This window comes from Thermincola ferriacetica (assembly GCF_001263415.1).
GTDB classification, from domain to species: Bacteria; Bacillota; Thermincolia; order Thermincolales; family Thermincolaceae; genus Thermincola; species Thermincola ferriacetica.
The window spans coordinates 57,672-106,581 of the sequence record NZ_LGTE01000008.1 but is presented as its reverse complement, the minus strand read 5'-3'; the positions used below and the strand labels follow the sequence as shown (position 1 = coordinate 106,581).

Annotated in this window: 48 protein-coding genes and 2 riboswitches (1 of these 50 running past the window's edge); all 48 genes read right to left on the bottom strand. The window is 46.8% G+C overall.

Annotated features, from left to right (window positions below):
* Positions 1-345: 345 nt before the first annotated feature.
* Entirely contained in the window at positions 346-3,030 is a 2,685-nt protein-coding gene (gene fdhF / locus Tfer_RS15985; protein ID WP_152909001.1) for a formate dehydrogenase subunit alpha, read from the bottom strand.
* 52 nt (positions 3,031-3,082) lie between these two features.
* The gene (locus Tfer_RS07270; protein ID WP_152909000.1) at positions 3,083-4,015 is read right to left on the bottom strand and encodes an NADH-quinone oxidoreductase subunit G; all 933 of its coding nucleotides are present in this window, start codon (positions 4,013-4,015) and stop codon (positions 3,083-3,085) included.
* Positions 4,016-4,060: 45 nt separating this feature from the next.
* On the bottom strand, positions 4,061-5,920 hold the full coding sequence (gene nuoF, locus Tfer_RS07265) for an NADH-quinone oxidoreductase subunit NuoF (protein ID WP_052217649.1): 1,860 nt from the start codon (positions 5,918-5,920) through the stop codon (positions 4,061-4,063).
* Between the two features lie 14 nt (positions 5,921-5,934).
* Positions 5,935-6,411: an NADH-quinone oxidoreductase subunit NuoE gene (gene nuoE / locus Tfer_RS07260; RefSeq protein WP_052217647.1), complete on the bottom strand. Its 477-nt coding sequence runs from the start codon at positions 6,409-6,411 to the stop codon at positions 5,935-5,937.
* A gap of 26 nt (positions 6,412-6,437) precedes the next feature.
* Positions 6,438-7,010, bottom strand: a complete 573-nt coding sequence (locus Tfer_RS07255) for a 5-formyltetrahydrofolate cyclo-ligase (RefSeq protein WP_083436838.1) — start codon at positions 7,008-7,010, stop codon at positions 6,438-6,440.
* A 328-nt stretch (positions 7,011-7,338) separates the two neighbouring features.
* Positions 7,339-7,632 carry a hypothetical protein gene (locus tag Tfer_RS07250; RefSeq protein WP_013119626.1) on the bottom strand — a complete coding sequence of 98 codons (294 nt, stop codon included), beginning with the start codon at positions 7,630-7,632 and terminating at the stop codon, positions 7,339-7,341.
* 69 nt (positions 7,633-7,701) lie between these two features.
* Positions 7,702-7,800: riboswitch (cyclic di-GMP riboswitch) on the bottom strand.
* A gap of 192 nt (positions 7,801-7,992) precedes the next feature.
* Entirely contained in the window at positions 7,993-8,457 is a 465-nt protein-coding gene (locus tag Tfer_RS07245; protein ID WP_052217645.1) for a hypothetical protein, read from the bottom strand.
* A 132-nt stretch (positions 8,458-8,589) separates the two neighbouring features.
* On the bottom strand, positions 8,590-9,021 hold the full coding sequence (locus tag Tfer_RS07240) for an ACT domain-containing protein (protein ID WP_013119624.1): 432 nt from the start codon (positions 9,019-9,021) through the stop codon (positions 8,590-8,592).
* Between the two features lie 78 nt (positions 9,022-9,099).
* Positions 9,100-10,371 carry a phenylacetate--CoA ligase family protein gene (locus tag Tfer_RS07235; RefSeq protein ID WP_052217666.1) on the bottom strand — a complete coding sequence of 424 codons (1,272 nt, stop codon included), beginning with the start codon at positions 10,369-10,371 and terminating at the stop codon, positions 9,100-9,102.
* 170 nt (positions 10,372-10,541) lie between these two features.
* Positions 10,542-11,885, bottom strand: a complete 1,344-nt coding sequence (locus Tfer_RS07230) for a DUF512 domain-containing protein (RefSeq protein ID WP_052217643.1) — start codon at positions 11,883-11,885, stop codon at positions 10,542-10,544.
* Positions 11,869-12,624, bottom strand: coding sequence for a prolipoprotein diacylglyceryl transferase (gene lgt / locus Tfer_RS07225; protein ID WP_013119621.1), 756 nt, complete (start codon positions 12,622-12,624; stop codon positions 11,869-11,871). The genes Tfer_RS07230 and lgt overlap by 17 nt, the downstream gene beginning before the upstream one ends.
* A gap of 402 nt (positions 12,625-13,026) precedes the next feature.
* Positions 13,027-14,043: a tRNA (adenosine(37)-N6)-threonylcarbamoyltransferase complex transferase subunit TsaD gene (tsaD, locus tag Tfer_RS07215; RefSeq protein ID WP_052217640.1), complete on the bottom strand. Its 1,017-nt coding sequence runs from the start codon at positions 14,041-14,043 to the stop codon at positions 13,027-13,029.
* Positions 14,044-14,096: 53 nt separating this feature from the next.
* The gene (gene rimI / locus Tfer_RS07210) at positions 14,097-14,549 is read right to left on the bottom strand and encodes a ribosomal protein S18-alanine N-acetyltransferase (protein ID WP_052217638.1); all 453 of its coding nucleotides are present in this window, start codon (positions 14,547-14,549) and stop codon (positions 14,097-14,099) included.
* Entirely contained in the window at positions 14,509-15,258 is a 750-nt protein-coding gene (gene tsaB, locus Tfer_RS07205) for a tRNA (adenosine(37)-N6)-threonylcarbamoyltransferase complex dimerization subunit type 1 TsaB (protein WP_083436836.1), read from the bottom strand. The genes rimI and tsaB overlap by 41 nt, the downstream gene beginning before the upstream one ends.
* Positions 15,246-15,716, bottom strand: a complete 471-nt coding sequence (gene tsaE, locus Tfer_RS07200) for a tRNA (adenosine(37)-N6)-threonylcarbamoyltransferase complex ATPase subunit type 1 TsaE (RefSeq protein WP_013119616.1) — start codon at positions 15,714-15,716, stop codon at positions 15,246-15,248. Before tsaE ends, tsaB begins: the two co-directional genes overlap by 13 nt.
* Before the next feature lie 47 nt (positions 15,717-15,763).
* Positions 15,764-16,774 carry a thiamine-phosphate kinase gene (thiL, locus tag Tfer_RS07195; RefSeq protein WP_052217636.1) on the bottom strand — a complete coding sequence of 337 codons (1,011 nt, stop codon included), beginning with the start codon at positions 16,772-16,774 and terminating at the stop codon, positions 15,764-15,766.
* Positions 16,775-16,867: 93 nt separating this feature from the next.
* The gene (gene thiM, locus Tfer_RS07190) at positions 16,868-17,695 is read right to left on the bottom strand and encodes a hydroxyethylthiazole kinase (protein WP_052217633.1); all 828 of its coding nucleotides are present in this window, start codon (positions 17,693-17,695) and stop codon (positions 16,868-16,870) included.
* A gap of 137 nt (positions 17,696-17,832) precedes the next feature.
* Positions 17,833-19,164 (bottom strand): phosphomethylpyrimidine synthase ThiC, encoded by a 1,332-nt coding sequence (gene thiC / locus Tfer_RS07185; protein WP_052217632.1) that lies wholly within the window; start codon positions 19,162-19,164, stop codon positions 17,833-17,835.
* Between the two features lies 1 nt (position 19,165).
* The gene (thiD, locus tag Tfer_RS17235) at positions 19,166-20,644 is read right to left on the bottom strand and encodes a bifunctional hydroxymethylpyrimidine kinase/phosphomethylpyrimidine kinase (RefSeq protein WP_160315538.1); all 1,479 of its coding nucleotides are present in this window, start codon (positions 20,642-20,644) and stop codon (positions 19,166-19,168) included.
* 68 nt (positions 20,645-20,712) lie between these two features.
* A riboswitch (TPP riboswitch) is annotated at positions 20,713-20,810 on the bottom strand.
* Positions 20,811-20,990: 180 nt separating this feature from the next.
* The gene (locus Tfer_RS07175) at positions 20,991-21,386 is read right to left on the bottom strand and encodes a response regulator (RefSeq protein ID WP_052217630.1); all 396 of its coding nucleotides are present in this window, start codon (positions 21,384-21,386) and stop codon (positions 20,991-20,993) included.
* A gap of 212 nt (positions 21,387-21,598) precedes the next feature.
* On the bottom strand, positions 21,599-22,765 hold the full coding sequence (locus Tfer_RS07170) for an amidohydrolase (protein ID WP_052217628.1): 1,167 nt from the start codon (positions 22,763-22,765) through the stop codon (positions 21,599-21,601).
* Between the two features lie 87 nt (positions 22,766-22,852).
* Positions 22,853-23,071, bottom strand: a complete 219-nt coding sequence (locus tag Tfer_RS16295; RefSeq protein ID WP_152908999.1) for a hypothetical protein — start codon at positions 23,069-23,071, stop codon at positions 22,853-22,855.
* A 181-nt stretch (positions 23,072-23,252) separates the two neighbouring features.
* On the bottom strand, positions 23,253-24,077 hold the full coding sequence (locus Tfer_RS07160) for a Nif3-like dinuclear metal center hexameric protein (RefSeq protein ID WP_052217664.1): 825 nt from the start codon (positions 24,075-24,077) through the stop codon (positions 23,253-23,255).
* 123 nt (positions 24,078-24,200) lie between these two features.
* Positions 24,201-26,342 carry a Tex family protein gene (locus Tfer_RS07155; protein ID WP_052217624.1) on the bottom strand — a complete coding sequence of 714 codons (2,142 nt, stop codon included), beginning with the start codon at positions 26,340-26,342 and terminating at the stop codon, positions 24,201-24,203.
* Between the two features lie 67 nt (positions 26,343-26,409).
* On the bottom strand, positions 26,410-27,138 hold the full coding sequence (locus tag Tfer_RS07150) for a gamma-glutamyl-gamma-aminobutyrate hydrolase family protein (protein ID WP_052217622.1): 729 nt from the start codon (positions 27,136-27,138) through the stop codon (positions 26,410-26,412).
* Between the two features lie 167 nt (positions 27,139-27,305).
* Positions 27,306-27,656 (bottom strand): type II toxin-antitoxin system PemK/MazF family toxin, encoded by a 351-nt coding sequence (locus Tfer_RS07145; RefSeq protein WP_013119607.1) that lies wholly within the window; start codon positions 27,654-27,656, stop codon positions 27,306-27,308.
* A 1-nt stretch (position 27,657) separates the two neighbouring features.
* Complete coding sequence (locus tag Tfer_RS07140) at positions 27,658-27,933, bottom strand: CopG family ribbon-helix-helix protein (protein ID WP_013119606.1); 276 nt, start codon at positions 27,931-27,933, stop codon at positions 27,658-27,660.
* A gap of 254 nt (positions 27,934-28,187) precedes the next feature.
* Complete coding sequence (locus tag Tfer_RS07135) at positions 28,188-28,937, bottom strand: GltB/FmdC/FwdC-like GXGXG domain-containing protein (protein WP_152908998.1); 750 nt, start codon at positions 28,935-28,937, stop codon at positions 28,188-28,190.
* Entirely contained in the window at positions 28,930-30,195 is a 1,266-nt protein-coding gene (locus Tfer_RS07130; RefSeq protein ID WP_052217620.1) for an NAD(P)/FAD-dependent oxidoreductase, read from the bottom strand. Before Tfer_RS07130 ends, Tfer_RS07135 begins: the two co-directional genes overlap by 8 nt.
* 23 nt (positions 30,196-30,218) lie before the next feature.
* Positions 30,219-30,662: a 4Fe-4S dicluster domain-containing protein gene (locus Tfer_RS07125; RefSeq protein ID WP_052217618.1), complete on the bottom strand. Its 444-nt coding sequence runs from the start codon at positions 30,660-30,662 to the stop codon at positions 30,219-30,221.
* 12 nt (positions 30,663-30,674) lie between these two features.
* Positions 30,675-32,177, bottom strand: a complete 1,503-nt coding sequence (locus Tfer_RS07120) for a glutamate synthase-related protein (protein WP_052217616.1) — start codon at positions 32,175-32,177, stop codon at positions 30,675-30,677.
* The gene (locus Tfer_RS07115) at positions 32,174-33,274 is read right to left on the bottom strand and encodes a class II glutamine amidotransferase (RefSeq protein ID WP_083436834.1); all 1,101 of its coding nucleotides are present in this window, start codon (positions 33,272-33,274) and stop codon (positions 32,174-32,176) included. The genes Tfer_RS07120 and Tfer_RS07115 overlap by 4 nt, the downstream gene beginning before the upstream one ends.
* Positions 33,275-33,368: 94 nt before the next feature.
* Positions 33,369-34,697 carry a type I glutamate--ammonia ligase gene (glnA, locus tag Tfer_RS07110; protein ID WP_013119600.1) on the bottom strand — a complete coding sequence of 443 codons (1,329 nt, stop codon included), beginning with the start codon at positions 34,695-34,697 and terminating at the stop codon, positions 33,369-33,371.
* A gap of 390 nt (positions 34,698-35,087) precedes the next feature.
* Positions 35,088-36,410 carry a type I glutamate--ammonia ligase gene (glnA, locus tag Tfer_RS07100; protein WP_052217615.1) on the bottom strand — a complete coding sequence of 441 codons (1,323 nt, stop codon included), beginning with the start codon at positions 36,408-36,410 and terminating at the stop codon, positions 35,088-35,090.
* A 128-nt stretch (positions 36,411-36,538) separates the two neighbouring features.
* Positions 36,539-37,117 (bottom strand): ANTAR domain-containing response regulator, encoded by a 579-nt coding sequence (locus Tfer_RS07095; protein ID WP_013119598.1) that lies wholly within the window; start codon positions 37,115-37,117, stop codon positions 36,539-36,541.
* Between the two features lie 255 nt (positions 37,118-37,372).
* On the bottom strand, positions 37,373-37,711 hold the full coding sequence (locus Tfer_RS07090) for a P-II family nitrogen regulator (protein WP_013119597.1): 339 nt from the start codon (positions 37,709-37,711) through the stop codon (positions 37,373-37,375).
* Between the two features lie 150 nt (positions 37,712-37,861).
* Positions 37,862-38,200, bottom strand: coding sequence for a P-II family nitrogen regulator (locus tag Tfer_RS07085; RefSeq protein ID WP_013119596.1), 339 nt, complete (start codon positions 38,198-38,200; stop codon positions 37,862-37,864).
* Between the two features lie 35 nt (positions 38,201-38,235).
* A complete protein-coding gene (locus Tfer_RS07080) occupies positions 38,236-39,636 on the bottom strand; it encodes an ammonium transporter (protein WP_427916557.1) in 1,401 nt (466 codons plus the stop codon).
* Between the two features lie 271 nt (positions 39,637-39,907).
* A complete protein-coding gene (locus Tfer_RS07075; protein WP_013119593.1) occupies positions 39,908-40,246 on the bottom strand; it encodes a P-II family nitrogen regulator in 339 nt (112 codons plus the stop codon).
* A gap of 69 nt (positions 40,247-40,315) precedes the next feature.
* Positions 40,316-41,713 (bottom strand): ammonium transporter, encoded by a 1,398-nt coding sequence (locus Tfer_RS07070; protein WP_052217612.1) that lies wholly within the window; start codon positions 41,711-41,713, stop codon positions 40,316-40,318.
* Positions 41,714-42,010: 297 nt separating this feature from the next.
* A complete protein-coding gene (locus Tfer_RS07065) occupies positions 42,011-42,850 on the bottom strand; it encodes a beta/alpha barrel domain-containing protein (RefSeq protein WP_052217610.1) in 840 nt (279 codons plus the stop codon).
* Between the two features lie 63 nt (positions 42,851-42,913).
* Complete coding sequence (locus Tfer_RS07060; protein ID WP_013119590.1) at positions 42,914-43,603, bottom strand: ATP-binding cassette domain-containing protein; 690 nt, start codon at positions 43,601-43,603, stop codon at positions 42,914-42,916.
* Positions 43,569-44,315 (bottom strand): molybdate ABC transporter permease subunit, encoded by a 747-nt coding sequence (gene modB, locus Tfer_RS07055; protein ID WP_052217607.1) that lies wholly within the window; start codon positions 44,313-44,315, stop codon positions 43,569-43,571. Before modB ends, Tfer_RS07060 begins: the two co-directional genes overlap by 35 nt.
* Before the next feature lie 21 nt (positions 44,316-44,336).
* Positions 44,337-45,176, bottom strand: coding sequence for a molybdate ABC transporter substrate-binding protein (gene modA, locus Tfer_RS07050; RefSeq protein WP_049771585.1), 840 nt, complete (start codon positions 45,174-45,176; stop codon positions 44,337-44,339).
* Positions 45,177-45,211: 35 nt separating this feature from the next.
* A complete protein-coding gene (locus tag Tfer_RS07045; RefSeq protein ID WP_013119587.1) occupies positions 45,212-45,847 on the bottom strand; it encodes a Fe-only nitrogenase accessory AnfO family protein in 636 nt (211 codons plus the stop codon).
* Between the two features lie 77 nt (positions 45,848-45,924).
* Complete coding sequence (locus tag Tfer_RS07040; RefSeq protein ID WP_013119586.1) at positions 45,925-46,233, bottom strand: 2Fe-2S ferredoxin; 309 nt, start codon at positions 46,231-46,233, stop codon at positions 45,925-45,927.
* Position 46,234: 1 nt separating this feature from the next.
* A complete protein-coding gene (gene nifB, locus Tfer_RS07035; RefSeq protein WP_052217605.1) occupies positions 46,235-47,521 on the bottom strand; it encodes a nitrogenase cofactor biosynthesis protein NifB in 1,287 nt (428 codons plus the stop codon).
* A 63-nt stretch (positions 47,522-47,584) separates the two neighbouring features.
* Positions 47,585-48,910 carry the 3' portion of a nitrogenase component 1 gene (locus Tfer_RS07030; protein ID WP_052217604.1) on the bottom strand. 66 nt of this gene lie beyond the right edge of the window, so only the last 1,326 of its 1,392 coding nucleotides appear in the window; its start codon lies beyond the right edge, outside the window — the gene reads right to left on this strand; it ends in the stop codon at positions 47,585-47,587.

The following is a 48,910-nucleotide window of genomic DNA, read 5'->3' as shown; positions in this document are numbered from 1 at the left end:
ATTCCCGCAAAACCGCAGCCGGGCAGGCAGGGAGTTCCCTCATGTTCGAAGATGGCGAAGGCCGCCGGGAAGTCCGGCACTCAACGCATGTTGAGTGACCGGACGGGAGGCGGCCTAACTTATTAGAAATGCAATATGAGCCATCGAGTTCGGGAACGCTGCCTGCCTGGCAGCGGTTTTGCAGCATCAAGCTCCCTGGTAGCGGAGAACCCCTCCCACCCCTCTTTAGCTGGGAAGGTGCTGCCCCGGAGCAACGGCTGTTTCACCGGTGCAGCGGCTACAACCGTACTAATTTGACTTTGTCTACAATCTGAGGGCTGCCTAAAAGGCAGCCCTCCCCTTTTACTAACTTACCTTTTCCACTTTCACAGCAGCCACCTTTAACTCAGGTATCTTACAAACAGGGTCTTTGGCCGTATTGGTCAGGAAATTAACTGCCGCTTCGGAGAAATGAAAACTGGTAAAGACCATGCCGGGCGGCACTCTGTCGGTTACATCAGCCTTCAGCAGGATTTCTCCCCGCCGGGAGCTTACCTTAACCATATCCCCTTCCTGGATACCCAGTTTCCTGGCATCGGCCGGGTTAATTTCCAGGAACTCTTCGCTGTAAATAGTGTTCAGGCCTTTTGCCCGGCGGGTCATGGTACCGGTATGGTAATGGTATAACCGTCGGCCGGTGTTTAATACGAAAGGATATTCAGCATCGGGAAGTTCTGCCGGTGGTTTAAAGTCTACTCCGGTAAACTTGCCTAAGCCACGGGAGAATTTACCCTCATGCAGGTATCTGGTACCGGGATGTTCTTTAGTGGGACATGGCCACTGCAAACTTCCCCGCTCCAGCCGTTCGTAAGAAATACCGGCATACTGCGGCGTAACAGAGGCAATTTCATCAAAAATCTCCGATGCGCTGCTGTAATGGTGCGGGTATCCCATCCGGGTGAGGATTTCAGCAATAACTTCCCAATCCGCTTTGCCAGGGATAGGATCAATAGCTTTACGAACCCGCTGTACACGGCGTTCGGTATTAGTGAAAGTACCGTCCTTCTCCGCAAAGCTGGCGCCGGGCAGAACCACATCAGCAAGCATAGCGGTTTCAGTGAGGAAAAGGTCCTGCACAACTAAAAACTCCAAATGTTCAAGAGCTTCTTTGACGTGGTTGATATCAGGATCGCTGAGCATCGGGTTTTCACCGAGAATGTACAACCCTTTCAGGTCCCCACGGTGAGCTGCATCCAGCATCTCGCCCACTGTCAGCCCTACTTTGTTTGACTGCTGCACTCCCCAGGCTTTGGAGAATTTCTCCACCACAGCCGCGTCCGTAACAGGTTGATATCCGGGGAATACGTTGGGCAGGCCTCCCATATCACAAGCACCCTGCACGTTATTTTGGCCCCTTAACGGGTTAACGCCGCTACTGGGTTTTCCAATCTGGCCCGTTAACATGGCCAGGTTAGCTATGGCCAGTACGTTGTTGGTTCCCGTTATATGTTGGGTAATGCCCATCGTATAGAATATAGCCGCGTTTTTAGCCCTGGCAAAACCGCGGGCAATTTCCCGGATAGTTTCCGCCGGAATACCGATAATACCGGCATAGTTTTCCGGAGTAAAGTTAGCCACAGCTTCCTTGAGTTCCTCAAAGCCTTCAGTCCTGTTGGCAACAAACTCCTTGTCATATAAGCCTTCCTCAATAATGACATTGCACATGGCATTAAGCAGAGGAATATTGGCGCCCGGTTTTAACGGAATATAATAGGAAGCCAGTTCCGCCATTTCCGTTTTTCTCGGATCAGCTACCACCAGAGTGGCGCCCCTGCGGACTGCCTTTTTCATTTCAATGGCAATGATCGGGTGGGTTTCCGTGGTATTGGAACCCAATACAAACAGGAAATCACAGTCTTTAATCTCTCCAATAGAGTTGGTCATTGCTCCACTACCGAATGCAGTTGCCAGACCGGCAACAGTAGCAGAGTGTCAGAGGCGGGCGCAGTGGTCAATATTGTTGGTCCCGAAACCGACCCGCGCCAGTTTGTTGACCAGGTAGTTCTCCTCATTTGTACAGCGGGCGGAAGTCAATGCACCCAGTGCATCGCTGCCGTGTTTTTCTTTCAGTTCATTAAACCTGGCCGCAACGTAACTGAGCGCTTCATCCCAACTGACCTCTACAAAGTCGCCTTCTTTTTTGATTAAAGGTTTGGTTAACCGGTCAGGGCTATGGACAAAGTCATAGCCAAACCTTCCTTTTACGCAAAGGTGACGGCCATTAACCTCACTGGTTGGGTTGGAAGTCACACCAATGACTTTACCGTCTTTTACGTTCAAATCGAAGTTACAGCCGCACCCGCAATATGGGCAGGTAGTCTTGACCTTCTTAACTTCCCAGGAACGGCCCAAACCCTGCATATTCTTTTCCGTGAGGGCCCCTACGGGACAAACGGCAACACAACTGCCACAGGAAACGCACTCTGAATCGCCCATGCCTTCATTAAAGGCGGGGCCGACCTTGGTATTAAAACCGCGGTACATGAAATCCAATACGTGCCTGCCCTGAATTTCGTCGCAAACGCGTACGCATTTGCCGCAGAGAATACATTTATTGGTGTCCCGGAGGATAACAGCGCTGGAATCATCGACAGGATCGTTGTGCCGTTCTCCTTCAAAGCTGGACTTTCTAATGCCGTAATAATATGCATAGTCGGCCAGTTTGCAGTTACCAAACTTCTGGCAGGTCATACAATCTTCCGGATGGTTGGCCAACATCAGATCAAGAATGGTTTTCCGTGCCTCTACCACAGCGGGTGAAGCGGTATGAACAACCATTCCTTCAGCCACTGCCGTAACACAGGAAGCAGGAAGATTGCGCCAGCCCTCGATTTCCACCACACAAATCCGGCAAGCGCCCGGCTGTGAAAGCTCAGGGTCATGGCAAAAGGTAGGTATAAAAGCGCCAATCTTTTCCGCCGCTTCCAGAACCGTTGTCCCTGCCGGTACGGTAACCTGCTGGCCGTCTATAGTAAGAGTTATCTCGGCCACTAACTCTCCCTCCTTTAACATTGGCATGGTTATCATGAGAGTAAGGAGTATCCTATTTGGTCAAAGCATTGATCTTTTCCAGAAGCTGAGCAATCCCCAATGCTTCCTCCCAGGAAACTTCGGTAAATTCGCCATCCTTCTTGATTAATGGCTTTTCCGGGCAATCGGGGTTATACAAGAGATTCACGCCCAGGCGTCCTTTGAGACACAAAGGCCGGCCGGCAGCAGCATTGGCTGCTGTAACCCCTACAACTTTCCCGTTTTTATAGTTTACATCAAATGCACATCCCGCTGCACAGAATGTACAGGTAACTTGTTTCTTCTCTAATTCCCAGGTCCGGCCCTTTCCCATCATGGTTTTGTCAACGATGGCGCCAACAGGGCATACAGCTACGCAGCGGTTACAGTATACACATTCCGAATCCTTTAAATCAGTGTCCAGAAAGGTGGCAATTTTGGTATTAAAGCCACGGTAGGCAAAATTTATCACACTGCGTTCCTGTACAGCGTTACAGGCAGCCACACATTTGCCACACAGGATACACTTGTTGAGATCCCTGTAAATATAAGGGTTGGAATCATCAGGCCGGTATGCGTGTTTTTCTCCTGCAAATGCTGTACCTGTTACCCCATACCGGTATGCGTAATCCTGCAGTTTGCAGTTGCCCGATTTTTCGCAGGTCATGCAATCCAGGGGGTGGTTAGCGACTAGCAGCTCCAATATGGTTTTCCTGGCTTCCACCACGGCCGGTGATTCAGTATGCACCACCATACCATCAGCCACTGCAGTTACACAGGAAGCAGGCAGGTTGCGCCACCCTTCGATTTCCACCACGCAAATTCGGCATGCTCCCGGCGCCGTTAAATCCTTTTCATAGCAAAAGGTTGGGATAAAAGCGCCGATTTTTTCGGCAGCTTCCAGCACAGTGGTTCCGGCCGGAACAGTAACCTGGCGGCCGTTTATGGTCAAGGTTACATTTGACAACTTATTCACCTCTCTTTACGGCAAAACTGGAGGTATGTTCAACGCTTAACCCTTAATAATCGCGTCAAACTTACACTTCTCTATACAACTGCCGCACTTAATACACTTGCCCGCATCAATTTCATGGGCTTCTTTCTTCTCCCCGGAAATAGCGCCCACGGGGCAAACCTTCTTACAAGCGCCGCAGCCTTTACATTTATCGGGATCAATTTTATATTCCAGTAATGCGGTACAAACCCCGGCGGTACACTTCTTGTTATGGATATGGTCTTCGTATTCGTTACGGAAATAGCGGAGAGTAGCCAGCACAGGGTTGGGCGCTGATTGTCCCAAACCACAAAGGGCTGTCGATTTAATTACATTGCTTAAGCGTTCAAGGGTATCTATATCTTCCGGTTTACCCTTTCCGTCACATATACGGTTCAATATCTCCAGCATCCGCTTAGTACCTTCACGGCAGGGCGTGCACTTACCACAGGATTCCTTCTGGGTAAAGTTCAGGAAGAATCTCGCCACGTCAACCATACAGGTAGTCTCATCCATAACAACCAGGCCACCGGAACCCATCATAGCCCCAAGGGCAGTTAATGAGTCATAATCCACCGGTGTATCCAGGTATTCTTCAGGAATACATCCGCCCGACGGACCGCCGATCTGCACAGCTTTAAACTTCTTGTTGTTTTGAATGCCACCGGCGATATCGAAAATGATTTCCCTGATGGTAATTCCAATCGGCACTTCGGCCAGACCGGTTCTGTTTACTTTACCGGTCAGGGCAAAGACCTTAGAGCCTTTGCTCTTTTCCGTACCCATGCCGGCAAACCAATCAGCGCCTTTGCGGATAATACCGGGAATGTTGGCATAGGTTTCTACGTTGTTGTTATTAGTTGGCTTATTCCACAAACCGGACTGGGCAGGGAACGGAGGCCGTACCCTGGGCATGCCGCGCTTGCCTTCAATAGAATTGATTAAAGCTGTTTCTTCACCGCATACGAAGGCGCCGGCGCCAGCCTTAATCCTCAGCTTGAAATTAAAGCCGGACCCCAGGATGTTTTCACCTAACAGCCCTGCTTTCTCAGCCTGGGCAATGGCATTTTCCAGCCGCTTAATAGCCAGTGGGTACTCAGCCCGTACGTAAATATAGCCTTCATCAGCACCAATGGCATAACCGCAAATAGCCATTCCTTCAAGCACAGCATGCGGGTCTCCTTCAAGAACACTGCGGTCCATAAAAGCACCCGGGTCTCCCTCATCAGCGTTACAAATAACGTATTTTTTATCTCCCGGTGATTTGTAAGCAAACTCCCACTTTAAACCGGTGGGGAAACCGCCGCCGCCGCGACCCCTCAGCCCTGATTTTTTAACCTCTTCAATTACCTGGGTCTGGCTCATGCTGGAAAGAACTTTTTCCAGCGCTTCGTATCCGCCATAAGCAATATACTCCTCTATACTGTCGGGATTGATAATGCCACAGTTGGCTATGGCCGTTTTTACCTGTTTTTTATAGAAAGGCATTTCGTTTAATATAGGAATCTCAGGTAGGACGGTTTTCCCTTCCTTGGGATCCTGGGCCACCGCCAAGTCACTGACAACTTTTCCGTTTAAAGCATGCTCTTCCAGGATTTTTAATGCTGTTTCCCCATTAACATTACCATAAATAACCCTTGGCATATCCGGTCTATGCACTTCCATAATCGGTTCTACATAGCATAAACCGATACAACCACTGTAAACCAGTTCTATGTCAAGGTTTTTGTTTTTAACTGCGTTTTCCAAAGCCTGCCATACTTTATCTCCTCCGGCAGCTATACCACATGTACCCATACCTACCACGATAACAGTTTTCTTGGCCTTTTCAACCAATCTGTTTTGATATTCTTTTCTCTTTTCTGCTAAGGAAATCATGTAACCCCCCCCTTCTATTCATATTGGGCCAATATATCGGGTATTTGGTCCGGTGTCAACCGACCGTGTGTATCATCGTTTACCATGATGACGGGAGCCAAGCCACAAGCTCCTATACAGGCTACGGATTCAATGGTAAAGCGCAGGTCCTCCGTAGTTTCGCCATCCTTAATACCTAACTCCTGCTGTACGCGTTCAAAAATTTTGGCGCCCCCACGTACATGGCAGGCAGTTCCCAAACAAACGCGTATAATATTGCGCCCCCGCGGACTCAAATGGAACTGGGCATAGAAAGTACATACACCAAATATTTCGCTGAGCGGAATTTTCAGTTCTCTGGAAATTTGTTGCAGGGCTTCCTTGGGCAGGTACCCGTAAATGTCCTGAGTCTGCTGAAGTACAGGGATCAGAGCACCTTTTTGCCCTTTATACTTAGCCAACAAAGCTTCTAATGCTTCCTGCTTAGGATCCTTCTTTTCACAGCAGCACATTCTGTTTCCCTCCTTCCGTTTTTTCTTTAATTAAAACATTTGATAACCCGTTCTTCTGTGATTACATAATGAACAGGTTGATCGTGCTCTTCCGGATAGACATTATCCCTCATTTGCAATTCAAAAGCCAAAGCAATATGCGTGGCGTCGGGTTTGGTTCTCGGGAGGAACCTGTCATAAAAACCTCCCCCATAGCCCATCCGGTTCCCCCTAGTATCAAATGAAACCCCTGGAACAATGACAACGTCAATTTCCGAAGGGTCTACGGGACGAATACATTCTTTTTGGGGTTCCAAAATCCCCCAAGTGCCGTTTGTCAAATCACCGGGAAAATCCTTTATTTCCGAAGGAATTAAGGTAGAAGTTTCACGTACAGTTATCGGCACAACAACTCGTTTCCCCCGGGCTAAAGCCCGTTTAATCAGGTCTCCCGTCTGCACCTCATTCCGAAAGTCTATATAAAACATGATTAACTCTGCTTCCCTGTACTCAGGCAAATCCTCGAGTCTTTTAGCAATTTTCTGACTTTTCCTGGTGACTTCTTCATTCGACATGGCCATCCTGTCAGCGATAATCTTCTTTCTTAATTCGCGTTTCAAAGATAATTCTCCTCCTGTAAAATTCTGATTTTTTCAACTTTTCCTAGCGTTTATTTTTCATTTCCCTAGACAAGTCCGGCACTTCTAAATCATAACTATGCCTGTCTACCTCACTTTATACCTAACATTCGACATATTCTAGGGCCGTTCAAAATTATCCTGCTAAGCAAATAGCTATTAAATAAAATCTTACTATTAAATTAATTAACAATCTTTATATAAAAAACTTGCATTGCGGAGAAAGCCCCGCCATCGAAAAAATTAAGGGGAGGTTAAATCCGGAAAACATTTAGCCTCCCCGACTTTATGAGAATAATTAAGGTCCAACTCAAAGGATCTTCCAAAGAGCCGTCCCGGCTACGATCCCGCCAAGAACAGGCAGCAGGTCATTGAAAGCAGTGGCCGAATCAGGAAATAAAATCAGGAAATAAAAACCGGTAATTGCAAAGATGAGCAATTCGTTCCCCGAAATGATCACAACAACCAGAGTAATTACAAAAGCAGCAACGATGACTCCCAGCCATGGTGGATAAAAAATATTTTCCGCCGAGTAAAAATACCACCAGGCAAAGGTTCCCAAGACACATGCCACTCCATGCCTTATTAGGAATGATACAGTCATCGGTTCACCTCCCCAAAAAAAGCCTGTCTCCGGCACCGGAAGACAGGCATACTGACGCTCATATCCTTCTTCGGCAGCCCGACTGTCATAGAGTAGTGGACCGGCCACTAATTCCTTAGACCCGCAGCTTTGCGTCCCCGCCTTTCGACAGGTTTGCCTTTTTCGAAAAAATCTTCAACTTAATTTTGATATTTTTTAATGATATTCGACAGCTTACAGTAATTCCCTCTCTACCATATCCGTTCCCCCCGAAAATGATGCTCCTGTCCCAGTCTGACCGGGACCGGGACTTTCGGCCTATAGCAATAAAAAAAGTCCTATTCCATAGGACTCCAAGTTAATCATCTCACTTCCTGAAGGCTAAAAGTTGACTAACACAGCTCTTGCTTGCCTGTCTTTGGTTAAAATCATGCCAACAATGTCCCCGACCTTTATTTCCCCCAAAGTAACATCGCTCTCCTTATTTTGGATGATCGCATCTTTGGCAACCGCTACATTAGGTGTAATGCTGACACTGTTGTCATCCATATGCTGGTCAATGGTCAAAATGCGTTTCTCCACGTCAACGGCTTTTACTTCACCTTCTACAAAGATTTCTCCCTGTTCGGGGTCGGTTTCGGGAATTTTTGATTTTTTCCTCTCCTGTTTTACCTCTTTTATTTCCTGTGATGGGTCTGTAGTTTGTTTCTCTCCGCCTTTGGGAGGAAAATTCGCCTGCACCGGAGGCTGAGGACTTGTCTTTTCTTGAAAGGCTTTAAAACCAAGGAAACCAGCCAGGAGAACAACGATTCCAACCATAATCCACATTGGCGCGTTTTTTTTCAAAACCGCTTCCCCCCTTGGTTTTCTTTTAAATCTATGCATATAATAACATAAAAGTGCAGAATTTACAACGAAAATAGTACTGCGCTCATGAAAAACGGGCCATATAGGCCCATTTTACTTGATTTTTAACCATTATAGTTTATAAACATCTTCACCCTTGAGAACATTAATAGCGTTCTCCCCTAATACTTTGATAGCTTCATCAATCTGCTCAACCCTGAACACCACAAGCGCGGCATCGGAAGATTTTTCCAGAAAAGCGTAAAGATATTCAATATTTATGCCACGGGCATCCAATATTTTCAACACAGCAGCCAAACCGCCGGGATGATCCTGAACTTCTACAGCAATTACTTCCGTAGCGCTGACTGTAAAACCGGCCTTCTTAAGACAAGCATAAGCCTCATCAGGTTTGTTCACAATCAGGCGAAGAATTCCAAAATCGGATGTGTCAGCAATGGATAGCGCTCTTATATTGATGTTGTTCCGCCCCAATATTTCAGTCACATTCGCCAATCTACCGGACTTGTTTTCCAGGAACACCGAAATTTGCTTAACTTTCATATAAATCCCTCCTTACAAAGATATTTTGGCCGGGTTTAATTAAAAACTCTCTTAACCAAAGCTGAATCCCTTTGTTGATTATAACTCCCTTTTATCCACTATGCGTTTTGCCTTACCTTCGCTTCTAGGAATGGTTCTGGGCTCAACCAGCTTAATCTTGGCGGAAATTCCCAAGACGCTCTGAATTTCGTTGCGCAGTTTGCGCTCCAATTCTTCCAGTCGTCTAATTTCATCGGAGAACATCTTATCAGATACCTCAACCCAGATTTCCAGGTCATCCATTGCTCCTTTACGGTCTACAACCAGCTGGTAATGGGGCTCTGTCTCGCCAATAGCCAACAACACACTTTCAATTTGCGACGGAAATACGTTGACACCGCGGATGATAAGCATATCATCGGTTCTGCCTGCTACCCTCTCCATGCGAACAAAAGTCCGACCGCAGTCACATTTTTCTTCAATTAATACCGAAATGTCTCTGGTCCTGTACCTGATAACAGGAAAGGCTTCCTTAAGCAAAGAAGTAAATACAAGTTCACCTTTCTGTCCGTATGGGAGCGGCTCCAAAGTCTCGGGATCCACCACCTCGGCAATAAAGTAATCTTCATTGATATGCATCCCGTTTTTGCACTGGCATTCCATAGAAACGCCGGGCCCAATTACTTCGCTCAGTCCATATATGTTATAAGCATCAATCCCCATCTTGTTTTCCAGTTCCTTGCGCATGTTATCGGACCAGGGTTCCGCGCCAAAGACCCCGATCCGCAGCTGACTGGCCGGTAAATCAATACCCATATGGACAGCCTCTTCAGCTAAATAGAGAGCATAAGAAGGCGTACAAGCCAAAACTGTCGTGCCGAAATCCTGCATGAGCATTAACTGCCGCTTGGTATTCCCACCGGAAATGGGGACAACTGTAGCCCCCAGTCTTTCAGCCCCATAATGACAGCCAAGACCGCCGGTAAATAATCCATAGCCGTAAGCAATTTGCACCGTATCATCTTTTGTAGCTCCCGCCATGGCAAAACAACGGGCCATCAGGTCTGCCCAGTTATTAATGTCATTTTGGGTATAACCTACCACTATCGGCTTACCGGTAGTTCCGGAAGAAGCGTGTACCCGTACCAGTTCGGATTTAGGTACCGCAAACAGATCAAATGGATAATTATCCCTTAAGTCCTGTTTAACAGTAAAAGGTAATTTGCTTAAATCATCCACACTTTTGATATCGCCGGGTTCCAAACCTATTTCCCGAAAAGCCTTTTGGTAAAAAGGCACGTTGTCGTAAACACGCCGAACAGTTTCCTGCAAACGTATACCCTGTAGTTCCCGAATACCTTCTCTTGACATGGTTTCAATCTCCGGGTGTAACACTCGTCTCAACTCTCCTTTACAACAAAATTTTATCAACAATTTAATGAATAATTTTAAAAATAAAATTTAGTTTTATTTCAACATACTAAGCAATTATCCTGCTCCAAATAAGAAAATATTCTTAATGTAATACATTTTTTTCATTTTTAAACTAATTCCAATTTTATGGGACAGTTCCGGGCCAGGTCCATATAATGGCAGCCTCGTAAGTCCCGGCCCCATACATCGAAGGCAACAGCAGGAAGGAAAACAGCGTCGTATTGACCGGCCAACCCTTTTTCTTCCTTCAGCGCCTGTATAAAATCTTCCAAAACAAGCAGTCCCGCCGCTTTAATGGTTCCCCCCAAGTATCGGTTGGGTGTTTCCCTGATAACGAATTCCGTCTCCTGTTGCAAAGCCTGTATCCCTTTTTCCATCACCTTTTTCCCAAGAGACGAAACCAGAAGCAAAACCTTTTTATATCCTTTCCGCCGGCTCCTGTGCACCAATTCCTGCAGTAATGCCTGGTCCACATCATAACTCATTAAAACCCCCGGAGCCTCGCCCGGTTTCTTCACAAGGCAGGTACTAAAACTCCAGTTATTCCTTTGCAGGATCAGAGTTACTTTGCCGCCGCTTTCCTTAATGCGGTGAAAAGCGTCTACCCGAGAAATAACCGGACTGCCATTGACAGAAATTATCCGGTCGCCTATCCGTAAACCCGCTTTTTCAGCGGGAGAACCTGGAAAAATCCCTTCTACCTGAGCACAGAGATCTTCCAATATAGGGGGTTCATAGGAAATAGGCATCTTAAATTCAGTTCTCAGTTTATTAATGAAACTATGCACTTCTTCCCAAAGGGATTCCTTAAAGTTTGCTTTTTCTTTTCCCCATCGGGTATACCCAGGCAAAAATACCCGTGTTGATAAGGCACCCGTTTCAGCCAATGCCGCAATTGTATCCCGTAAATCATCCCACCCCGTCAGGTGTGGAACAGCCACCACACTTCCGTGAAAAGTCACCCGCGCCTGCCGCAACCGAGCAAGATTTGCCACCACCCGCTGTTCGGAACTATCTCTCATGAGCAACCAACGTTTTTCGTGAGAAACGCTGTTTAGGGAAATGTTTAGTTCCACATTACCGGCATTTTCTAAAACTGCAAGTACCTCGTCTGTTAATAAGATGCCGTTTGTCGTTATCTGGACAGGCGTTTCCGGGAACCTGCTTCTAATGAGCCTTATTACCGATTTAAAATAGGGGTGAGTCAGGGGCTCACCCTCATTTAAACGGGTCACCGACTCCCCGATCACTATTTTTTGGGTCGGATCTATAAATTCAAGCAACTCTGCAAGTTTCTCCAAACTCAAAGGGGGCATGTTATAAGTTTCCAAATCGGGTGGATTCTGTGGATTACTGCAAAAAACGCATCTGACATTGCAGACAGAAGTAAGCGGAAGTATATTGGCCGCATTTACTGAATGCAGCAAAAGCCGGTCAATGGCGGGTTTCATTTACGTTCACCCGCGCTTTACGGTAATAGAAAATTCCGGCAATCAATATGACGAAGGCGCTGATAAGCTGGGAGACAGTTATTGGACCCCAAATAAGCAGGTTTTCCCGAAAAGCCTCGACTATGATCCGTTCAATTCCGTAAATAATTAGGAAAAGAAGAAACATCTGACCGTCGAAGGTTTTTCTTTTTTTAAACCAGAGCAAAAACAGGAACATACCCATCCCAAAAGCCGAAGAATACAGTTGAGTAGGGTAGCGGTACAGATTATCGAGGTGGGGAAAAATAACTCCCCATATTGAATTAGTCGGCTTTCCATAACAACATCCGTTTAAAAAACAGCCAATGCGCACTATACCGTAACCCAGAGCCAAAGCCGGAGTCACCACATCAGCCAGTTGCCAAAAAGGCAGCTTTTTTTTCCGAATATACCAAATTCCCGTCAAAAACCCTCCGGCCAAAGCGCCATAGTAGACAAGACCTCCGCGCCAGAGGAAAAATACTTCTAACGGATGGGACAAATAATACGAGGGGTCATAAACAAATACATAAAACAGCCTGCCCCCTATCAGCCCGCCTACAACCAGGTAAATAACCAAATCAATGATTGTATCGGCTGATATGTTGTACTCCTTCGCCCACCTTATCGTCAGATAGGTTCCGATCAATACCGCTATACTTAACATCAACCCCCAGGAATAAATGGAAAAGGCCCCTAACTTGAATAATATCGGACGCAAGTTTGTTTGACTCCCTTCAGTAAATAATAAATATAATGTTATGTTGATAAAAATGGGTTTACTTAGCAATTCATATCAAATACAGTTGGTATTTAATACCTTATCCTTGTCGTTTTAAAGAGTACTCTATCGAATTTATAAACAAAATCAGATTTTTTGAACAAATCCACAATTTCCACAGGGTTATCCACATACTTTAGGGGCTTTTTTGGCTGTTTCAACCGGTTATCCACAAAACCCACAGCTTTTGTTAAAAAATTGGTAAAAATTTTTTGCACATAACAAAACCTTTACATATCAAGTTATTAACAGTGTTATCCACATTATCCACAGGATAATGTCATCCACAAAACAGGTGTTCTAAAAAAGGCTCGTCTTTTAAACTGTCGGAAATTTCTATATTTAATAGGTTTCCCGGCCCAATTTTAGACCCGGTACGGCATTTAATGTCAGTGGCGCTATCTGTTGTCGCAAAAGCTTATAATATCCTGCACATCCTATCATAGCTGCGTTATCGGTACACAATTCGACCGGTGGCTGGAAAAAACTAATGCCCTGTTCCTGGAGTCTTTTTTTCAGCCCTTCGCGCAACTGCTTATTAGCTGCCACCCCACCGGCCATAACGACTGTTTTTACACCCAGCTCGCGGGCCGCCATGACCGTTTTGTCAATAAGTACATCGGTTACTGCCCGCTGAAAACTGGCAGCCAGGTCGGCTTTGTTTATCTTTTCGCCTTTTTGGGCAGCCCTGTTTAAGTAGTTTAATACCGACGATTTCAGGCCGCTGAAGCTGAAATCATAGTTTTCCAGGTAAGCGCGCGGAAATTCCACGGCAGCCGGGTTCCCCGCCGCTGCCAACTTATCTATCAGGGGACCGCCAGGATAACCCAACCCCAAAGCCCGGGCCACTTTATCAAAGGCTTCCCCGGCAGCATCGTCCCGTGTTCTTCCAATTACCTCATAAACACCGTGGTCTTTTAGCAAAACCAACTCTGTATGCCCACCGGATACTACCAGGCATAAAAAGGGAAAAGATAAGCCGGGTTCCACCAGGAAATTGGCATAAATATGTCCTTCAATGTGATTGACACCAATCAACGGAACATTTAAAGCATAAGCCACAGCCTTCGCCGCTGTTACGCCCACTAGGAGCGCCCCTACCAGACCGGGGCCATAAGTAACGGCCACTGCATCAATATCCCGAAAAGTAATACCGGCTTTTTCCAGTGCCCCGGCGATAACTCCGTTTATAATTTCCACATGTTTGCGAGATGCAATTTCCGGTACAACCCCGCCAAATTTTTGATGTACAGGTATTTGTGAAGAAATGATATTGGACAATACAATATTTCCGTTCTTTAATACGGCAGCCGAAGTTTCATCACAAGATGTCTCCAGGGCCAGTATGATTTTCTCCATGCCTTTTCACCTTAACCGAGACAGATTCTTTTCCGAACAACTACGCCAGAAAGTTAAACCTCTTTCAGATTATCTTTCCACATGATAATGGCGTCTTCTTTAGTATCTGTATAATAACCTGGGCGCAGGCCGCAAGACACAAAACCCACTTTTTCATAAAGCTTGATGGCTCCATGATTAGAAAGACGGACTTCCAGGGTCATTCTCCGGCAACCCCGGTAGAGGGCCTCGTTACACATTTCCTTAAGCATTTCCCGGGCAATACCCTGGCGGCGGTAATCGGGATGTACGGCCAAAGTAGTAATATGAGCCTCATCCACTATAACCCACATGCCGCAATAACCGATAACTTTATTACCATCCAGGGCCACTATGTAACAGGCAAATTCATTGTTCATTATTTCATGGGTGAAAGCCGCCTTCGTCCATGGCGTGGGAAAAGATACCCTTTCAATAGCCAATACTTCATCCAAGTGAGCGCAAGTCATGGCAGCAAGCCTTTTCATTCTCTGCTTCCCCTCTTCTTTTCTCCCAGGTGATTTCCGCCTCAGAACGCCTGAGATACACCGGATTTATTTCCGTTAAGCCCTTGATTTCACCACGGCGGAATTCCTCAGCGCCTAAAAGGGCAACGGCCCCGGCCCTCGTATAAAGGTTCAATTGATTGGCTTGAACGGCCCGCCCGCCCAGTATAGCTTGTATCTTTTCAAAATATACGGGCACACCGTCACCCAAAAAAATAACGGAACCTTCTGTGCCGTTAAGTTTCTCCACAAGGTTTTCTATGCTCATGGCTCTCGCTTCTTCAATAATATGCAATTTCCCGCCGGAACAGCGATAAATGCATGTATATACTTCCTGCTTGCGGGCATCCAAAATCGGGCAAATAAGCCCTTCAAAATGCAAAACATTTGCGGCCAAAACTTGTAATGTGGATACCCCGGTAACAGGAATTTGCAGCACTTGAGCCAGTGTTTTTGCAAAAGCCATCCCTATTCTCAACCCCGTAAAAGACCCCGGACCGCCTGTAACAGCAATTCCCCCAAGTTCATGCACTGTAATCCCGGCATCTGCGATTACCTGGTCCACCATGGGCAATAAGACCTGGGAATGGGTGAGTTTGTTGTGAATAAACCGTTCGGATATGATCCGGCCGTCTTTAACAATAGCCGCCCCAGCCACTTTTGTGGCTGTATCGATTCCTAACACATACATCCAGTTTTCAACTCCTGCATCAGGTTGCTATACCTTTCGCCTCTGGCCCGAAAAGTTAACTTGCGCCGATATTCGTCCGCCGTTTCCTTCTCTATAGCAATTTCCAGATAAGCCTCCGGCAGCAATTCTTTTATTTTCGAAGGCCATTCTATTAAGGTAACCCCGGACCCATAAAAATACTCTTCGAGCCCCAGTTCGTACCCTTCGTCGGGGTCTTCCAGACGGTATGCGTCAATATGGTAAAACGGCAGCCTGCCGGTATATTCATTAATCAAAGTAAAGGTAGGACTGGTAACATGTTCCTCAATACCCAATCCCCGGGCAAAACCCTGGGCAAAATGGGTTTTGCCTGCTCCCAAATCCCCCTGCAGGCAGATAACATCGCCGGGACGTACATGCCGGCTTAATGCTTCCGCTATTTTATATGTCTCTTCAGGACTTTTGCTAAAGATAACCACCCGAAAACACCTTTCTGTTCGCCATATTTGTATTATGGACCAAAAACTTATTCTGTAAAATGGTTATAACCCCGGGGAGATATTTGCATTTCTCCCCCAGGACCGCCCCTCATCAGATATCCTTTTTCTTTCTCTGTAACATGGCCAATCCTGTATAACGAAAAACCACACTTTGCAAATAAACGCTCCACTTTTTCCAAAGCTCTGGGTTTTACAGTAAAAACCAGTTCAAAATCTTCGCCCCCATAGAGGGCCCAATGAACAGGGTCTGTCCCGCAGCTCTTGGCTACCTCCTTGGTGGCATCTGCAATGGGTATTAAATCGTAGTCTATCACAAAACCGGTATTGCTGGCCTGGGATATCTCATGCAGCTCACTGGCCAACCCATCACTGATGTCGTTCATAGAGGTGGCCAGACCTTCGCTACTAAGAAGCAAGCCCTCTTTTACCCTGGCTTGGGGCTCCAGGTGGAAAGAAAGGGCCTCCCGCCGGGCTTCCTCCGGACATTCCAAATCCCTGTTCAGCAGTAGCTGCAACCCCGCAGCCGAACCTCCCAGAGGACCTGTTACACATATTATGTCGCCGGGAGCAGCCCCGGACCGGTATATCACTTTTCCCTCATCGGCCTCGCCCACCAGAGTTACATTAATAACCAATAAGGGAGGGCATTTCACCGTGTCTCCTCCAACTATATTCAATTCGTATGTACGGGCAGCTTTCCTCATGCCCCGGTAAATCTCTTCAACGGCCTCCAATTCCAACTGTGGAGGAATCCCTATGGATACAGTGGCACAAGCAGGAATCCCCCCCATAGCCGCAATATCACTGACATTGACCACAACTGCCTTCCAGCCAATCTGTTCATAAGACGCAAAGTGCCCGGAAAAATGAATTCCTTCTACCAGCATATCAGTGGTCATCAGCAGCCATTTACCCTCGCCGGGGCGGAAAACCGCCGTATCATCGCCGATACCCATGATCAATCCCTGACGCCGGAATTCCAGATTAGAACTAATCCGTTTAATAAGACCGAATTCTCCAATTTCAGCAATTTTCATATGAAATCTCCCATAAAATCAATTCTTAACCTATTATACCCTGTACTGGCTTAAAGCTCAACCAGACCTTTTTGCTGTATTCATTTTGGTTTATTAATAAGCCGCAAACTTAGCCATCCGGCTAATCTGTTTTTCCTGCAGGTTATATAAGCTGTCGAAGAATGCCGTCCTAAAACTTGCCGGTCCGTATACGTCAGCCCTTCCGGCGGCAATTTCGCCTGCTATTCCGTAGCAGATCAGCGCCGCTGCAGCCTCATGAACCGGGCTATCTTGCAGGGCCAGGAAACAGCCGATAACAGAACCGGCCATGCAACCCGTACCTGTTATAGTACCCATAAGCTCATGCCCGTTACTTATTTTATAGCCGGTCCGGCCGTCAGTAACGATGTCAGTAACTCCGGTGACTACGACGGTAACATCTCTGGCGGCGGCAAATTCCCTGGCTATCCGGTCTATATCCTCTACCGTCCCTGCCGCGTCAACACCCCTGATTTCGGCTTCGGTACCTGCCAAAATAGCTATTTCCGCATAATTTCCTTTAACAACAGATACTTTTACTTCGCTGAGGATTTTCCTGGCAGATTCGGTACGCAGTTTGGTGGCTCCGGCACCGACAGGATCCAGTAAGACAGGGATTCCCAGCCGGTTCGCCTTTTTACCCGCTTTGATCATAGCCGCTACCTGGTCGGGTTGAAGGGTTCCGATGTTCAAAACCAAGGTCCTGGCCGCTTCCACCATTTCTTCCACCTCGTCGAAGGCATGGGCCATAACCGGCAAGCCGCCTGTATGCAGAGTAATGTTGGCGCAATCATTAGCCGTAACGTAGTTAGTAATATGGTGAATAAGCGGTTTTTCCCGTCTCACCCGGGCCAAAAACCCGGCTACCTGAGACGAATTCAAGTATTTTAACTTTTCCTGCATTTGTACGTACGCCTCCTTCAGACTTAATAAACATTTCAACTTTCGCAGTTCTATTAGCACTATGGTGGTAAAACAATAAGTTATGACTTACGGTACACAGAGAAACATTTTACTATACCAGGACACAGATATTAATTTTAAGAGTAAAGTTTATGACTTTTGTTCCTGTCACATTGCAAATGTTCCCCAATTACTTTCATGGCGCAAAATTCTCCACACATGGAGCATTCTTCTTTACCCTTATTTTCATCTTTGTCTTTTATGTTCTTCTCCTGCCAATACCGGACTGCTTTCTCCCGGTCTATAGCCAGTTCTATCTGTTTTTGCCAGTCCAGGGCCTTCCGTGCTTTGGCCATTTCCAGGTCCCAGGCCAATGCTCCCGGCGCTCCCTTGACAATGTCAGCGGCGTGAGCGGCAATCCTCGCCGCAATCACCCCTTCCCTTACATCTTCTACCGACGGCAGGCCCAAATGCTCGGCGGGTGTCACATAACAAAGAAAATCCACTCCGGCAGAGGCCGCAAGGGCGCCGCCAATAGCCGAGGTTATATGGTCATAACCCGGGGCGACATCGGTAACCAAAGGTCCCAGTACATAAAAGGGCGCCCCTTTACAGATGCGTTTCTGCAATATAACGTTAGCTTCAATTTGGTTGAGCGGTACATGGCCGGGGCCTTCAACCATGACCTGTATGCCTCTTTCCCAGGCCCGGTCTACCAATTCGCCCAGAATAATTAACTCGTGTATCTGCGCCCGGTCACTGGCATCTGCCAAACAACCGGGCCGCAATCCGTCACCGAGGCTTAAAGTGACATCATATTTCTCGGCTATATCTAATAGCCGGTCATACTGTTCGTACAAAGGGTTTTCCCGGTTGTGATGCAAAATCCAGCCCGCCATAAAAGCCCCGCCGCGGCTAACAATGTCCGTAATCCGGCCCTCTTTTTTCAAACGCTCAATTCCCTCGCCGGTAACGCCGCAATGGACAGTAATAAAATCAGCCCCATCGCGCGCCTGTTGTTCAATGGTATTAAACAGGTCTTCCTCGGTCATTTCAATCAGATTTCCGTATTTTCGCCGGGCTTCCACCATCGCCTGGTATTCGGCAACTGTGCCGACTGGTACCGTACAACGCTTTAAGATCTCTCGCCTGATGACATTTAGGTCGCCGCCTGTGCTGAGGTCCATCACTGCATCGACCCCCGCGGCCAAAGCCGCTTCCAGCTTTTCTATTTCCTTGTCCAAATCAGGAAATTCAGGCGATGTCCCTATATTGGCATTTACTTTCGTCCTTAGTCCATGGCCTATAGCGCAAGGCTCCAAATTTTTATGGTTTATGTTAGCCGGGAGGACTATAGTTCCTGACGCCAAACCATGCCGAATAAATTCCGCCGCCAGCCCTTCCCTTTGGGCTGCCATTTCCATGGCCGGTGTTATCCGGCCTGCCCGTGCCTCTTGCATTTGTGTCATTCTATCTACCACCTTCCATTATGTGAATAAATTTTTGTGCTGCCAGTGTTATATCGTCGGCCCCGACAACGGCAGTTATAACAGCCACGCCGTCAGCCCCGGCACTTAAAACTTCCGCCGCATTATCCAATTTAATACCGCCAATCCCATAAACAGGAATAGAAACGGCCTTTTTTACCTGCGCCAGCAATTCCAAACCCCTGGCTGTCCCCGCGTCGGGCTTGGTATCTGTATGGAAAACCGGCCCAAATCCAATATAATCGGCTCCCTCTTTTTCGGCAGTTAATGCCTCTTCCACCGTTTCCGCAGAAATCCCCAGAATCATATCGGGCCCGATGACCCGGCGGGCCATACGGACCGGCATATCATCCTGTCCAAGGTGGACCCCATCCGCATCAACAGCCAAAGCCACATCTATGCGGTCATTAACTATAAACAGGGCATTGTTTTCCCGGGCCAGCCTTTGCAACTCCCGTCCCACTTCCACCAGTTGTCTGGTGGTCCATTTCTTCTCCCGCAGTTGAATGATACCCGCGCCGCCGGCCAATGCCTGGCTTACTACCTCTGTTACAGGCCGGCCTTTGGCAAATTCCTGGCCGGTAATAACATATAATTTCCGGCCCGTCAATTTGCGGGAATTATTTTCGGTTTTTGCCGCCGGCAGACCTTTTGCCGGCCTTATGGCTTTTGTTGAATGGTCAAAATACCCGGCCAGGTGATTTGTCGGTCCGTGACCGGCGCCCAGGGAATCGGCATTTAAAAGCGCCAGGTATAGATAGTCTTTCGCTATTGGAATAGCCTTTTTTAAAGGCATTCCCAGGGCCAGGCAGGCGGCCAGGGCCGCGGAAAAAGTACATCCTGTTCCATGGGTGTTCTTTGTATCTACCCGCGGGCTCCGGTACTCATAAATTTCTTTGCCGTCGTAATAATAATCAATGGCTTCCCCCGACAGGTGGCCTCCCTTGATTATTACTCCTTTCGGACCCCAACCATATATAATCTGAGCGGCTTTTTCCACATCTTCCCGGTTGGCAATCCGGATACCGCTTAATACTTCTGCCTCTGCGATGTTCGGGGTAACCACTAACGCCAATGGCAACAATTTGTCCTTAAGAGCCTTTTCCGCTTCCGGTTCCATGAGTCTGTCCCCGCTTGTAGCCACCATTACGGGGTCGACTACAAGGTTTTCGTGTTTAAATTCCCTTATTTTTTCCGCCACCTCACATATAATGTCTGCATTGGCAAGCATCCCCGTCTTTGTAGCATCGGCCCCTATGTCCGACAGAACATCGGACATCTGCTGCCCGACAAATTCAGCGGGCATAGCCCGAAAACCGCTTACTCCCAAAGTATTTTGGGATGTTACGGCAGTAATAACAGACATCCCATAAACACCAAACGCACTGAAGGTTTTCAGGTCTGCCTGGATACCTGCTCCGCCGCCGGAGTCCGATCCGGCAATAGTAAGTACCTTTTTCAAAGCTGATCCCTCCAAAAAATTTTTTTGAAAAGAAAAAACCCATTCCAGACAGAATGGGCGATATAATGCAAATATATCGACCACTTCCCTCCGCTGGCATTATCCAGGTCAGGTGCAAAGGGTTGGCATGAAGCCTCTCAGCCCGAAGGCACCCCTAGTGGCAACTCATTTTGAATAGAACAAAAGTTTCTATCGAAACTTTAAGGAAACTTTTGTTGATATCCGGAAATCATGCTTTGAGGTTATCCCCAATTTTACCTCAAAGCATAATTTCCTAGATACTGAAATATTATATCATATAAAACATAAAAAAACCACTATAAGTGGTATAGTGGTCGAAGTTTTTCTAACCAACGGAAATTTGCCGGTTATTTCCGTTGTCAGCCAAGGTTCGTATAATGCTGCGTATTTCCTCAATGTCAAAAGGTTTTATCAGGTATCGAACCCTCCCACTAGGTGTTTTGTCAAGCACCTCCTTCTCAGCAAAAGCCGTCATCATTACAATCTCAATATCAAGGCCCATTTGTAAAATGATTTCCAAGGCCTGGGTACCATCCATCCCCGGCATCCTGATATCCATGAATATTAAATCCGGTTGATTTTTCTTAACCTGGTCGACAGCTTCGAAACCATTACAGCCGGTGAAAGTTTGACATCCCTCTTCCTGGGCAACAGCTTCCAGCAAATGCCTTACGCCGGCCTGATCGTCAACAATCAACACTTTTAGAGGAAACCCACTCACTATTACACCTCCTTCGGCAGATACCAATTTACAATTCATGTGTCCGAAATTACCTTTTTGATGTTCAAAAAGGCAGTTATGATGTCTAAAACTTATTTTATTCTATAATCTATTCTTCGACGTAAAAGAAGGGTTTCCTCCCCAAAAAATAGGCGATTTTCCGACAAAAACCGACGTTTTGACCACTTGCTAATGCTTCCGTATATATCTAATTATTTACTATCTAAATTAATTATTTTACCTGCAACAATGACCTTTTCCACCCGCGTTTTCAATTCAAATAAAGGTCCGTTTAAGATAATAATGTCGGCATCCTTACCCGGTTCCAGCGTTCCAATCCTGTCCTGCAAACCTAAAATTTGCGCCGCATTTACTGTCAATGCCTTCATAGCTTCCTGTTCATCCAACCCTTCCCGGACGGCTAAAGCGGCGCTCAATGCCAAGTAATTAATTGGGATGACAGGATGGTCAGTCATAAAAGCTATTTTTACACCGGCTTTGGCTAAAAAATAAGGGTTAGCCAAAGTCCTGTCTTTTAATTCAACTTTTGCCCTATTCGTTAAGAAGGGGCCCACGACGGCCGGTATTCCTCTTTTCGCCAACTGATCGGCAACTTTATATCCCTCGGTGCAGTGTTCAATGATAATTTTCAGATTAAATTCTTCTGCGATGCGAATGGCGGTCATGATATCATCGGCTCTGTGGGCATGGGCCCGGATAGGAATTTCTCTTTTCAAAACCTTGCAGAGTACCTCCATTTTCAAATCCCGTTCAAAAAAGGCTTCTTCCGTTCTTTGTCTTTGACGTTCCATCTTGGCCATATAATTTTCGGCTTTGACCAAAGCCTCCCTGAACAAAGCAGCAGTGGCCATTCTTGTCATAGGCATCTTGCTCTGGCTGCCATAAACTCGTTTAGGGTTTTCACCAAAAGCTACCTTGAGGCCGATGGGGTTTTTTATAACCATTTCGTCAACCACCCGACCAAAAGTCTTCATGGCCAGGTTTTCCCCGCCTATAACGTTTCCGCTTCCCGGCCCCGTAACAACAGTAGTCACGCCTCCTTCCAGGGCATCCTGAAAACCAAGGTCTTCCGGATTTATACCGTCAATAGCCCGTAAATGCGGAGTCACAGGCTCCGTCGATTCATTGACGTCGTTCCCCTCCTGCCTGTATACTTCTTCCAGTATTCCCACATGGCAGTGAGCGTCAATGAGCCCCGGCATAACAATTTTACCGGCGGCATCAATGACTTCCGCTCCTTCCGGAATTGATATATTGGAACCAACCTTTGCTATTTTTTGACCGTCCGTCAGAATAGTACCCTTTTCGTATTCTTTTCCCGTCATGGTTATTACCCGACCATTAATTATGGCTAACATAACTCTCCTCCTTTGTTTTTGGGGTTGGCGCTGTACCGGTGGAACAACCGTTGCTTCGAGGCTCCGGGCAGCGGCGATTAAGTGTGATCACCCACTGACTACAGAACGGCCTGTATTACGGTTCGATCTGTACAAGGAAGGGTGGGTGGGGTGACCCGGCTGTGCTGCAAAACCTGGCCGGGAAGGCAGCGTTCCCGAACTCGATGGCTCATGTTGCATTTCTTTATAGTCAGGCCGCCTCCCATCCGGACACTCAACCTCCGTTGCGTGCCGGACTTCCCGGCGGCATTCACCATCTTCGGACATGCGGGAACTCCCTGCCTCCCCGGCCAGGGTTTGCGGGCACAGTCGCTCCTTGACGGTAGCCTCAGCACCCCACCCACCCTTCCTTGTACACGCAACCTCGGAGCAACGGTTACTTCACCATACAGCGGCATCTGCAGGTCAAAGGTTGTTTCACCCCCAGCAGTAGACCCAATGGCCATTATTAAGGCGCAACTACCCCGCTCATACGGATTACCTCGACACCCCTGGCTTCGAGAGCGGCAATGATTTTGTTAATGCCTATGGAATCGCTGGGCATGTGACCGGCCACTACTATATTGCCAATGTTCTGTTCCCGTACAGCCCTGATTACATCATCGGGCATATGCATGGCCACCAGGGTTCCCACGCCGGCCTCAAAATATGCCCTGGCCACTTTTTCCCCGCCGTTGGTACCGCCGGCCATCACGACAAATACTTTCCCGGCGTAATCCTTTTCGCTGCCTACCCTGATCACCGGTTTAACCGGCGAATTCTGATACTCGGGAATTTCCACCAGTATATCAAGAACATCTCTTAAAGTGGCCTTCGGTATACCGGCCAATCCTCTGTCAAGAGCTGCCTGAACAGTCTTCTCCGTGAGAATGTCCGCAGGTGAATGAATGACCATATAGGGCATATTTAACAGTTGGGCAGCTGATACTACCCGATCGTAATTCCCCACGTGGTGAGACCGGTCGACCTGTTCCACCCTTTCCTGGAGCACCTTTTGGGCTTTGTTGATGGGTATACCGGCCTCTACCATTCTATCAATCTGCCTGTACATGACTTTGTGGAAATCCACCATAGGCAGGCCCCCTTTGGGATGGTGGCTGACCACGGCGTCAACGCCCAAATCACGGGCCAACAACAGCTCGGCGACCTCCATATCAATGCCGAAGGCCAGCTTTTTTATGTTTTTGCCGGGCACAATAATGCCCGAATCGGGCGGCACCTCGTCCAATCCGGCCAATTCCAATACAAGGTTCATGATCTCCCGTGTTCGCAAAGCTATTTCTCCTTTCTTAGTAATTTCAGCAGCCAATAACCAGTTGCCCTTCGGAGTAACGATTGTATCGCCACTTCAGTCGTATCTTTGCGGCCAGCAACCACCGGCAACTGGTCGCTATACTTAGACATCTTTCATAGATAGGCTAACCCGCTCCCGCTCCAAGTCAATGCTCACAACCTTTACTTTGACTATATCGCCCACAGCCACTACTTCCATAGGATGCTTCACATATTTTTCACTGAGCTGAGAAATGTGCACCAAACCATCGTGCTTCACCCCGATGTCTACGAAAGCGCCGAAATCAACCACATTGCGCACAGTCCCTTGCAGCACCATTCCTTCACGCAGGTTTTCCAGGGAAGTTACTTCTTTATGGAAAATTGGTTTGGGCATGTCTTCCCGCGGGTCGCGCCCCGGTTTTTGCAGGGCTTCAATAATGTCCCTGACAGTAGGTTCACCCGCATTCAGTTCTCTGGCTAAAGCCACTGCATCCATTTTAGATAAAAGTTCCTGCAATTGGCCGCTCTCCTTGCTGAGCAGGTCTGCCGGTTTCAATCCTACCTTGGCTAATATCTTTTCAGCCAGAAAGTATGACTCGGGGTGAACAGGAGTCTTTTCCAGGGGATTATCTCCATCTGCAATACGCAGAAAACCTGCGCACTGAACAAAGGTCTGTTCCCCCAAGCCCTTGACCTTTTTTAATTCCGCGCGGTTCCTGAATTTGCCGTTGCTTTCCCGGTAAGTGACAATGTTCTTGGCTACCGATGGTTTTATGCCGGCCACATATTTCAATAAAGAAGGCGATGCGGTATTAAGATCTACACCCACAGTATTTACACACGACTCTACTACCCCCTGCAAGGTGGCCTCCAGCCTTTTGGAATTTACATCATGCTGGTACTGGCCCACGCCCACGGCCTTGGGGTCAATCTTGACCAGTTCCGCCAGCGGGTCCTGCAACCGCCGGGCAATGGAAACAGCGCTTCGCAAGGATAAATCGTATTGTGGGAACTCCTCACCGGCGAGCCTGGAGGCTGAGTAAACTGAAGCCCCGGCTTCACTGACAATGGTGTAAGCGAGGTTCCCCGGGTATTCAGCCAGCAAATCTGCCACCACTGCTTCCGTTTCCCTGGAAGCAGTCCCGTTGCCAATGGCAATCAGGTCAACCTTGTGTTTGTCAATCAGGGAAGCCATGATTTTTTTTGCTTCCTCCACTTTGTTTTGCGGCGGGGTTGGGTACATAACCCCCACATCAAGCACCTTGCCTGTTTCGTCTACCACAGCAATTTTACATCCGGTACGGTATCCGGGATCAATACCCATAACCACTTTACCCTTAATAGGTGGCTGCAGTAAAAGGTTTCTTAAATTACTCGCAAATATTTTAACTGCCTGTTCTTCCCCTTTTTGCGTCAGTTCGTTCCTGATCTCCCGCTCTATCGAAGGCTCAATAAGCCTTTTATAGGAATCTTCCACAGTAATTTTAAGGAAATCTTCGTATGGGCTGTTCTCCCTGATATACATCGCCTGCACAGCCACCAATATTTTTTCCACCGGGGCCTCTATCTTTACATTCAACGCTTCTTCCTTCTCACCCCTGTTTAAAGCCAAAATCCTGTGGGGGGGAATCTTTTGTACAGGTTCACGGTAATCATAATACATTTGATAAACGCCTTTTTCATTTGTCTTGCCCTGGGAAGAAATGAACCCGGCTTCGAAGGTCATTCTTCTGACAAGTTTCCTGACATCGGCGTCATCGGAAATAATTTCGGCAATTATATCCCGGGCTCCTTCCAGAGCTTCTTCCGGAGTATTTACGCCCATTTCAGTATTAACATAGGAAGTAGCCAGGGAACTCAGGTCCCCGGAATCAGGGGCCTGCGCCAATATGACTTCAGCTAAAGGTTCCAATCCTTTTTCCTTAGCTACACTAGCCCTGGTCTTGCGTTTCTGTTTATATGGCCGGTACAGGTCTTCCACTTCCTGCAATTTTTCTGCCCGGTTAATTGCTTCAGCAAGTTCGGGAGTCAATTTCCCTTGCTCATCTATCAACCTGATAACTTCCTGTTTACGCTCCTCCAGGTTACGCAGGTAGTTTAAGCGTTCCTGAATCTCCCTGATCTGGTTTTCATCCAGTTCACCGGTAGCTTCTTTGCGATACCTGGCAATAAAGGGAACAGTATTACCTGCATCCAAAAGTTTGACGGTATTTTCTACCTGAACAGCTTTCAATTTGAGTTCCCTGGCAATGGTCTCGATCAATACGGTTCCTCCATTCTGATTAAGATAATAACCTTATTCTATTATGCCGGCAGCACAGGTTTTTCCTTCATTTATTAGTCATTTTACCCGGTTGGTTGGTTTTACAGGCGGCAATAAAAGCCGCAAACAACAGGCGGGCATGTATATCTTTTGCTGTCATACATTCGGGATGCCATTGCACCCCCAGGGCAAAAGAGTGGTTAGTAGATTCGATGGCCTCTATGACGCCGTCAACAGACCTGGCAGTCACCAGAAAACCCGGTGCCGGTGCCCTGACCGCCTGGTGGTGAAAACTGTTCACTCTTATGGAAGGGGTATTCAATATGCTGCTTAATTTCGTACCGGGAACCAAGTCTACCCGGTGGGTAGGATACCACCGGGGAGCCTGTTGAGAATGTTTGACCGGTTTATGTATCTCCACACTTATGTCCTGAACCACCGTGCCTCCGGCGGCAACATTTAGTACCTGAATACCACGGCAGATAGCAAATACGGGAATGCCTTTTTCCAATGCCAGGCGCGTAAGTGTAATCTCGAAACAGTCCCTGTCCGGGGTAATCTCTGCCAACCCCGGCTCAGGTTCTTCTCCAAAAAAGTAGGGGTCTACATCCGGCCCTCCCGACAAGATAAGGCCGTCTGTCTTAGCCAATATTAAGGAGCAATCCTGTTGACACAGGGCCGGCAAAAGTAATGGTATACCTCCCGCACTGGCAACAGCTTCCGTATATGCCCGGGCTAAAAAATACCGGTCAGCCCCGTTTTCTTCGGCACAGGTAATACCTATTACCGGTTTCATTTCCTCATCTCCAACTGCTGTTTTATTATGGTTTTAATATAAGGTTATGTATCTCACTTCATTTTGCCTTATCGTCCTCATATAATGGTAAATTTTACTATATAAAATGCTCCAAAAGAAAAAAGAGCCGGTTTATTTCATGGCTCTTTTCTAATAACACAGACTGTCTAAATATCAATTAACCCTAGGCTGATCTCGATAGCTTGAGCTACCTTTTCCATATCTTCTTCACTCAAAGATGTAACCTTTTCCATTAACCGGCTTTTATCAATAGTACGAATCTGTTCCAGCAAAATAACCGAATCCTTTTCCAACCCACTGTTTTTTGCAGATATTTCTACATGAGTAGGAAGTTTGGCTTTGCTTATTTGAGAAGTGATTGCCGCTACTATGGTGGTCGGACTGTATTGATTGCCTATATCGTTTTGTAGTACTAAAACCGGTCGCGTCCCGCCCTGTTCCGAACCAACTACCGGACTTAAATCTGCAAAGAAGATATCACCGCGTCGGATAAGCATATTATTTACCCTCCGCTAACCTTCCATCAAAAAGGCGTGTGACTTCATGTTCAACATTAAAATTTTCTCCAGCCAACGCCAAGTTGATTTTGGCCATCTCTAAGTATCCTTTCTTCATTTGCTCCCTGATAGTTCTCCGTTTTTTCTCCTGGATATAAAGTTTCATGGCCTCACGAATAAACTCACTGCGATTAAGTTTTTCCGCAGCCACGATACCGTCTACTTCGCGCAACAGGTTATCAGGTAAACTAATCATAATTCTTTTTACTTCCGCCACCCTAGCGCACCTCCTCAGCAAAGCGTATATATCGACATATATACTATATTATAACAAGGAGCAATACTCGTGTCAATATAGCCTGCTGCTAAAGACAGGCCTTGCACATACAGAACAGGGAATTTTTTGCCTGGTAATTATTAGGACGCTAACCTATTTTACCCGCTACAACCAAAATAAATGCGGACCTTGATAAAAAAGTTGCTGAATTTGTGGATTGTCTGGAAATTTTATCAGCCAGTACCATGAGCTATTTATGATGTATAAAGTTTTCCGTATGGGCGATGGGATACCGGAACAACCTTGGTGAACGCATGGTCCATAACAGTTTTGAGGTCTACATTTAAGTCGCTGCAGAACTCGGTGAGATAGGTCTCTAAAATCTCTCTGTCTTTTTCATCGATATCAAATACCGCAACTTCCTTACCCAGGTAATGCGGATTGATGTTTTCCCTCTTTTCCCGCAGGTAAACAACTCCGCCATGCATACCTGTTCCCAGGTAATCGCCGACGATGGGCCGACCGGGTTTGCGGTTCAGCCCCAGTAGAACTGCTACACCGCCTGCCATGTATTCGGCAAAAAAGTCTCCTGCGCAGCCACCGGCAATAATAAGGGGCTTTTTGTCACGGTATTCCTTCATGTGAATAGCTACCCGATAACCCACATCGTCACGGACAAAAATTTTACCGCCCCTCATAGCATAACCGAGCACATCCCCGGCATGCCCATGCACAATTATTTTTCCGGAGTTCATGGTATTCCCTACCGCATCCTGACCGCTGCCATAAACAGTAATGGCAGGACCGTCCATAAATGCCCCCAGGTCATTGCCGGGCACCCCCCGGATTTCGATTTGCACCGGTTTGTTTATACGGGTACCGATATAACGCTGGCCGTTTACATTTTCCAAAAGAATTTGGGTGGCGCCTTCATTTACCGTCTCCAGGAGGAGGTCATTCAGCTCTTTATAGTATATGCCTTTAGCATCAATTGTTTTAATCACCGGCCTTCCCTCCTGTCAATTTAGCTTTTCTCACGTCCGGCGCAAAATGGATATAACCGAAATCCTGCCGGATTAAATCCTGCTTGAAAGCCTTGACATCTGCCTGTTCCCTGATTAAACCGGTTAAAATACCGCTCCGGTCTATAGAGTTGAGCAGAATAAAGCCAACAACCCTGTCATTTTTTAAAACTATTTTGCGATAACATTTATCCTGGCTGCTTTCATCCACCATAATCTCATACTCGCTACCTTCAGGGTTAGCAATACCGGCCGTATTCATTGGCAGGCCAAAAAGCCCTATGGCATTGAAAGCAAATCCGCCGCCAAATTGCACTTCGGCCCCTGCCATGGCCTGCCCGGCAATTTCCCCCTGCATATAAGCATTGGGCAAAATCGGGAGTACCCTTTGTCCACCGTAAAGAAGGTCATAACCTTCACTTACGTCCCCGGCGGCATATACATCAGGCACACTGGTCTGCATCTTCTCGTCAACTAATATACCGCGGTTGTACTTAATGTCAGATTCTTTAATCACATCCAGGTTAGGGGTAACCCCTATAGCTACTATGACTATGTCACAGGGCAGCTCATTGTTATCTTTCAGCAGAACCGAACTAACTTTATTATCCCCCCGGACCTCTACAACAGTGTTGTTCAACTTAAAAGCAACACCCTTGGTTTCCGCATGCGCTTTTACCATTTCCGCAGCTCTGGTATCCAGAATTGAGCTCAAAATCCTATCCGAAAGGTCCAGCACGGTAGTTTCCACGCCACACTGTACCAGAGCTTCTGCGGCCTTCATACCAATGAGGCCCGCTCCTACAACCACAGCCCTTTTTCCCGGCGCGGCAACTTCCTTAATTTTTTTAACGTCATCAAATTTTATAAAGGTATAGACCCCTTCCCTGTCCAGTCCGGGTACCGGGGGAACAATAGGCTTGCTGCCGGTGGCGATCAATAATTTATCATAAGGTATATCGCCTTCTGCGGTAACCACCGTTTTTTCACCGGTTTTTACAGCTAATGCCTTACGGCCCCCCAAAAACTGTACACCATGCAGTGCGTAAAAATCCTCCGGGCGGTACCTCATTTGGTCTTCCGTGACTTTATCCGCCAGGTAATAAGATATTAACGGCCTGGAATAGGTATGGTACGGTTCGTCGGACAGTATGGTAATCGTACCCTTCTTGTCTACCTTTCTGATTCCTTCAACAGCGCCAATTGCCGCTGCAGAGTTTCCGATCAATACGTATTTCAACGCCTCTACACCTCCCTTTGGCCCTATTCTGCAAGTACTAATGCTCCATTGGGGCAGTTGGCCACACACGCCGGCCGGCCATCGGCTTTTTCTATGCATAAGTCGCATTTGGCGGCAACCTTCTTCCCTGCTCCGTCTCTTACAATAGCGCCGGCTGGGCAGGCCACTATACAGGTCCAGCAGCCAACACAACGTTCTGTATCGTTTACAACGGTGCCCGTTTCCGTATCCCGGTGCATAGCTCCCGTTATACAGGCTTTGATACAATATGGTTCATCACAGTGCCGACACTGTATGGCAAAAGATACAGGCTTGTTTTCCTCGACGATTATCCTGGCAGCAGGACGCGGCCCTTTTTTATAAGCCTTCACAATGTCGTTAGGGTAACGGGAATGGGCTACAATACAGTGAACTTCACACAACCTGCAGCCTATACACACTTCCTCGTTGGCATATATCCTTTTCATTACTTACCCCCCTTACTCTCCGGCCGCTTTTATTCCGAGTATATTAAGCTCTTTTTCCGTTAAGCCAATTCCCCTTAGCATCAGCCTGTTACCCCGCAAGCTCTCCAAAGCATTGATACCCATACCGCCTAAAAGTTCTTTGATCTCGTGGCCCCAGGCCTTCAGCAAGTTTGCAGCTCTCCGGGCGCCTATGTCTGGATTTAAACGTTTTACCAGGTTGGGGTTCTGAGTAGCTATACCCCAGTTGCATTTACCACTGTAACAGGTCTGGCACATATGACAACCCAGAGCAATTAATGCCGCGCTTCCTATATAAACGGCATCTGCTCCCAGAGCAATGGCTTTGACCACATCGGAACTGTTCCGGATACCGCCGGAAATTACAATGGAAACCTGGTTCCGGATGCCTTCTGCCCGCAGTCTGGAATCAACCGCTGCCAGGGCAAATTCTATTGGAATACCAACACTGTCGCGAGTTCTTAAAGGTGTCGCCCCCGTTCCGCCGCGAATTCCGTCAATAGCAATGATATCGGCCCCTGCCCGGGCAATACCGGAAGCTATGGCGGCAACGTTATGCACAGCAGCGATTTTTACAGAGACAGGTTTTTCGTAATTGGTTGCTTCCTTCAGGGCAAATATGAGCTGGCGCAAATCCTCTATGGAATAGATATCGTGGTGCGGCGCAGGGGAAATGGCGTCGGTTCCCTCAGGTATCATCCTGGTTTCGGAAACCTGTTTACCAACTTTTTCACCCGGTAAATGTCCACCGATGCCCGGTTTAGCTCCCTGACCGACTTTTATTTCGATGGCTTTACCGGCCTTCAGGTATTCCGGGTGAACACCGAAGCGCCCGGAAGCCACCTGGACGATACAGTTATCCCCAAACTCATACAGGCTCTTGTGCAATCCGCCCTCGCCCGTATTAAAGTAAGTCCCTACTTCTTTGGCTGCCCTGGCCAATGATGTAATGGCATTTAAACTGATGGATCCAAAGGACATGGCCGCAAACATTATGGGGACTTCCAGTTCCAGTTGAGGTGGCATCTTTTCCGCCAGGCGACCGTCTTTGATATTCAACTGTTCCGGTTTACGCCCCAAAAAAGTTTTCAGTTCCATAGGTTCACGCAGCGGGTCAATGGACGGGTTGGTTACCTGGCTCGCATTTAATAAGATATTATCCCAGTAAACAGGAAAATTCTTGTCAGTACCCATCCCTGTCAATAAAATGCCGCCTGTAGCTGCCTGTTTATAAATTTCTTTAATCGTTGACCCCGTCCAAACCGGGTGCTCCCTAAATTCCAGCGGATGCCGCCTGATGCTTAAGGCCCTGGTAGGACAAAGCAGAACACACCGGTGGCAGTTTACGCACTTGGTGTCGTCAGCCATCATTAAGTCTTCTTCCGCGTCATAAGAGTGAACCTCATTGGCACACTGGCGCTCACAGACTCTGCAGTTGATGCATTTTTTGATATCCCGTTCCACAATAAAATCCGGAGTTTGGAAATTCAGTGTCATAACCTGTCAGCTCCTTCCAGCAAACCAATTACCGGTTCGCCCCCGCGAGGCGTCCATACAGTGTCCGGGTCGGCACAAATTTCACGGATAGCCGATTCTTCACTGGCCACATAAAGAAAATCTCCCTTGGTTGCAGCCACCAGAGAACGCAGTTTGATCCTGTCATTAAGCGCCATTATACCGTTTCTGGTTCCAAGGATAATGGAGAAAGGCCCATTCACAAGCAGACTGGAATAGGTGGCTCGTAAAGCTGTGAACAAATCCTTTTCGGCCGGTTCCATTCTGTCGATATCCTTCCAGAAAGGCGCCGCCACAGTGGCGACGGCCAGTTCAAGACTCAGTCCCTGCTTGCGGATTAAATAGTCAAAAATATAGGTAATAGCTTCCGTATCTGTCTGCAGAGTGCATTTATATCCAAACATTTCGAGGAACCGGGCGTTCGCACCATAGGAAGATATTTCCCCATTGTGTACAACAGACCAATCAAGCAAAGTAAAAGGATGGGCTCCACCCCACCAGCCCGGGGTATTGGTAGGGAAACGGCCGTGAGCAGTCCAGATATACCCTCTGTATTCGTCTAACCGGTAGAACTCCCCTATATCTTCAGGGTAACCAACCCCTTTAAAAGCACCCATGTTCTTTCCGCTGGAGAAAATGTAGGTTCCGTCGTACTCACTGTTTATTCGCATTACGCAGCGCACAACATATTCTTCTTCCGTCAGTTCCGACTGCAAAAGCTTGTCTTTTTTTGGCTGTACAAAATAACGCCAAATCAGCGGGGGATTGGTAATTGAACATACTTTGCGGGTAGGAATTTTGCCGTTGGAATCTACGTTAAAATGCTCATTTATAAATTGTTCAGCCTTTTCTTTACAAGTCAGTCCTTCATAAAATACATGCAGAGCATAATGGTTTTCATATTCGGGGTAAATTCCATAAGCAGCAAATCCACCCCCCAAACCATTGGAGCGATCATGCATCAAGGCAATTGACCTGATAATATCTGCGCCGGAAAAAACTTGGCCTTTTTTATTGATAATTCCACTTATCGCGCAGCCGGAGGGAATTCTCGGATACTGCTTAACCAAAGTTATCACCTACCATTTCCTTTGTTTTGCTTTTTTTACATTTTTTTACTTTTTTTCGGTAATAAAAACCGGCTTATGAATAAGCCGGTGCAAGTTTAGCTGATTAAAACTTTTCCAGGTACTCCTCAAGTTCCCATGGATGGACTTGAACCCTGTACCGGTCCCATTCAATTAGTTTTGCCTCCACAAACCGGTTGTAGATGTGGTCCCCCAAAGCGCTTTTCACTACTTCGTCCTTCTGAAGCTCCTTAATAGCTTCATAAAGGTTCATGGGCAGGCTTTCGATATTTTCGGCAGCCAGTTCTTCAGGGGTCATATGGTAAATGTTTTTATCCGTTGGCGGTGGAGGCTGTATTTTATTTTTAATTCCGTCCAATCCTGCCTTCAGGCAAACGGCTATTGCCAAGTATGGATTACAGGCAGGGTCCGGGTTTCTTAACTCAATACGGGTACTCATCCCTTTCTTGGAAGGAATCCTGATTAACGGACTTCTGTTGGCGGCAGACCAGGCAATATATACAGGCGCTTCATAACCGGATACCAGGCGCTTGTAAGAGTTCACTGTCGGATTAACAATAGCAGCAATAGCCTTGGCATGTTTAATCAGTCCGCCTATATAGTAATAAGCTTCTGCACTTAACTGGTCGGGAGTAGTAGGGTCATAAAAAGCGTTCTGCTCCCCTTTAAAAAGGGACTGGTTCATGTGCATACCGGAACCGGCTATACCAAAGACGGGTTTGGGCATAAAGGTAGCATGCAAACCATGTCTTTGTGCTATAGTCCGCACAACAAATTTAAAAGTCATAATCTTATCGGCAATATCAAGGGCATCATCATATTTAAAATCTATTTCATGCTGTCCGGGAGCTACCTCATGGTGCGAGGCTTCAATCTCAAAACCTAATTCTTCAAGGGTCAGAACCATATCGCGGCGAGCATTTTCGCCCAGGTCGACAGGGGTAAGGTCAAAATAACCGGCTTTATCGTGGGTAATTGTAGTAGGTCTGCCGGATTCATCGGTCAAGAAGAGAAAAAATTCCGCTTCCGGGCCCACATTCATGGTATACCCCATCTCTGCAGCCTCACTCAGTACCCGCTTGAGAGTATTCCTGGGACAGCCGCTAAAAGGGGCGCCGTCGGCATTGTAAATATCACAAATCAACCTGGCAACCGAGCCTTCCCGGGGGCGCCAGGGAAATACGGCAAAGGTATTCGGGTCTGGCTTTAGATACATGTCCGATTCCTCAATCCTTACAAATCCTTCTATTGAGGACCCGTCAAACATCATTTCCCCATCAAGAGCTTTTTCCAACTGTTCGACAGTAATAGCTACATTTTTCAATACACCAAAAATATCTGTAAACTGCAGCCGCACAAACTTTACGTTTGCCTCAGCCGCCATCTGTATAACATCTTCTTTGGTTAACGCCATTGTTAACACAACCTTTCTACTGGAAGTTTTCGTTTAATTTCAAAGCCAGACTTTCCGATACTCTACCAAAAACCGCACCGCCCTCCTTATTATGTACAAATAAAAAGCACTTCCAATAACAGAGGCTCTTGCCCCTGTTGTCTGAAAGCGCCGTTGCTTCAGAACCAGAAATACACCTTTGTATTTCCAGACTATTAATTCTGCTTCCTATTATAGCATAGCCAAAAAGAAATGCAATACTTTTTTGCTGATTATTTTGTATACTTACGGCTAAGTAGTTAACAGACACCTAAATGCTTAAAAGCGGAGTGTCAGCGACCACTCCGCTTTTAAGATGGGAAGGATGGTATAGAGAATTTGGTTCAGCATTAAGCTAGCAGTAAATTAAAATTAATAGGTGGTAAGGTATTTTTCAATTTCCCATTCGGTAACTTTTGTTCTGTATTCATCCCATTCCTGAAGTTTGCCTTCCATGAACTTACTGTAAACATGCTCACCAAGCATGTCCTTTAATACCTCATCATTTTGCAATTCGTCAAGGGCTTCCTTCAGGTTGGCCGGCAGGCTTTGAATGCCTTCAGCTGCTCTTGTGGCAGCATCCATATGGTAGATATTGGCGCTTGTTTCAGCAGGGGGTTGAATCTTGTTCTTGATTCCATCCAGGCCGGCCGCCAAAGCGCCAGCTATAGCCAGATACGGGTTGCAGGAGGGGTCCGGATTCCTGAGCTCTACCCTTGTGCTGGCTCCCCTCTTGGCAGGGATGCGGCAGAGAGCGCTTCTATTGGCAGCAGACCAAGCCAGGTATACAGGCGCTTCATAACCAGGTACAAGACGCTTATAGGAGTTTACCGTCGGGTTGGTAATAGCTGCCAAAGCGCGGGCATGCTTCAACAATCCGCCAATGTAATAGAGAGCTTCCTGGCTTAACTGCTTATACCCATTGGGATCAAAGAATGCGTTTTGATCTCCTTTAAACAGTGACTGGTTCATATGCATACCGGAACCGTTGATACCAAATATAGGTTTCGGCATAAAAGTAGCATGCAAACCGTGCCGCTGAGCAATTGTCCGGACAACAAACTTAAAGGTCATAATTTTGTCAGCAACATCCAAGGCGTCAGAATATTTAAAGTCGATTTCATGCTGTCCGGGAGCAACTTCGTGGTGGGAAGCCTCTATTTCAAAACCCATCTGTTCGAGGGTCAAAACCATATCTCTCCGGGCATTTTCACCCAGGTCCACAGGTGTCAGGTCAAAGTAGCCCGCTTTGTCGTGGGTTATAGTAGTCGGTTTTCCTTCCTCGTCAACAAGGAACAGGAAAAATTCTGCTTCCGGGCCTACATACATCCTGTACCCCAATTCTGCCGCTTCCGCAATTACCTTTTTCAGAATATAGCGCGGGTCGCCTTCAAAAGGATTGCCGTCCGGCTTATAAACATCACAGATCAGCCGGGCCACAGCTCCGTCTTTTGGTCTCCAGGGGAACACTATAAATGTATCCGGGTCGGGGCGTAAATACATATCAGATTCTTCTATCCGGGTAAAGCCCTGAATAGAAGAACCGTCGAACATAAGCTCACCATCCAAAGCCTTCTCTAATTGTTCGGTTGTAATGGCAACGTTTTTTAACACCCCGAAAATGTCAGTAAACTGCAAACGCACAAACTTTACATTTAATTCTTTTGCTTTTTCCAAAACTTCCTGTTTGGTCATTTTTTTCACACACCTTTCTCATTTTATGGTTTTGTAAAAATTAGCTTAAACTGAATACAGAGGCTCAATGAATTTATTAAGCGTTAGGTCTTAACACCCCCCACTGTACAATAATTGGGATTAAAACCTTATTTGAGGTCGTGTGCCAGGATAATTGCTTTGGCAACGGCCTGCATTGACATCCTCTTGTTCATACTTTGTTTCTGAATGCGGCGAAAAGCTTCGGCTTCCGTCAGACCCAAAGTATCCATAAGTATGCCCTTGGCTTTTTCCACCAGTTTTCTGGTCTCCAGCGTATTTTTCAATTTTACTATTTCTTCTTCCAAAGCCCTGATGCGGTTATAATTTCTAATCACCAGATCTATCACCGGAAAAAGGTTGCGTTCATCAACGGGCTTAATTACATAGGCAAAAAAACGTTTTTCTTTTTCATAATCAGGTAACTTTACCTGATCCGGAGTCCCAATCAAGATAACAGGCGCCAGCCCGTCTTCTTCAACAATGTCCCCTATTTCCGCCCCCTCCAACACCGCCAGTTTGGCCTCCATAATGACTAAATCCGGCTGCCTGTAGCGGATCAATTTTAAGGCTGTCAGTCCGTCTTCTGCTTCGCCAACTACCAGATAACCGGCTTTATTTAGTAGAGCTTTCAGGTTTTTTCTACTGGCTGGATCAGGATCGGCGATTATAACACGACGCTCATCCATATATGAAGACCCCCTTTCTGGCTGGTAAAATAAAAATAAATAAAAATGAAAAAGCCCTGCAGTCCTATTCGTAAGAATAGAACTGAGGGCTTCATCGCCTCAATTGATGATACTTCATCGTATCACCGAATATTTAATTTTTTCTTGTGCCATACTATATAAATTATATATTGGTTCTATGGATATAATTATAGCAAAATTTCAACCAAATGCAACTGCAAATTTTGTTGTATACAAAATATTTAAGTCCGGGGGCTAAATGGCATCCGGGCCACTTTCACCTGTCCTGATCCGCACAGCCTTTTCAACAGGGTAAACAAAAATTTTACCGTCACCTATTTCTCCGCTCCTGGCTGCCTCTGAAATCTTTTTAATAATCTGGTCGATAAACCTGTCTTCGGCGACAATTTCGATTTTTATCTTCTCTAACAAATTGATATTATATACCTGCCCGCGGTATACTGAAGTCAACCCCATCTGGGTACCGCAGCCAATGACATGGGACACCGTCATCCCTCTGATTCCTATTAATTCGAGAGCTTCCTTAACTTCGTTGAGTTTTGCGGGCCTGATAATTGCTTCAACTTTTTTCACTGCAGTCCACCTACATTTTGTTACAATTAGCATATATAATTGTATTATAAAGTAAACTAACTCATGTGACAATAACTCCTACCAAATTTTAGAAGTTAAGGGCCGTATAACGGCCCTTAATTTTTTATCTTTAGTGTTGATTATGTCTGGTTAAATTGCAGCCTCTCCTGCCTCACCGGTTCTGATCCGGACAGCTTTCTCTACAGTATAAATAAATATTTTCCCGTCTCCGATTTCGCCGGTTTTGGCAGTGTCAGATATTAGCTTTACCAATTCATCAACGACGCTGTCCTTGACAACTATTTCTATTTTAATCTTCGGTAATAAGTCTATGGTATATTCTGTCCCCCTGTATATTTCCTTCTTACCTTTTTGCAATCCGCAACCAACAACTTCTGTTACTGTCAGGCCATGAATATCGTATTTCCCGAGGGCGTCCTTCAGGTCGTCAAGTTTACTGGGTCTAATAATAGCCTCAACCTTTTTCATGAAAACCCCTCCATGTCTAAACCTGGCTCTGGTTGCTATAACAGCTTTTCGACAGTCTGCCCGACGGAAGTAGGTGACACAATACCCGGGCTGGAGTAATTCACGGAAGTAGTGCCTCTCAAAACGAAGTCGCCATAGGCAACCATTCCGTGTTCGCCAAGATCAAGACCTTCCAGTTCTTCATTTTCCGTAACACGCAGGCCTACGGTGTATTTAAGGACTAAGAACAAGATACCGGTTGTAACAACAGTCCAGATGAATACAGCGACTACACCTGTCACCTGAGTAATAAGAAGGTCTACCCCGCCACCATATAAAAGGCCCCCGTCTACTGCAAACAATCCTACCATGATTGTTCCAAAGGAACCACAAACTCCGTGAACAGAAATTGCACCAACAGGGTCGTCAATTTTGGCCACTTTGTCAAAGAACTCAACCGCCAATACCACCAATACTCCAGCCATAGCACCAATCGCTGCAGCTCCAACATTGTTTACGGCAGCAGTCCCAGCAGTTATGGCCACAAGGCCGGCCAAGGCACCATTTAAGGTCATACTAACGTCGGGTTTCCCGTACCTAATCCAGGTGAAGATCATGGCCAGACATGCCCCGGCTGCCGCTGCTATATTGGTAGTAACAGCAATTTCAGCAATTTTCAGGTTAGTTGCCGATAAAGTACTGCCCGGGTTAAACCCAAACCAGCCAAACCATAGGATAAATACGCCCAACGCAGCAAGAGTAATACTGTGTCCAGGAATTACATTTACTTTTCCGTCCTTACCGTATTTGCCAATCCGGGGGCCCAAAATGGCTGCTCCGACTAAAGCGGCCCAACCGCCTACAGAGTGTACAACGGTGGAACCGGCGAAGTCTATCATACCCTTTTTAAAAAGCCACCCTTCGGAATTCCAAATCCAGTGTCCTACTATCGGGTAAATTATCAAACTAATGACTGCACTGTAAATAATGTAAGCTATGAACTTAGTTCTCTCAGCCATTGCCCCGGAAACTATAGTGGCAGCGGTAGCAGCAAAGACCGTCTGGAAAATCAAAAATGCCATAAGTGGTACAGAGAGGCCCAAATGGTCGGCATTCCCTGTGGCTCCAAACAGAGAAGTCCCGAAAAGACCTGCTTTGCTGGCACCAAACATCAGACCAAAACCAACCAACCAATAGGCAATAGTGCCTACCGCAAAGTCCATCAAGTTTTTCATGATAATGTTACCGGCATTCTTTGCCCTGGTCAACCCTGTTTCAACCATCGCAAAACCCGCCTGCATAAAGAATACCAAAAAACCTGCAATTAAAGTCCAGGCTGTATCAATAGCCACGGCGTTAGACTCGGCTGTCGGGCCATCTCCAGCCCAAGCAACCCCTATGGTTGTTAATATGAACAAAAGCGTTATCATTAATATACGTATCATTTTGCTCATCATAGTAATCCCTCCTGAAATTTACGTGTATTGATAAGCAGAAAACGCTCCCCGGAGAGAAGACGCCGATATTCCCCCCAAAAGAGCGTCACTGCTCATCAGCTTATTGGTAAACCATTATACCAAAAAAGACGCTCTCAGGAATCTTTTACCGATTCCGACAAGCGCCTTCGCTGTAGATACATCTTAGTATCAGCATTTTAATTTTTATTAGGTATAATTTTTAATTGAAAACATTATTATTTAAAGCCCGCCTTGAACATTATATTTCCGGTTAAATCGCTTCTTCTCCACTTTCACCGGTCCTGATCCGGACAGCATTTTCGATTGGATAGACAAAAATCTTTCCGTCACCAATTTCACCGGTTCTGGCCGTGTTGACTAATATCCTGATCACCTCATCCACCCATTTATCCCTGATGACTATCTCAACCTTTATCTTGGGCAGCAGGTCAATAGTATATTCTGTACCCCTGTAGACTTCTTTTTTGCCCTTCTGTAGGCCGCATCCTATTACTTCGGTAACAGTCATACCATGGATGCCAAACTTCCCCAGGGCCTCTTTTATCTCGTCCAGTTTTGACGGACGGATTATAGCTTCTATCTTCTTCATGTCACATTCCCTCTTTCCCCAGAATGTCTTATTCTGCGGTTATGCAGTGAACCAATGGATTGATAATAATTAGGTGGAAGAAATATTTAGCGTCACTGAAGGAGCCTCCGCTACTTTCTCTTTAAATTGACCCTTGGAAAGGGAACCGGTTAAAACGAAATCCCGGTATGCCTCTTCCCCATGCATTGTGGAGTCAAGGCCCATGAGTTCTTCATCTTCAGTGGCCCTAATTCTGGTAAATGCATTAACTACTTTAAGTATTACGAAGGTTCCAATCGCCGCAAAAAGGTAAGTAGCAACAATACTGATAATCTGTGCCTTCAGCAGCGCCGGGTTACCGTAAAACAGCCCATCAGCCCCGGCAGGGTTAACAGTTGTGGTTGCAAACAATCCTGTGGCGATTGCGCCCCAGGTGCCTCCTATACCGTGGCATCCAAAGGCATCCAGTGCATCATCATAACCAAGCCTGGCTTTAAGTACTCCAACACCAAGGTAGCAAATAACTCCTCCAATTAAACCAATGGCTATTGCGGCAAGAGGGGTTACAAAGCCCGCTGCCGGCGTGATAGCGACCAGGCCCGCTACAGCGCCACTGGCCGCGCCCAAAAGGGTAGGTTTTCCGTGGTGCAGCCATTCGGCAAGTACCCAGGATAAAGCTGCAGCAGCGGCCGAAGTGTTAGTAACTACAAAGGCTGTTCCGGCCAGGCCGTTAGCAGCCAGAGCGCTTCCTGCGTTGAACCCGAACCAGCCAAACCATAACAGGCCAGCGCCAAGTACAGTCCATGGCAGGTTATGCGGCAGCATAGGTTCCTTGCCATACCCTTTTCTCTTTCCTAAAATCAAGGCAGCAATCAAGCCTGATACACCTGAACTTATGTGCACAACAGTACCACCTGCAAAGTCCAGCGCTCCCAGGTTGCGGATCCATCCATCTACTCCCCAGACCCAGTGAGCCAGAGGGTCATATATTATGGTAGCCCAAAGGACGGTAAAGGCCAGAAAAGCAGGAAACCTCATCCGCTCAGCGATTGACCCTGTAATCAATGCAGGAGTAATAATGGCAAACATTAACTGGAATATAGCAAAAATCTGATGCGGAATAGTCCCCGCATAATCCGGGTTTGGTTCGGCTCCTACCCCGTTGAAACCTAACCAGTCCAGGCTGCCAATTATGTGGCCGTGGTCAGGTCCGAAAGCCAGCGAATAACCGAACAGCACCCATTGAACAGAAATAATTGCAATGATAATGAAGCTCTGCATCATCGTGCTAAGCACGTTTTTCCTCCGGACCATGCCCCCATAAAATAAGGCCAGTCCCGGAGTCATGAGCATAACCAGGGCGCTTGATATAATCATAAAAGCAGTATCTCCTGCATCGACTGCAGAAGCATCTGCAGCCCAGGCTATACCAGGAAGGCTGAAAACCATCAACATAGCGCCTAATAGGCTAAGTTTAACAGTTTTCATCGGCGTCACCTCTTTTCATAATTTTTTATAGCTAAACAAAAACACTCCCTTTCGGAAACCGGCGCCTATTCCCGCAAGAGAGCGTCTTTGCTCAACCCGCTAAGTACTTCCATGAACTTAGGGGGATGAAAACCTGTATAAAAATAAAAAACGCTTTACAGAAAGTTTTCCTTTCCGAAAGCGTCATTGCTAAATTGATACAGCCTTGTATCATTTTATTATATTTTATATAAGAATAATAGCACACAATTTTATTCTTGACAATAGTTTTTTATTTTTTTATGAAGAATTTAATTCCTAAACAGCCCTGAAATGGCGCGGAAATGCATATGGTTTCCGGCGGCACGCCCGGGATACAAAGCGCGATAAAATTTTGACCCTGGAGAAATCATCAACGGGCATTGAACCAAAATGCTGTTTAAAAATAAGGAGCATCTCTTCAAAGGCGGCATTGCCGGCCCTTTCTCCGATCCCGTTAACAGTAGTGCTTATATACCGGCACCCCGCTTTTACCGCCGCCAGTGTATTGGCAGCGGCCATGCCGAAATCATTATGGGCATGAATTTCCACATTACTTCCTATGCGGGAGATGAGACTTCTCATTATTTCATATGTTCTAAAGGGCTCTAATATGCCAACAGTATCGGCATACCTTATCCTTACTGCACCCTCTTCTAAAGCTATGCCGGCAACAAGGGCGACAAACTTTTGGTCGGCCCGGGAAGCGTCTTCTAACCCAACGGAGACAGTACAACCCGCCTTCACAGCATAACACAGCACGTCTTTAAGCGTTTCCAGTACCCACCGGCGGTTTTTTCTCAGCTTGTATTTTATCTGTATATCTGAGACCGGAACCGATAAATGCACACTGTTTACGCCACAGCTCAGGGAAGCCTCTATATCCTTTACAGATAAGCGATTCCAGGTAAAAATACCTGCCTGCAACCCCAAGCCGGCAATATGACGAATGACTTCCTGTTCTTCCAGCCCCATGGCCGGAGTGCCAATTTCTATCAATGGTATCCCGGCACCGTCAAGCAGCCGGGCAATAGCAATTTTCTCCGTAGGTGTAAAAGCTATACCGGCAGCCTGTTCACCGTCCCTTAACGTTGTATCAACTATCAAAAATTCAGACATAGGCGCACCTCCTCCTTCGGGCCGGATTGGTGATTAGTGACTTCGTTTTAACTGTTTTTCCCTTTACCTGGTCAGGTATACTAATGTGGAGGACGCGCTCCGTAGCTGCCCTAACGTGTATTGTTTCCCCTCATGAAGGTACAGGGCCTGATCCGCTAGGTACTTCACATCCTCACTGTTATGGGTCACCATAACAAAAGGAATCCCCCATTTCCCCTGAAGTTCTTTCAATTCCCTGCGCAACTGCTTCCGCGTATAATCATCGAGGGCTGACAGGGGTTCATCAAGAAGCAGGATATCAGGTTCGGTCATCAGGGCCCTGGCCAGGGCAACCCGCTGTTTCTCACCGCCTGACAGTTCGTCCGGGTATCTGTGCTGAAGATGGGTTACCTTTAACATTTCCAGCACGTCAATAACAGAAAGCCTGTAGCCCCTCTTTTCTTTGCAGCCTTTTACTCCGTACATGGCATTTTGTTTTACTGTCATATGAGGAAATAAAGCATAATCCTGAAATACATAACCTACTCTTCGCAGGCGTGCCGGTAAATTAACACCTTCCCCGGAGCAATAGAAAACCTTCCCTTTTAAACTGATAAAACCCTCATCCGGCGAGACAAGTCCTGCGATGCATTGCAGCAGGGTTGTTTTGCCGGCTCCGGAAGGGCCTAATATAGCAGTTATGCCATTAGCAAAAGAAAAGGCCACTTTTAATAAGAAATCAGGTAAAGCCTTTTGTATATTTACTTCTAACACCCATTTCACCTCTTTCCGGTCCCTTCTTGTCCTGCCGGCCTTGAAAACCCTGACCCGTTTTCCCCTGCCATTTATTGACGGCGAAGGTAATGATAAAAGAGGCTGCCGTTATAATTGCCACCAGCCGGCCGGCTGTATCAATATCGCCCGATTCCACAGAAAAGTATATAGCTAAAGGTATGGTCTGGGTCTGGCCCGGAATATTGCCAGCCAGCATCACCGTTGCGCCAAACTCACCCAGTGACCTGGCGAAAGCCATTAGAACGCCGGCGAGAACGCCCGGTAAGGCCAGCGGTAAGGAGATAGTGTAAAAAACTTTCCACTCGGAAGCGCCGAGATTCCTGGCCGCACTTTCCAGCCTTCTGTCAACCGACCCGAACCCTGCCTTGGCACTGCGGTACATTAATGGAAAGGATACTACGGCCGCAGCAATCACAGCGGCCCACCAGGTAAATACCACCCGTACGTTAAATACTTCTTCCAGTATAAATCCCAGGGGCCCGTGTTTGCCGAACAGCAGCAGCAGGCCGAAACCTATTACCGTAGGCGGTAAAACCAGGGGCAGCCCTATAATTGTTTCCACCAGGTTCTTCCCGGGAAACTCCTTGCGGGACATAACCCAGGCTGTTCCTGTTCCAAGGGCTGTTGTTATTATAGTTGATATTAAAGCTACCTTTACAGATAAAATCACCGGTTCTACAGGTACAGCCAAAATAAGCCCCTCCTTTCCCGGTTATTCTGCTCCGGGTACCGAAAAACCGTATTTTTGAAATACCTTCCGTACTTCTTCCTCTCCCATGAACTCCAGGAAATCTTCTGCCTGTTCCCTGTGGTCAGAACCTTTTATCACAGCTCCAGGGTATTTGATAGGCCTATGCAGCCCTGAGGGTATGATGAAAAGGGTTTTAACATTTTTGGAAAGGACGGCATCTGACCGGTAAACAAAACCGGCATCGGCGTTTCCCGTTTCCACATAAGCCAAAACCTGCCTTACATCTTTGGCAAAAACCAGTTTGGAGGATAATTTTTCATATAGGCCGGTCTTCTGCAAAGCTTCTTCGGTATATTCCCCTGCCGGGACTGTATCGGGGTTGCCAATGGCGATTTTATCCAATTTCCGGCTGAGAATATCTTCCAGGGAACCAATTTCAATGGGTTCGCCGGCAGGAGCTATTAAAGCCAACCGGTTACCGGAAATAATAACAGGGTTTTCAACAAGGTCCTGTTTGACCAGAGCATCCATTTGTTCTTCCCCGGCGGAGAAAAAAAGGTCAGCGGGAGCTCCCTGTTCAATTTGGCGCTGCAGGGTACCCGAGGAGGCAAAATTAAACCTTAATCTTATACCCGGATTTTTTTCTTCGTACATTTTCCGGACTTCTGTCAAAACGTCCTTTAAGCTGGCTGCAGCAGAAACATCAAGTATAATCTCTTTCTTCCCCTGCAGGGCCTTTTCACTGCTAACCCCTTTTTGCCCACAACCGTTAAGCGGTAGAATTGATAAAAGGGCTGCAAGTATTAAAAGCATTTTTTTCATGACTTTTAATCCATCGCTTGATACAAAGGCCATCCTCATACTCCCAACCCCTTTCTCAACCGGTTATTTTTTCATTAACATTGGTCACTGCATTTCTTCGTTATTGTGACTCTTATCTCCCCGTTCCCAAGCTTTTCTATTCTGCCTAATAGTCCGGAACTATATAATTCACCTTCCAGCCATGGCGGAACATGGTCACAAAGCACTTCCAATTCGTAAAAGCTACCTTTTCTCAAAAAAGGCAATAAGGCCTGCTTTGATGTGATTCCAAGGTTGCGGCTCTGAATATCTTTAAGGGATATATAAAAACACCCCGCCGATCTTTCGATAGGCTTTATTTCTGTATCAGGATTTCCGTCGCGCGTTTTCCCGGCCCTTTCTGCTTCTTCCTGCTCAAGAATGTAGTCCAGGAATTCCAGGGGATTTCCCTCAAACTCCCATATGCTGCAGCCCGCCTTCTCCAGTTCAAAATACGGCACACCGATTACAGAAAGCCCGATGAATATCCGGCAAGTACCAAGAAACTTTACCACCTCAGCCATCTTTTCCCGCAGTCCCCTCATACCCTGGCTGTCAGCAAGAGTAAACCCTTTTTCCCTTAATTTTTTCCACTTGCCCTGGTTTCTCTGAAATACGATAACTTTCCCTTTTTCGTAGAAGGAAGCCGTATTCCCGTCTGCACCGACAAACACAGCAATTTCTTTAGCCATTTTTCTCACCCCCCGTACTAATGGGCCGATGTCTCCTGACTATCGTTGTGTAACCAAAGGTTTTGTCTGTTAATAGACTAGAAAATCAAGCGGGCAAGGGGTCTCCCCCCTTCTATATGCTCCTCCATAATTTCTTCCACGTCGTCAACTGTAACCGCTCCATACCAGACATTATCGGGGTAGACTATCACGATGGGGCCTTTTTCACAAATTCCCAGGCAACCTGTGTTGGTTACAAAAACCTCGCTTCCCAGCCCGCGTTCTTCAATTTCTTCCATAAATGCTTCCATTAATTCCACTGATGCTTTGGCATGGCAGAAGCCCTTCTGCTGACCCGTAGGCCGGGAACTGGTACAGACAAAAATATGGTACTTAGGTTTATTCATTTTAAACCGCCTCCTTGCCCTCAATCTTTTGTACGGCAAAACTCAGGCCCTCTTCCACTGTGCCGTAATGTTCTATGCTGACGATACCTTTTTTCAGCAGCCTCTGCCTGGCTTGGTAGCCTATCCGCAATATGAGTACCGCATTACAGTCTTTCAGTGCATCGGCAATGGCATCTTTTTTATCTTCTTCCGTTTCACAAAGTTCTGCCCCACTGCAGTATTTGTCAACCCGCCTTGTTTCTACCATTTCGAAGTAACGGCCATTCCCATCATAAATAAGGAATTCTGAAGCATGGCCAAAATGCTGGTCAATCAGATCGCCTCTTTTCGATGCCACCGCAATTCTGTAAATCTTTTTCCCTTGACCGGAGGCTGTTCCCGCAGGTATTCTCCCTGCTGTCTCGGCGGCAAATTCTATCGCCCTGTCGTCTCCCAGCAAACCAATGGCATCGGCCCTGCACTGCCGGCAGTGATGCATCTGATGTAAATGAAGCTGGCACTGGTTTCTCATCTTGTTTAATTCCTTCATGCTGGTTTGCTGGTAATTTTCAAAAGCGCTTCCCGGCGCGGGAATTAACGGCATAATATTGGTCATAAAGGCCCCCAGTTCCTTCACCTTTTTGACTATGTCAGGTATGTGAAAGTCATTGATGTCTTTGATCATAACTATGTTCACCTTGACAAGGACTCCGTTTTCCGCCAGTAGCCGAATACCTTCCAACTGGTTCTTTATCAAAATGGCCGCACCTGTTTCCCCCTCATATCTCTTTCCTTTGTACAGAATGTGGCCGTAAATCCGGGCCCCAATCTCCGGTTTAAGGCAATTTACTGTTACCGTGACATGCTTTATGCCCAGACTTATAATTTCGTGGTAATATTCCGGAAGCAGCAGACCGTTGGTCGACAGGCAAAAGATAATTTCAGGATCGATAGCCTTCAGCCGTTCAATACTTTCCCTTGTTATTTCCCAGTTGGCCAGGGCATCTCCAGGCCCTGCTATCCCTACCACACTTAAGTTTTCAATCTGCGCTTTTACCCTGCGGAATTTTTGCTCTGCTGATTGAGGAGTAAGGATTTCACTGGTAACTCCCGGCCTGCTTTCGTGCAGGCAGTCAAATTTCCTGTTGCAGTAGTTACAGTTGATATTGCACTTGGGCGCAACGGGCAGGTGCATGCGGGCATATTTATGATGAGCTCCAAAGGAATAGCAGGGATGCTTGGCAGTAGCTTCCAACAGGCCCGGTGGTATATGTTTATTATTAACACTGCATGGCGAACTGCATTCCATCGCCTTCACCTCCTACAATAGTTGCCAGCAACCAGTGGTCAGTGGCCAGTAGTTATTAATGCTTTAATGCGTCGGTACAGCGGCATGATAATTTTTGTAGTACTTTTGGTACATCGAACTCCTATAGTTAGTAAGCTTATTTTCTAATAATGTATTAGTTATACGATCCAGAAACATGGTGGTCCCCGTATACCCTACTGACAACAGCCGCTGCCCCCCAACCCGGTCATGGATGGGAAAGCCCAGCCGGACCAGGGGAATACCTTCTTTTTCTGTAAGGTACCGGCCCTCTGAAGAGCCAATGGCAATATTGGCGCCCATTTCACGGCTGTTTTTGCGGATTTGCGTAAAATCAGAAGAGGTAAGGATCCTGGTTTCAATCTCTAACTCGTGCAAAAAGCCCTTAAGTAACCTGGGCAGTTTGGAATTCCTGCTGCCTGTGGCCACCACTACCGGGAAAATCCCGTTTTCACTGCAGGTTTTTGTAACAGCGAAAACAAGTTCCGGTTCCCCAAAAATTACGCTTCGGCCATGGAAATTATATTTATGCGAATCGACCATGGCATCTAAAAGCCTGCCCCGTTCCAACCGCAGGCTTGCGGGCATTTCTTTCCCCGTAATTTCCTTAAGACACGCAAAAAATAAGTCCGTATTTTCAACACCCATCGGTATGGGCAGATTATATAAGGGCACATCATACTCGGTTTGTAAAAACCTACCGGGAGACATACTGTCTTCTACCGTCATCCCAAACTGTATGGTAGCTGCGGAGCCTGCCATTACCTTGATGTCTGCCGTCCTGGTACCTCCTGCGGGAATCTTTTGGTACGGCTTTTCAAAGGGTCGGTCGAGGGTTTCTGAAAAATCAGGGAACAAAATATATTCCACGCCCATTAACTCCAGCAGTCTCTTGATTTCCCGTATATCGGCGGGGCTTATATTAGGCACAATTACGTTAACCCGGGAATGTCTCTTCGCCCTTTGAGTAAGTTTGGTAACGATTCTTGTCAGAGTAAACCAGTAACCTTCAAAATGGCTGTCCCCGTAACCGGGAGTAGGTACGGTAACAACAGGGAAACCCTCTAAGCCCCTGTCACGCAAGTAATCCGAAGTAATTCTTTCTATATCTTCACCGATTGTCTCCGCCAGGCAGGTAGTCAAAACTCCGACCAGTTTGGGCCGATAAACCTTCATTATATTATCGAGGCCTGTTTTCAGGTTCTGTTCTCCCCCGTAAACGGTTCCCTTTTCATTAAGTGAAGAAGACCCTACGTCAATGGGTTCGTTAAAGTGTTCGGCAATATGCCTCCTCATATAGGTGGCGCAACCCTGGGAACCATGGAGGATGACCATTGACTGCTCTATTCCTTTAAAGGGAATGATCCCGCC

Bases quoted from the DNA above. Each gene is read 5' to 3' on its own strand.
- nuoF (WP_052217649.1), bottom strand. From the start codon at position 5,920: ATGATTTCCTTAGCAGAAAAGAGAAAAGAATATCAAAACAGATTGGTT.
- nuoE (WP_052217647.1), bottom strand. From the start codon at position 6,411: ATGTGCTGCTGTGAAAAGAAGGATCCTAAGCAGGAAGCATTAGAAGCT.
- Tfer_RS07250 (WP_013119626.1), bottom strand. From the start codon at position 7,632: ATGACTGTATCATTCCTAATAAGGCATGGAGTGGCATGTGTCTTGGGA.
- Tfer_RS07240 (WP_013119624.1), bottom strand. From the start codon at position 9,021: ATGAAAGTTAAGCAAATTTCGGTGTTCCTGGAAAACAAGTCCGGTAGA.
- Tfer_RS07235 (WP_052217666.1), bottom strand. From the start codon at position 10,371: ATGTCAAGAGAAGGTATTCGGGAACTACAGGGTATACGTTTGCAGGAA.
- Tfer_RS07230 (WP_052217643.1), bottom strand. From the start codon at position 11,885: ATGAAACCCGCCATTGACCGGCTTTTGCTGCATTCAGTAAATGCGGCC.
- tsaD (WP_052217640.1), bottom strand. From the start codon at position 14,043: ATGGAGAAAATCATACTGGCCCTGGAGACATCTTGTGATGAAACTTCG.
- rimI (WP_052217638.1), bottom strand. From the start codon at position 14,549: ATGAAAAGGCTTGCTGCCATGACTTGCGCTCACTTGGATGAAGTATTG.
- tsaB (WP_083436836.1), bottom strand. From the start codon at position 15,258: ATGTATGTGTTAGGAATCGATACAGCCACAAAAGTGGCTGGGGCGGCT.
- thiL (WP_052217636.1), bottom strand. From the start codon at position 16,774: ATGAAAATTGCTGAAATTGGAGAATTCGGTCTTATTAAACGGATTAGT.
- thiM (WP_052217633.1), bottom strand. From the start codon at position 17,695: ATGCAGGAAAAGTTAAAATACTTGAATTCGTCTCAGGTAGCCGGGTTT.
- thiC (WP_052217632.1), bottom strand. From the start codon at position 19,164: ATGACACAAATGCAAGAGGCACGGGCAGGCCGGATAACACCGGCCATG.
- Tfer_RS07170 (WP_052217628.1), bottom strand. From the start codon at position 22,765: ATGTTAGCCATAATTAATGGTCGGGTAATAACCATGACGGGAAAAGAA.
- Tfer_RS16295 (WP_152908999.1), bottom strand. From the start codon at position 23,071: ATGTCCGAAGATGGTGAATGCCGCCGGGAAGTCCGGCACGCAACGGAG.
- Tfer_RS07150 (WP_052217622.1), bottom strand. From the start codon at position 27,138: ATGAAACCGGTAATAGGTATTACCTGTGCCGAAGAAAACGGGGCTGAC.
- Tfer_RS07145 (WP_013119607.1), bottom strand. From the start codon at position 27,656: ATGCTTATCCGACGCGGTGATATCTTCTTTGCAGATTTAAGTCCGGTA.
- Tfer_RS07125 (WP_052217618.1), bottom strand. From the start codon at position 30,662: ATGAAAAGGATATATGCCAACGAGGAAGTGTGTATAGGCTGCAGGTTG.
- Tfer_RS07120 (WP_052217616.1), bottom strand. From the start codon at position 32,177: ATGACACTGAATTTCCAAACTCCGGATTTTATTGTGGAACGGGATATC.
- glnA (WP_013119600.1), bottom strand. From the start codon at position 34,697: ATGGCGTTAACCAAAGAAGATGTTATACAGATGGCGGCTGAGGCAAAC.
- glnA (WP_052217615.1), bottom strand. From the start codon at position 36,410: ATGACCAAACAGGAAGTTTTGGAAAAAGCAAAAGAATTAAATGTAAAG.
- Tfer_RS07095 (WP_013119598.1), bottom strand. From the start codon at position 37,117: ATGGATGAGCGTCGTGTTATAATCGCCGATCCTGATCCAGCCAGTAGA.
- Tfer_RS07085 (WP_013119596.1), bottom strand. From the start codon at position 38,200: ATGAAAAAGGTTGAGGCTATTATTAGACCCAGTAAACTTGACGACCTG.
- Tfer_RS07080 (WP_427916557.1), bottom strand. From the start codon at position 39,636: ATGATGAGCAAAATGATACGTATATTAATGATAACGCTTTTGTTCATA.
- Tfer_RS07075 (WP_013119593.1), bottom strand. From the start codon at position 40,246: ATGAAGAAGATAGAAGCTATAATCCGTCCGTCAAAACTGGACGAGATA.
- Tfer_RS07070 (WP_052217612.1), bottom strand. From the start codon at position 41,713: ATGAAAACTGTTAAACTTAGCCTATTAGGCGCTATGTTGATGGTTTTC.
- Tfer_RS07065 (WP_052217610.1), bottom strand. From the start codon at position 42,850: ATGTCTGAATTTTTGATAGTTGATACAACGTTAAGGGACGGTGAACAG.
- modA (WP_049771585.1), bottom strand. From the start codon at position 45,176: ATGAGGATGGCCTTTGTATCAAGCGATGGATTAAAAGTCATGAAAAAA.
- Tfer_RS07045 (WP_013119587.1), bottom strand. From the start codon at position 45,847: ATGGCTAAAGAAATTGCTGTGTTTGTCGGTGCAGACGGGAATACGGCT.
- Tfer_RS07040 (WP_013119586.1), bottom strand. From the start codon at position 46,233: ATGAATAAACCTAAGTACCATATTTTTGTCTGTACCAGTTCCCGGCCT.
- nifB (WP_052217605.1), bottom strand. From the start codon at position 47,521: ATGGAATGCAGTTCGCCATGCAGTGTTAATAATAAACATATACCACCG.